Origin of the sequence: Kineosporia babensis (genome assembly GCF_021129305.1) — a bacterium.
Classification (GTDB): Bacteria; Actinomycetota; Actinomycetes; order Actinomycetales; family Kineosporiaceae; genus Kineosporia; species Kineosporia babensis.
Window position 1 is genome coordinate 1 of the sequence record NZ_JAJOMB010000002.1, and the last position, 57,671, is coordinate 57,671.

Consider the following 57,671-nt stretch of genomic DNA (forward strand, 5'->3'; position numbering starts at 1 on the left):
TGCTTCTACTGCTTCCAGAGCTGGTGAACCTGGAGGCAGAGCGGATGTGGGATAGGCGATAGAGGCCCTGTCCGGACAGGTTTTGTGGCAGCATGTTCGGCCACGGGCCACCCCCGTTCCTGACGTCGGCGCGTTACCCAGCCGTGGGCGTCTCCCATTTGCCCGGACCTTTCGCCAGATCTGGCGGTCCTTCGTCGTACCCGCGACGCCAAGTCCCCGTCAGCGCCCTTCACTCATCGAGGTACCCCAGTGACCACCACAGACCCCGACCAGCTCACCGTCGTCGCGGACGCCGAGACGCCGGTGTTCGCCCTGCACCGCGGCGGCAAGATCGAGACGGTGGCCCGCAAGCCGCTGCGGGACCGGGCCGACCTGTCACTGGCGTACACCCCCGGGGTGGCCGAGGTCTGCCTGGCGATCGCGGCCGAGCCGGACCTGCTCGACGTGTACACCGGGCGGGGGAACACCGTGGCCGTGGTCTCCGACGGCACCGCGGTGCTCGGCCTGGGCGACATCGGGCCGGGCGGGGCGATGCCGGTGATGGAGGGTAAAGCCATGCTGTTCAAGCACTTCGGTGGGGTGAACGCCGTGCCGATCTGCCTGGACACCACCGACCCGGACGAGATCGTCGACACCGTGGCCCGGCTCGCCCCCACCTTCGGCGGGATCAACCTGGAGGACATCTCGGCGCCGCGCTGCTTCGAGATCGAGGCCCGGCTGCGCGAGCGGCTGGACCTGCCGGTGTTCCACGACGACCAGCACGGCACGGCGGTGGTGGTGCTCGCGGCCATGCGGAACGCGGCGAAGGTCACCCAGCGCGATCTGCAGGGGCTGAAGGTGGTGGTGGCCGGCGCAGGTGCGGCCGGGGTGGCGATCGCGGGGATCCTGCGGGGCGCCGGGATCGCCGACATCGTGGTCTGCGACAGCCGGGGCATCCTGGTGCCGGGGCGGGCGAATCTGAACGGGTACAAGGCGGAACTGGCGGAGCAGACCAACCCCCGCCGGCTCAGCGGCGAACTGGCCAACGCGATGGCCGGCGCGGACGTGTACATCGGTGTGAGCGGCGGTCAGGTTCCCGAGCCGGTGGTGGCTTCGATGGCTCCCGGCGCGTTCATCTTTGCCCTGGCCAACCCCACGCCCGAGGTGCACCCGGAACTGGCGGCGCGGTACGCGGCCGTCGTCGGTACCGGCCGCAGCGACTTCCCCAACCAGATCAACAACGTCCTGGCCTTCCCCGGCATCTTCCGGGGTGCGCTGGACGTGCGGGCCACCGCGATCACCGAGGGGATGAAGCTCGCCGCTGCCGAGGCGATCGCCGCCTGTGTGCAGAACCCCACGCCGGACGAGGTCGTGCCCAGCGTGTTCGACGAGCGGGTTGCGCCCACCGTGGCGGCTGCGGTTGCCCGGGCCGCGCGGGCCGAGGGCGTCGCCCGGGCCTGAGGTGAGCGGCCTGGCCTGCTGGGATGTCCACCGATCGGTCGGTTGTCCACAGGTGGGAAGGACCGGCCCGGGATTGAGAGACAATTGACCGGCGAGCGGTTGCGCCTGAGCAGTCGGGCGCGGAAGAGTTCGCTCCACACGTCGGCTCACCCCTTGTGAAGGCTCATGGACGAGAATCGACCGGTCGCATCCGGGGCACCGCGCGAAGACTCCTTCGACACGGCGGTGCGTGGCTTCAACCGCCAGCAGGTCATGGAGTACATGACCCGCACGCACGAGTTGCTCACCACGCTCGAGCGTCAGCTCGCCGTGGCCCGGGCCGAGGCGCAGCGCGCCCGGGCCGGGGTGGACGCGGCCTCGGCCGAGTCCGAGCGGCTGCGCAAAGAGGTCGAGGAACTGCGCGCGGTACCCAAACCGGTGCCGGTGCACACCGAGGTCAGCGACCGGATGGCGCAGATCCTGCGGCTGGCCACGGAAGAGGCCGAGCAGGAGCGCGACCGGGCCCGGGGCGACATCACCCGGGTGCAGCAGGAGACCCAGGCCGAGTGCGAGCGCCTGCTCACCCAGGCCCGGGCCGATTCCGAGCGCGAGCTGGAGCAGGCTCGCGCCACCGCCCGGCAGGAGCTCGCCGAGGCCCGGCAGACCGCCACCCGGGAACTGACCGAGGCCCGGGCGACCGCCGAGGCCGAGCTGAACCGGGCCCGGGCCGAGTCCGAGATCACCGTCACCTCGGCCCGCACCGAGGCCGACCAGCTGCGGCTGGACTCGGTGCGTCACGCCGAGCACCTGATCGAGGATGCGCAGCGCCGGTCCGGGGCGGTCAACAACCTGGCCGCGCAGCGGCTGGACGCGCTCACCTCCACGCACTCCGAGGCGTTGTCCCGGCTCACCCAGATCCGCGACGTGCTGGGTCAGTTGCTCGGCGCCGACGCGGCGGCGGGCTCGCTCAGCGCGGCGGTCGAGGCGGCGATGAACGACCGGGGCGAGGCACACGGCGAAGCGGTCGAGGGCGAGATCTACGAAGAGGCCCTGCCGCAGGACGTGCACGAGGTGATCGACGTGCGCGAGGAGGACAGCTACGGCCCGCTGGACCGGCGCAGTTCGCACAGCGCGCTGGACGACGACCTGCACATCGACCCGCGCGACCCGCTGGGCACCGGCCAGATGCCGGTGATCCGGCCCGAGGTGGAGATCGATCTGCGCGACGGCCACCAGCCGGGCGTGAGGGTGGTCACCGGATCTGCCCAGGCACCCAACGGCACAACTCGTTAACGTCGGTTCCATGCTGGCTGCGTTCACCACCCGGACCGATGCCGAGGACCCGCTCTCTGCCCTGGAGGTGGGTGAGCGGCCCGCGCCCGAAGTGCCCGAGGGCTGGGCCCGGGTCCGGGTGAAGGCAGCCAGCCTGAACCATCACGACCTGTGGAGCCTGCGCGGGGTCGGCCTGCCGGACGAGCGGCTGCCGATGATCCTGGGCTGCGACGCGGCCGGGCTGGACGAGGACGGCAACGAGGTCATCGTGCACGCGGTGATCGGCGACCCGGCCTGGAAGGGCGACGAGACCCTCGACCCGAAGCGCAGTCTGCTCTCCGAGCGCTACCAGGGCACGCTGGCCGACGAGGTGGTCGTACCCCGGCACAACCTCGTACCTAAGCCGGCCGGGCTCTCCTGGGAAGAAGCAGCCTGCCTCCCCACCGCCTGGCTGACTGCCTACCGGATGCTCTTCACCCAGGGGCAGGTGGTTCCCGGCCAGACGATTCTGGTTCAGGGGGCCGGCGGGGGAGTGGCTACCGCGCTGATCGCGCTGGGTAAGGCGGCGGGAGTGCGGGTTTGGGCGACGAGCCGGCGCGAGAGCAAACGGACGCGGGCGCTCGAGTTGGGTGCCGATCAGGCCTTCGAGAGCGGGGCCCGGTTGCCCGAGCGGGTGGACGCGGTGATGGAGACCGTCGGCGCGGCCACCTGGAGCCACTCGGTGAAGTCGCTCAAGCCGGGCGGGGCGATCGTGATCTGCGGGGCCACCAGCGGTGCGGCGCCGAAGAACGCCGAGCTCAACCGGATCTTCTTCCTGCAGTTGCGGGTGCTCGGCTCGACCATGGGCACCCGCGAGGAACTGGGCCGGCTGGCCGGCTTCCTGCAGACCAGTGGGGTGCGCCCGCAGATCGACTCGGTGCTGCCGCTGGAGCGGGCCCGGGAGGGCTTCGAGAAGATGGCGGGGGGAGACCTGGTCGGCAAGGTCGTGTTCACGCGCTGAAGAACTTTGATTTGAGACGCTTGTGCTTTGCTCGAGTGTCGTCTCACCGATCCATCGGTGAGACGACACTAGAAGTCGCTTCAGCCAAACGTCTCAAATTGTTTGTAGCAGTTGGATTTTCCTAGGGCCTCTGAACGCCCAGCCACTCGTACCAGCCGTTGTGCAGCACCAGCCAGGCGATCAGGCCGTACCCGGCCTGCCGGGGATGCTCCCCATCGCCCGCGGCCAGGTCGGTGAGCCAGTCCTCATGCGCGTAGAGCGGGTCGAAGCAGTCCACGAAGGGCACCCCGCGACGACGGCAGACATCGCCGAAAGTGGCTGAGAGCTCTTCGATTCGGTGGTTCAGGTCGTTGTCGGCCGAGGGCGGCGGACCGACCACGAAGGCGGGCAGCCGCCGGGCGTGGGCGTCGTCGAGCATGTTGGCCAGGTTCAGCCGGGAGCGCGGGATCGACAGCCCGGCCTCGATATCGGCCCGGCCCAGCCCGATCACGAGACGATTCTCACTCGGGCCCTCGCCGTAACGCCGACTCGACTCCTCCCACCAGCGGGCGCCCAGATCGGCGGTGTTCTCGCCGGGAACGCCGAGAGTGTAGACGGAGAGCGCCATCTCGTCCTGAGGCGTGCGGGCCGCGACCCGCCCCACCCAGCCCAGTGCCTTGGGATCGCCCACCCCGCAGGCCAGCGCGTCGCCGACCACGCAGATCCGGACCTGGGGCGCGCCTTCCCCGGCGTGCGCGCGTGAACGGCTCACTGGTCCTCGTCGTCATCGTCGTCGAGCCGGGCCAGCCAGGTGGCCAGCCGCTCGACCGGGGTCTCGAAATCCGGGTTGAGGTCGACGAAATGCTTCAGCTGCTCGGCCAGCCAGGCGAAGGTCACCTCTTCGTCCCCGCGGCGTTGCTCGAGCTCCTCGATCCCTCGGTCGGTGAAGTACATGGTCCGTATTCTGTCCGACTTCATCCGCAGGTGGGTGTGCAACACCCGATAACGGCCTCGCACCCTTGCCGGATGCGAGGCCGTTGACCGGTTCTTACTGCGGGATCAGCGGTTGAACGCCTGAGCGATCAGCGCCGCCTGCTCCGCCTGGTGCTTCTTGGCCGAGCCGGTGGCCGGGGAAGCCGAGGCCGGGCGGGAGATCCGCAGCAGCGGACGCCCACCCAGATCCTGCGGAAGGCTCAGCGCGATCGACGGCCACGGGCCCTGGTTGGCGGGCTCGTCCTGCACCCAGACCAGCTGCGCGTCCCGGTACGGGCTGATCGCCTCGAGCACCCCGTCGGTGTCGAGCGGGTAGAGCTGCTCGAGCCGGACGATCGCGGTGCTGCTGTCGTTGCGCTTGTTCCGCTCCGCCACCAGGTCGTGGTAGATCTTCCCGCTGCACAGCAGCACCCGGTCGACCTGGCCGAGCTGCGCCGAGTCGCCGATCACCGGGCGGAACTCACCGGTGGTGAACTCCTCGATCGGCGAGACCGCGGCCTTCAGCCGCAGCATCGACTTCGGCGTGAACACCACCAGCGGCTTGCGCGGGCGGGCGTAGGCCTGCCGGCGCAGCAGGTGGAAGTAGCTGGCCGGGGTGGAGGGCTGGGCCACGAACATGTTGTTCTCGGCGCACATCTGCAGGTAGCGCTCGATCCGGGCGCTGGAGTGGTCCGGTCCCTGGCCCTCGTAGCCGTGCGGCAGCAGCAGGGTCACCGACGAGCGCTGACCCCACTTCTGCTCGGACGAGGAGATGAACTCGTCCACGATGGTCTGGGCGCCGTTGGCGAAGTCACCGAACTGCGCCTCCCACAGCACCAGAGCGTCCGGCCGCTCGACCGAGTAGCCGTACTCGAAGCCCATCGCCGCGAACTCGGACAGCAGCGAGTCGTAGATCCAGAACTTGGCCTGGTCGTCGCTGAGGTTCAGCAGCGGCGTCCACTCCTCGGCGGTGACCTTGTCGGTCAGCACGGCGTGGCGCTGGGTGAAGGTGCCGCGCCGGGTGTCCTGACCGGTGAAGCGGACGTTGGTGCCGTCCATCAGGATCGAGCCGAGCGCCAGCATCTCGCCGAACGCCCAGTCCACCCCGCCCTCGGAGGCCATCGCGGCCCGGCGCTCCAGCAGGGTCTGCAGCTTGGGGTGCACCGAGAAGCCGGACGGCGGCGAGACGTACGCGTCACCGATCCGCTTGAGCACCTCGGCCGGGACCGCACTGGAGTACGAGCCGGCCAGGTCGCTGTCCTGCTGCTGGGCCAGCGGCAGGTCCAGGCCGGCGGTGACGTCGCGGTTGACCGTGGGCGGGTGGTTCACCGTGTCCCGGGTCTCGGCGAAGACCCGCTCCAGCTGCTGCTGGTAGTCGCGCAGCGCCTGCTCGGCCTCTTCCACGGTGATGTCGCCGCGGCCGATCAGGCCCTCGGTGTACAGCTTGCGCACACTGCGCTTGGCCTCGATCAGGTTGTACATCAGCGGCTGGGTCATCGAGGGGTCGTCGCCCTCGTTGTGCCCGCGCCGGCGGTAGCAGACCATGTCGATGACGACGTCCTTGTCGAACGCCATCCGGAACTCGAAGGCCAGCTTGGCCACCCGGACGCAGGCCTCCGGGTCGTCGCCGTTCACGTGGAAGATCGGCGCCTGGATCATCCGCGCGGCGTCGGTGCAGTACACCGACGAGCGCGAGGAACTGGGCGCCGTGGTGAAACCGACCTGGTTGTTGATCACCACGTGCACCGTCCCGCCGGTGCGGTAACCGCGCAGCTGGGAGAGGTTCAGCGTCTCGGTGACCACGCCCTGGCCGGCGAACGCGGCGTCGCCGTGCAGCAGCACCGGCAGCACCGAGAAGACCTCGCCCTGCCGGTTCAGCCGGTCCTGCTTGGCCCGGGCCACACCCTCCAGCACCGGGTTGACCGCCTCCAGATGGGAGGGGTTGGCGGCCAGGTAGACCTTGGTCTGCTCACCGGTCTCGGCGGTGTAGTGCCCCTCGGTACCGAGGTGGTACTTCACGTCGCCGGAACCCTGGACGCTGCGCGGGTCCTGCTGGCCCTCGAACTCGCGGAAGATCTGGCCGTAGCTCTTGCCCGCGATGTTGGCCAGCACGTTCAGCCGGCCGCGGTGCGGCATGCCGATGCAGACCTCGTCCAGCTCGGCCCGGGCGGCGTTGGTCAGCACCTCGTCGAGCAGCGCGATGACCGACTCGCCGCCCTCGAGGCTGAACCGCTTCTGGCCGACGAACTTGGTCTGCAGGAAGGTCTCGAACGCCTCGGCCGCGTTCAGCCGGCCCAGGATCCGCAGCTGCTCCTCGCGGCTGGGCTTGGCGTACGGGCGCTCCAGCCGGGCCTGCAGCCAGCGCCGCTGCTCCGGGTCCTGGATGTGCATGTACTCGATACCGACGGTGCGGCAGTAGGTGTCGCGCAGCACGCCGAGGATGTGCCGCAGCTTGGCCACCGGCTTGCCGCCGAACCCACCGGTCGGGAACTCGCGCTCCAGGTCCCACAGGGTCAGGCCGTGGGTGGTGATGTCCAGGTCGGGGTGCCGGCGCTGCTTGTACTCCAGCGGGTCGGTGTCGGCCATCAGGTGGCCGCGCACCCGGTAGGAGTGGATCAGCTCCTGCACCCGGGCGGTCTTGTTGATCTGGTCGTCGTGCGAGACCGAGATGTCACGGACCCAGCGCACCGGCTCGTAGGGCAGCCGCAGCGAACGGAAGATCCGGTCGTAGAAGCCGTCCTCGCCGAGCAGCTTGCTGTGCACGATCCGCAGGAACTCACCGGAACCGGCGCCCTGGATGATCCGGTGGTCGTAGGTGGAGGTCAGCGTCATCATCTTGCTGACCGCCAGCCGGGCGATGGTCTCTTCCGAGGCACCCTGGTACTCGGCCGGGTAGTCCATCGCGCCGACGCCGATGATCGTGCCCTGCCCCTTCATCAGCCGCGGCACGGAGTGCACGGTGCCGATGGTGCCGGGGTTGGTCAGGCTCAGCGTGGTGCCCGCGAAGTCGTCGGCGCCGAGCTTGCCGTTGCGGGCGCGGCGGACCACGTCCTCGTAGGCGGCCCAGAACTCGGCGAAGTCCATGCCGTCGCAGTGCCGGATGTTCGGCACCAGGAGCTGCCGGCTGCCGTCCGGCTTGGGCATGTCGATCGCGATGCCCAGGTTGATGTGGGCCGGCTGGACGATCGCCGGCTTGCCGTCCTCCTCGGTGTACGAGGTGTTCATCGACGGCATCAGCTCGAGCGCCTCGACCAGCGCGAAGCCGATCAGGTGGGTGAACGACACCTTCCCGCCGCGGGAGCGGACCAGGTGGTTGTTGATCACGATCCGGTTGTCGATCAGCAGCTTGGCCGGGACCGCCCGCACGCTGGTCGCGGTGGGCACCTCCAGGCTGGCTTCCATGTTGGTGACGACCCGGGCGGCCGGGCCCTTCAACCGGGTGACCTGCGGCTCGTCGGTGCCGGCCTTGGCCGGGGCGCTGCTGGCGGGCTCACGCGGGGTGCGGGCGGCCGGCAGCGTCGAGGGCTGTGGCTTGGCCGGCGCGGGAGCCGTGGGCTTCGGGGCGGGAGTCGGCTGCGCCTCCTGAACCTTGCTCGCCTCCGGCCGGGCCGCGGCTGCGGGCTTCGGGGTGGAGTCGGGCTGGGTTGCAGGCTTCGGTGGCTGCAGTGCGGCAGTCGCGACCGGGCGGCTGGTGGCCGCTCCGTTCGGGCCCGACGCGGGGATGGTGTCCGAGGGATCCGAGTTCGAGTCGTCAGACGGGCGAGAACTGGTCCGCAGGTGCGGGGTCTCGGCCGGCTGGTAGTCCGCGAAGAACTCCCACCAGGCGGGGTCAACGGAGGACTTGTCTGACAGATACTGCTGGTACAGCTCGTCGACCAGCCACTCGTTCGGTCCGAACTCGGTCACCACAGGCTCGGAGGACACGGCGAGAATCGCCTTCTTTCAGTGCGGGGCTGAAGGGTACGTCAACCCTAACCCGATCGAGTGGGGCCGCGAGGTATTAGCAGTCCCACTCGGCGCCGCCGCGAGGTGGTCTGCACCACGACACCCGTCCGGCAGCCGTCCTGACCTGCCTTAGAATGTTCTGACCATGCCTTCACGAAGGTGCCGGCCTCTGGCCGGCTTACCCCAGTCCCGACCGCGCCCGCTGCGCGCGGCATCCACCTGTGGCCCGCACCCGGCGCCGCCCGGATCGTGCCGTTCCGGCCCGTTCCCGGTCGTTCGCCCCGGCCGTGCGCCCGCCGTCCCCGGCCGTCCGGATCACCGGAACGCCGTAGAGCTGGGCGGCGTCGCAGTCCTATGACCGAATGGATACTCCTCGGCCTCGGCGTGCTCCTCACGCTGGGGACGGCGATCTTCGTCGCGGCCGAGTTCTCCCTGGTCGCGCTCGACCGCTCGACGGTGGAGCGGGCGATCGAGTCCGGCGACAAGCGGGCCCCCTCGGTCCTGGCCGCGATCCGCAGCCTCTCCACCCAACTGTCCGGCGCCCAGGTCGGCATCACCATCACCACGCTGCTGGTCGGCTACCTGGTCCGGCCCTCCCTGGCCTCGCTGCTGGAGGGCCCGGCCGCCGCGCTCGGCCTGGAGGGCGCCGCGATCGACTCGGTCACCGTGGCCCTGGCGCTGATCGCCGCCACCGCGTTCTCGATGGTGGTCGGCGAGCTGATCCCGAAGAACCTGGCGATCTCGGTGCCGCTGGCCACCGCCCGCGTGGTGGCCGGGCCGCAGCGGGTCTTCACCACCGTCACCCGGCCGCTGATCACCCTGCTCAACGGCTCGGCGAACCGGCTGCTGCGCGCGGTCGGGGTGGAGCCGCAGGAAGAACTGTCGGCCGGGCGCTCCCCGGAGGAACTGGCCGCGCTGGTGCGGCACTCGGCCGAGGTGGGCACCCTCGACCAGCAGACCGCCACGCTGCTGACCAGGTCGCTCGGCTTCTCCAGCCGGTCCGCGGCCGACGTGATGACGCCGCGGGTGCGGATGCTCGTGCTGCAGCGCGAGGAGCCGGCCGCCGCGGTGATCACCCTGGCCCGGCGCAGCGGGCACTCGCGGTTCCCGGTGGTCGACGGGGACCTGGACGACGTGGTCGGGGTGGTGCACCTGAAGAGTGCAGTCGCCGTGCCGATCGAGCGCCGCGAAGAGGTGCCGGTGGCGGCGATCATGTCCGAGGCCCTGCGGGTGCCGGAGACCATGCGCCTGGATCCGCTGCTGGTCGAGCTGCGGGCCCTGGGCCTGCAACTGGCCGTGGTGGTGGACGAGTACGGCGGTACCGCCGGGGTGGTCACGCTCGAGGACGTGGTCGAGGAACTGGTCGGGGACGTCTCCGACGAGCACGACCGCTCACGTCCGGGCATCGTGCGCCGGCGTGACGGCGGCTGGCTGGTCCCAGGGCTGATGCGGCCCGACGAGGTGCGCGAGCGCACCGGTGTCGAGGTGCCCGACGGCAACGCCTACGAGACGCTCGGCGGTTTCGTGATGGCCGGTCTGGGCCGGATTCCCGTGGTCGGCGACGAGGTCCCGGTCGAGGGCGCCCGGGTGCGGGTCGAGCGGATGGACGGCCGAAGGGTCGATCGGGTCCGGCTGATCCTGCCCGAAGGGGCAAACCCGGTGCGCGGTCAGGAGACCCGCACCGTCAAGGAGGTCGTGGCGGCCGGTCCGGCAGCCGAGACCACTCGTTCGGTCGACCTCGGCCGGACCCAGACCACGAGCGCCGGGAGGTAACGGTGACCAATCTGCTCATCGCCGCCCTGCTGCTGGCGCTCAACGCGTTCTTCGTCGGGGCCGAGTTCGCCGTGATCTCGGCCCGGCGCAGCCAGATCGAGCCGCTGGCCGACGCCGGCAGCCGGGCCGCCAAGACCGCGATGCGGGCGATGGAACAGGTGTCGCTGATGCTGGCCTGCTGCCAGCTCGGCATCACCATCGCCTCGCTCGGCCTGGGTCTGGTCGCCGAGCCGGCGATCGCCCACCTGATCGAGGTCCCGGCCGAGGCGGTCCACCTGCCCGAGGGCCTGATCCACCCGCTGGCCTTCACCATCGCCCTGGCCATCGTCAGCTACCTGCACGTGGTGCTGGGCGAGATGGTGCCCAAGAACCTGGCCCTGGCCGGCCCGGACCGGGTGGTCCTGGTGCTGGCCCCGCCGCTGATGGCGGTGGCCCGGGCCGTCTCGCCGGTGATCCGGGTGCTGAACTGGGTGGCCAACCACGCCGTCCGGCTGCTCCGGGTCGAGCCGAAGGACGAGGTGGCGGCCGCCTTCACCGCCGACGAGGTGGCCTCGATCGTCTCCGAGTCCACCCGCGAGGGCCTGCTCGACGACCACGGGCTGCTGACCGGGGCCCTGGAGTTCAGCGAGCTGTCCGCGGGCGACCTGATGATCCCGCTGAGCCGGCTGGTCACGGTGCCGGTGGGCAGCACGCCGGCCGAGGTCGAGCAGCTGGTCACCCGCACCGGGTTCAGCCGGTTCCCGGTGGTGCGCCCCGATGCCTCGCCGGGCCCGCTCGAGGACGGCCTGGCACCGCTCGAGGTGGTCGGCTACCTGCACCTGAAGGACCTGCTCTACGCGGACGACGAACGCCACCGGCAGCCGATCCCGGAGAAGCGGGTGCGCTCGCTGGTCGCGGTCAGCTCCCAGGACGAGGTGGAGGAGGCCCTGGCGACGATGCAGCGCGCGGGCAGCCACCTGGCCCGGGTGGTCGACCACGAGGGGCACACCCTCGGCGTCCTGTTTCTTGAGGACGTCCTCGAGGAGCTGGTCGGTGAGGTCCGGGACGCGACGCGGCGGGATCAGGAACGGACGAGCGCGCGGGCCTGAGGTGTCCGCGATCTGTCTGCGGGAAGCAGGTTTCGATCACGGAAACGCGGGATCTGACCGCCGTTGCCACGAACCCATGTCGATGAGTTCCGTGTCACATCAAGATTTTTACGAAGAGTCACGGGCGCTGACGTTTCCGTGCTGGGCGTCACAGAATCAATAACAGTCCGTTGAGGTACTCATACGCCAAGTGCGGGATATCGGACGTCGACCGAACGGGTTAAGCGCAACCGCGCGTCCCGACTTGATTTACCCACCCCGCGGGCCTTTATAGTTCCGTGACTCATCACCCAGAGTGCGGTAGGTAGGAACCCCCTCCACCTCCCTTCAGCCCTCCAGGAGGATCAAAGGTGCCGTCGCATCGCGCCGACACAGCAACGCCCGCGTTACGTCCCCGGACGAATCGTGGTTCGCGGTCCGCAGGATCGCAGCGTCGCTCAGGAACGGGTAACCAGCGCCCGAGCACAGCTCGTCGCCCCCTCAGCAAGCCCACGCGTTCGCTGAGCGCCCCGCAGGTCGGCATCGCCGGTGCCCTCGGGATCGCCACGATCGCAGCCCCGATCAGCGGCGCCATGGCCGACCCGATGCCCAAGGCTCAGGTCAACCAGATCGCCAGCACGGTCGCCGCGGTCTCCACGGTGTCCTTCCCCAACTCGGCCACCGCGGCCGGCATCGGGGTCGAGAACCTGGCCGTCGTGCCGGTCGAGGCAACTGTTCAGGCCGATACGCCGAGCCTGCTCGCCGCCCCGAAGACGATCATCGTCAGCCGGGCCTCACGCGACGGCCAGCGTTCGGTGCTCCCGGGCTGCACCGGGATCCCGACCACCACGGGCGCCAGCAACGGGCAGCTGCCCGACAGTTCGCTGTGCACCCTGTGGGACTCCGGCCACCGCCTCCGGGCCGACGCCGCGGTGTCCCTGTCCAAGCTGAACATCGCGTACAAGCAGCAGTTCGGCAGCAACCTGTCGCTGACCGACTCCTACCGCACGCTCAGCGAGCAGTACTCGGTGAAGGCCCGCAAGCCCACGCTGGCGGCGACTCCCGGTACCAGCGAGCACGGCTGGGGTCTGGCCGTCGACCTGGGCGACGGCGTCCAGACCGGCGCCGGGTCGAAGTTCCAGTGGCTGGTGGACAACGCCGGCGCCTACGGCTGGGAGAACCCGGACTGGGCCAAGGCCGGTGGCGGCGGCCCGTACGAGCCCTGGCACTGGGAGTTCGCCGCAGGTCAGTGATCTGCTTTTTGATGCTTGAGCACGAGCCGGCCTGGTTGAAGGGCCGGCTTTCGTGCTTTGGGCCCTTGCCAGTTCTTCTCGGCTCTCGACTGCCGCTGTGAACGGGGACCCGCGGCCAACGATTCGGCGGTTCCGGCAGCGGCGGGGGTCTCGCGCGGTCCGGCAGTTCTCCTCCCTGGTCGTGGTGGAGAGTGAAACCACGACGGGGCTGCTGGGCGCTGCGGAATGACCGGTCCCGGCACGGCTGAATCATCGGCCGCGGGTGGCACTGTGCATTTGTCGATGCGTTGTGCTCGCTGGTCGGGCTGGTTAGTGCTGGTTTCGGGGGCTGAATCCGCCACTTCATGACGGTTGCTCTGGCGCGGCCCGCTTCAGGGGCGGGCCGTCCGGCCTCGAGTCCGGGCCTTCAGGTGGCCCGGGCATTGCTGCCTGTGGTGCTTGGTACTGCATCTGTTCTGAGTGCTTGCGGTGCCGCACGACTCCCGTGCACTGCACGGACTCCCGTGCTCGGCCCCGCCGGAGTGGGAACTTTCGGTTCGGGTCAATGGACCCTCATCGCTCGCCCCGGAGAGTTCCGCGGTCTACGCCGGCTTCATGACGCCGACCTCGGTAGGTGATTCAAATTTTCAGTTGTCACGATGGTGCCTGCCGCTTCTCGGCCCTGGTGCGGCCCTGAACAACATGGGCTCGACTCGGCTGCCGGGAGGTGGCTGAGGTACTGCGGGTGGTTCCGGGAGTTGCTGTGGTTCTGGGTGCTGCTGATCTTGCTGCGGAGGAACTGATGCTGAATCGGGCTGATTCAGCTGGCTTCGCGAAGCTGCGCGCTCTTGCGGGCCTCGCGACGCTCCTTGCGCTCGGCCAGGTACATCGCCTCGCGGTCTTCCTCGGTCAGGCCGCCCCACACGCCGTACGGCTCGCGGACCGAAAGACCGTGCTCACGGCACTGCTGCATCACCGGGCAGCCGGCGCACACGGCGACCGCCGCGGCATCGCGCTTGTGACGGGCCGGGCCACGCTCGCCCTCGGGGTGGAAGAAGAGCTGGGGGTCCGCCTCGCGGCACGCACCCTGGTACTGCCACTCCCAGACGTCGGCGACGGGAACGGGGAGTCGGGAAAGCTCGGCCATGGTGTCCTCCGCAGGAGTGCTGTGATCAGCCCCTCGGCTGATCGGGTGCTTAGACCTTACTAACCGAGTCAGTCATTGTTCAAGCCCTTCGCTCCGAAACTTGTTCACGAGTACTTCAAGGCTGGCCGCGCCCGTTTGAAGCGCTTTGTCCACCGCCTCGAAGTACTGGGTTGTTCAAGTACCCGCCAAGATCGCGTCAGCAATGCTTTGACCTGCGCTTTCGTAGCAGTCGCAGAGGTTGTTCAGCGGCCGCGTACCGGCTGGTTCACCGACTTGGCCGGGTTGTTCACCGAGGCAGGATCGGTGCAACGCTTCGGCCGAGTCGGGCGGGGCGGCCGTGATCGCGAAGCGATTCACCCGCGTGTCGAGCCCTGAAACGCTTCATCACGCCGCTTGGACGACCCGCTGAAGCGATTCGCTATGGGGCAATCGGTGCAGGAGCGAGGAATTCGGTCAGCCGGGCCAGGGTGCTGGGCTCGCGCAGGATGCTGCCGTGCGAAGCGCCTTCCAGGACGAGCAGCTCGGAGCTGGGCAGAAGCGTGCGGGCGTGCTCGGCGGAGCGAACCCGTTCACGGTCCAGTGAGCCCACGATCATCAGGGTGGGCAGGAGCAGCCGCTGAAGCGTTTCGTCGTCCACCCCGGGATCTTGTTCCGAGCGGGTCATGTAGGCGGCCAGCGCCTTGGGGTCGTTCGCCTTGAACGCATGGATGGTGGGCTTGTCCAGCGTCTGCCCGGTCCAGTCCTGCCAGCCCTGAAGGAAGCCCTCCATCCCGCCGGCCTGCAGCGCCGCGATGCAGTCGGGGAAGAAGACGCGGTCGAACGCGCCCTTGGCCGTGCCCTGGGCTCCGGCGATGCTGACGAAGCGATTCAGCCGGGAAGGATGCGCCGCGGCGAGCGAGAAACCGATCCGGCCGCCGAGCGAGTAGCCGACGTAGTCGCTGATGTCGGTGCCGGTCTGGTCCAGCACCGCGATCAGGTCGGCCACGAACGCTTCCATGCGGTAGGCGCTCTCGAGGTGCGGTGCTTCGCTGCGTCCGTGCCCCCTGAGGTCGACCGTGATCACGTTGTGCGTCTTGGTGAGCTCGCGCACGTAGCCGAATCCTCGCCAGATGGCCTGGGAGAGGGCGGTGCCATGAGTCAAGAGGACGGTCGGCCCGCCGTTGGGCTCGTCGGCTGGGGAGTCGAGGTCGCGGGGGAAGGTGCGGTACGCGATGCGCGTGCCGTCGACCGGGCTGATCACGGTGTCCACGTTCTGACGTTACTGGGAGGCCCGGGGTGGTCGGGGGCGTCGGGGGATGGTCGGGGATCGCTGCCGTGCGGGGTGGCTTGTTCGGTGCGCTCGTACGGGGTAGGCCGTGAGGAGACGGGCAGGGACGGGGACGGGCTGAGGTAGGGACAAGTTGTGGGGCACGTTGCGGGGAAGGGCTGGCACGGGAACTAGGGCGCTGGCCACGAACCTTGGCCGGGCCCGTCCTTGCCGCGGTCGTCACACGTCTCGGGAACCCGGCGAACTTTGGTGGACGCCGCATGAGCTGTGCTGGATGGGCTGTGGGGACGGGCTGAGGCGGGGACAAGTTGTGCAGGGATGGGCTGTGCGGGGGAGGAAGAAGGCGGGATGACTCGAGGAGGATGAGGTCGGGGCGAGCGCCGGAAAAGCCGTGGCGGGTAGGGAGCAGTACGGGCAGGAACCGGGAGAGCAATCGTTCCTGCCCAGGACAAGTGATCGCACCTGTCTGGCCGGCCGCCCCATGCCTCGGTTGGTCGACCGGTCTGTCGTGCGGGTCACCAGTCCTGGTTTCGGGGCTGTCGACTGTTCATGTTTGGGTGACCGAGCACGGGCGCGTGCGGGGGAGAACCCGCGACTGTTGCCGGGTTGCCGGGTTGCCGGGTTGCCGGGGGCATGTTGAGTCGGCGGACTTGGCTGCTGGTTGGCGCTGGAACTGTCGAGCGGAGCTGGATCGGTGCGCGCGTCGTCCTCACCGTCTGAGTGCCCGTTTTGGGCAAGGCGCCTGATGCTTGCCTGGCCGCCTGGTTTAGTGACGAGGGATTTCGGGGGAGTCGGAGTCCAGGGGTACGGCGTTGCCGCGAATCAGGCCTAGTTCTGCGGATTCTCGGGTGAGGACGGTGTTCAGGGCCCATTCAGTGGCGGTGCGCAGGCGGTTGCCCGGCATTGAGAGCAGGTGGTACCCGCGGGTGACGGCCTTGGCCGGAAGGCCGGAAAGCGGTATCTGGAGCGGGTTTGCGGCGGCCTGGGTGCCCCCGAGGTCTACGACGAAGCCGAGGTCGTGGTGCTTGTAGGCCTTGCGCTGGTTTCGGCCGAAGGAGGCAGCGACGTTGTCGGCGGCGCGTTTACCTTGGCGGGTGGCGTGCTGCGCGGTCATGGCGGTGACCTCGCCCGGGCGGGTGAGGTCGGGAACAGCGGCGACGTCGCCGCAGGCGAAGACCTCGGGATGGCCTGGCACGGTGAGGTATTCGTCTACGACCAGGCGTCCCTTCTGCAGTGGCAGGCCGAGGCCGGCGACGAGAGGGTCTGGGCGTACGCCGACACACCAGATCAGGCTGCGGGTGGGGACGAACTCGCCATTGGTGAGGTTAACTCCTTCGGCGGTGGCCTCTTTCACCGAGATGCCCATGAGAACCTCGACCCCGCGCCGTCGCAGCACTCGGTCGGAGGACTCGGACAGACGTTGGTCCAGGGTGGGCAGCACGCGCTCGGCCGTGTCGAGCAGTAGCCAACGGGCCTTCTGGTCGGCCAGACGGGGCCGGTCGGCCAGGAGTGTGTCGGTGATCAGCGGGCCTTGCGCGGCCACCTCGGTGCCGGTGTAGCCCGCGCCGACCACGACGAAGGTGAGGCGCTGGTCGCGCTCGGCCTGGTCTTCGGTGGTGTCGGCGAGAGCGACCTGGCGGGTGATGTGGTCGCGCAGGTAGACGGCCTCGGGGATGCCCCGGAAGCCGTGGGCGTATTCGTCTACCCCCGGCACCGGCAGCAGCTTGTTCACGCTGCCGGCGGCCAGGATCAGACGGTCGTAACCGAGCTCGCCGGAACGATTCTCGGCGTCGACGTAGCGCAGGGAGCGGGATTGCAGATCGACGTGCTCCACGGACCCCAGGACCAGTCGCACCTGGGGCAGGGCGTGGGCCAGCGAGACCGCGATCCGGCGCGGATCGAGGCTTCCGGCCGCGACCTCGGGCAGCAGGGGCAGGTAGAGGAAGTAGTTGGTCGGGTTGATCAGCACGATCTCGGCCGAGTCGCGCGCGAGTCGGCTCAGGCGGCGGGCGGCTTCGAACCCGGCGAAGCCGGCCCCGACGACGATGATTCTGGCGCGCCGGCGCTGGGCGAAAGCAGCATCAGTGACCATGCGACGACCTTAGGTGACATATCGGACCAGCGCCCATGGTCGCCCCCTACCGGGAGCCCGTGGGGGCGGAGGACTCCAGGGCCAGCAAAGCCTGCTTGGCCACGGTGCCGCCGACGTACTGCCCCATGCTCCCGTCGCTACGTACGACTCGATGGCACGGCACCACGACCGGCAGCGGGTTGCGGGCGCAGGCGGTGCCGACCGCCCGCACCGCCCGGGGACTGCCTGCCGCAGCCGCGACGGCGGCGTAGCTGGCGGTGCTGCCGTAGGCGATGTTCTGCAGGTGAGCCAGCACGGCATGGCGAAAACCGCTGGCCAGGCGCAGATCCAGGGGAAGCTCGAAGTGCAGCCGGTCGCCGTGCAGGTACTCGTCGATCTGGTGGGCAGCCTGGTCGAGACGGTCGGGGGCGTGCAGGATGCGCGGGCCGATGCGCGCGGCCAGGGCGGCCAGCACCTGCTCGTGGCCTTCGACCGCGTACGCCACCCGGACCAGACCGAGCGGGGTGGCGGCGAGCAGCAGGGCGCCGAGTTCGGTGTCGATCGTGCGGTAGGCCACGTCGAGCAGGCCGCGCTCACCGGCGGCCTGGGCCAGCCGGGCCCTAAGTCGGGCCTGGTGCTCGGCGCCGGAATGCTCGTTCGCGGTTGCTGCGCCGGAGTCGAGCAGATCGGTGAGGGCCTGCTCGACCGCGCTGAGCTCGGACGATGTCGGAGACGAGGAACCGGTGTGGTCGGGCATGACGGCGGCTTCTGCTTCCTGCGCATACTGCTGGGTCAGCCGGGGAAAGAGGGCAAGGATCTCGGGGGACGGTGGCCTAGGGGTCGGGATCATGACGTCTCCTGCTGCTGAAGGATGATGCGGAGTGAGGCGATGCCGTCGGACGCGGCGCGGCGGGCAGCCACGACCGAGCAACCGAGAACGGCCGCCACTTCGGTGTAGGGGAGCCCGGCCACGTGGTGGTAGGCGACGGCCTGGCGTTGTCGAAGGGGCAGGGCAAGTACGGCCGGCCAGGGATCCAGTGCGTTGTCCTGATGTGGGGCGGCGAGATCGGCGGCCCGGCTCAGTCGGCTCGGATCGACGGGCGAGGCGGCTCTGCCGCTCGGACGGCCTGAACGGTCTGAACGGCCTGCGTGAACCGCGTGATCAGAATCGGTGCGGTCGAGATGGCCCGTGTGATCAGGACGGTCGGCATGGCTTGCCTGGCCTGCACGTTCGGGGTTCGTTGCCGGAGCAGGATGGCCACTCCAGCCCGCGAGGTCGGAGCGGCCGGGATGGCCTGGGTGGTCGGAGTTGTCTGAAGGCTCTGGGCAAGCGGGTCGATGAGGGCGCTCGTCGCCTGGACCGACCGCCAGTATGTGCGCAAAAGCTACCTCGTTGACGGCGGCTGGACGTTCGGGCGGATCGTTGCCGTCGGCCGGCAACGGCAAGGGCCCCGGCCGACGGGAGAAGTGCCGGAGTTGATTGACGGCCTTGCGGTGCGCGATGGTGACCAGCCAGGCCTCGACATTGCTGTCCGGAGCGAGGTCGGGATACGCCTGCAGAGCCGCCAGAAAAGTCTCCGACCAGGCGTCTTCAGCCGCGGCAACCGGCCCGACGACCGCGCGGCAGACCCGTAGGACAGTGGGGCCATGGCGCTCGACCACGCGCTCGAAGGGTTCTCGCTTCACATTAGGTAAACGCGGCCGCGGGCCCGGATGTGAGGTCACCCTGGAAAAATCTTCGGCGCAACGGCAGCACCCCCTTCGGAAAGCGAGGATAGATGTCTGCAGGCGCGGTCGAGGTAGGTCCGCGAAAGGCCGCTGACCTGGCGCCGGTGGCCAAAGCGCTGTGGTCGGTGCACGTGGCCGACCGGTACCCCATGGTCTGGCCGTCGGATCCGGTGCAGTGGCTGGAGCCGCCGGGCTTGGCGGCGGCGTGGGTGGCGCGGGAAGCCGAGCAGATCGTTGGGCACATCGGGGTGGTGGCCGACGTGAGTGACGTGGACGTTCGGGCAATGCTGGAAAAGCCTGGCGAAGCGGCTCCATGCCTGGCCGGCGTCACCCGGTTGTTCGTCACTCCCGCCGGCAGAGGAAAGGGACTGGGCGCCCGGTTGCTCGATGCCGCCGGGGAATGGGCCGGACAGCACCACTACCGCCTCATGCTCGACGTGGTGGACGACGGCGGCCCGGCCATTGCCCTGTACGAGAGGCAAGGCTGGAAGCTCGTCGACCGGCGCACAGCTGACTGGCCGACCCCCGAAGGCGAGCACCTGCCGATCCGGATCTACCTGAGGCCCTAGAACTCAGGCCGAGCGGTGAGTGAGAAACCGGGTCAGCGCCTTCAGTTCTTCCCGCGCAGGCTCGGCCAACGGCACCGAGTCGAGCGCCTGAACCGCCTGCCCGATCTCCCGGTCGGCCTCGGCGAGCGCCCAGTCGCGACCACCCGCAGCGTCGAGAACATCGGCAATGCGCTCGAGTTCGGTCTCCGGCGCCCCATCAGCCGGTTCCGGCGCGGCCAGCCAGTCGGCAATCGCCTGAGCCGGGGAGCCCCCGGCGGAGAGCACATACGTCACCGGCAGCGACTTCTTGCGCGCCCTGAGGTCGGAAAGCACCGGCTTACCGGTCACCGAGGTGTCCCCCCAGATCCCGAGCACGTCGTCCACCAGCTGAAATGCCATGCCCACGTGCGCGCCATAGGCGCCCAGAGCGTCCACTGCTGCTGCACTACCCCCGCCCAGCAGGCCACCGATCCGGGCGCTGGCCGAAAGCAGAGCTCCGGTCTTGCCCGCGGCCATCGCCCGGCACTCGGGCAGTTCCACCCAGTCACGCCGCTCGAAGGCCAGATCTTCGGTCTGTCCCCGGATCATCTCGCGGATTGCACTGCCGAGCACCGCCGAGGCCTGAGGATCGCGGGGGAGCAGCACCTCCTGGGCGAGGTTCACCAGTGCATCCCCGGTCAGGATGGCGGCCGGAACTCCCCACAGCGCCCACACCGTGGGCTGATGACGGCGTTCGGTGTCGCCGTCCATCACGTCGTCGTGGATCAGCGAGAAGTTGTGCACCAGCTCCACCGAGACCGCGCCGGGGATCGCCGTCTCGGCGGCCGCTCCGCAGGCCTCGGCCGCCAGTAACGTCACCGTGGGCCGAACCGCCTTGCCCCCGGCCGGTTCCCGAGGCGTGCCGTCGGCCGTGACCCAGCCCAGGTGGTACTCGCTGATCGAGCGGTTCACCGGGTCCAGCCGGGCCACCGCCCGGCGCAGCGCCGGGTCGAGCAGGGCCCGGGTCCTGGCCAGGGCGGGCGGGGCAGAAACTGCCTCGGTACTCATAGCGCAGAACCTCCGTTTGGACGGCGTGGCCGAAACCCGGGCGTCGGGAATCCGGTTCCCCGTCACGGGGGCGCGGCAGCCATGATCAGAACCCACAGCGGCCTCAACGGACCGCCGATCCGGCCCGTGCCCTGCCGTCAGTGCCCAAGGGTCTCCTGGGCGACGGTGGCCTCGTGGTGAACGACACAGGGTCAGATAAACCCAACCGAGCGCGACAGACAAGCGGATTCGTGACATCGGTTCGTGTTCGGCACTTGCGTCGTTCGAGCGCCGATCGGCCGGGGGATCGGCTGTGGCCTGCGGATCCTACTGATTCGGGAGGTATTCTCACTGCCGGTTACGTGTGCGCCACTCGTCCCGACATGGTTCGATGCCGAAGTGAACTCCATCGGTCGGGGCTGGCTGTTCATCCTGTTGTTCGGGCTGGTCGTCATCCTGCTGTTCGCCACCCGGGGATGCGGTGCGAACGGTGACATCGCGGGCTCGATCGAGGTCGGCCCGAGCGCCACCACGAATCCTGGCCTGCCCTACGCCGGTCCGGCCGAGCCCTCGCTCGGCCCGACCCAGCGCTCCAGGACCCCGGAGCGCTCAGAGACGGAAACCGCCCCGGACGGTCCCACGGACGAGCCGACCCGGGCGAACGGTCAGCCGAAGAACACGGTCTACGTGTCCGGCGATCAGATCCTGCCGCTGTCCGCAGGCGCGGACGACCTGGACGCCTACGTCGGCCGGCGCGCCACGGCCCGCTCGGTGCGGGTGCAGTCGGTGGTGGCGGACGAGGGTTTCTGGATCGGCACCGCGGGGGACCGGGTCTGGGTGCAGTTGATCGGACCACCGCCGGAGTCGCCGTACCACGTGGAGCGGGACGACGAGGTGACGTTCGTGGGCGAGGTGGTGGCGCACGGCAGCGGATTCGCGGCAGAGGTAGGGGTCAACCAGGAAGAGGGATCCCGCGCGCTCACCTCGCAAGGTGCGCACATCGCCGTCCGCAAACACGACATGACCCTGACCCAGCGCTAGCAGGCCGGCCAGCCACCCGTCCCTCATTGGACAGTTGCCCAACCGCTCCGGAACCAGCTTGAACGCTTGAGTAAGACGTCACCCGAAAGGCGCAGCGAACAACTCCCCGTTCCCGCTCAGGCCGGGCCGCAGTGTGTCGATACCCACTTCGTGCCTCTCGCATCGACGGTCCTCGGGACGACGCTCTCACCCGAGAAGATCGACCCTCACCCCCGGACGGCCCGCCCCGAGTTCCGGCCGGACATAGAGGGCCTGCGGGCGGTCGCGATCATCCTGGTGGTGCTCTACCACTGCGGGATCAACGCGTTCAGCGGTGGCTACATCGGGGTCGACGTCTTCTTCGTGATCTCCGGCTTCCTGATCACCGGCCATCTGGCCCGGGAGGTGGAGGCGACCGGGCGGCTGCACATCGGCCGGTTCTACGCCCGCCGGGCGATGCGTCTGCTCCCTGCGGCCACGGTGACCATCGTCGCCACGTTGCTGGCCGCCTGGTGGTGGCTGCCCTCGGTACGGCTGAAAGACATCGCTACCGACGGCCTGGCCGCGACGGGCTACGTGCTGAACTACCGTCTGGCCGCGAACGGCACCGAGTACAGCGGCGAGGGCAACCTTGCGTCCCCCCTGCAGCATTTCTGGTCTCTGGGGGTGGAAGAGCAGTTCTACCTGGTGATTCCGCTGCTCCTGGTGGCTACGGCGGTCCTGTTGCGGCGTAAGGCGATCTTCATCGGGGTGACTGCGCTGATCACCGCGGCATCCTTCGCCTGGTCAGTGGCCTCCACCGGCAGCAACGGCGTCTGGGCCTACTTCGGCGCCCCCACTCGGGCCTGGGAACTGGGCGTGGGTGCCCTCCTGGCGCTCGCTTTGCCCTACGCACCACGTCTGCCCGACGCCCTGGCCTCCTTGCTGCGCCTGGGCGGTCTAGCCGCGATAGTGGCCGCAGCAGTGATGTTCGACGACCGCACCTCCTTCCCCGGCTACCACGCCGCCCTGCCGGTGTTCGGCGCCTTCGCCGTCATCGCCGCCGGGAAAGCGACCAGTGGACGGCTCCTTAGCCACGGCGTCATGAAAGCCATCGGGGCCCGCTCGTACTCCTGGTACCTCTGGCACTGGCCGGTACTGCTGATCGCCCCCTTTGTCATGGACGAGAAGTTCGGCATCGGTCAGAACCTGGCTGCCGCCGGTTTCGCCTACCTGCTGGCCGTCCTGAGCTTTGCGATGATCGAGCGTCCCCTGCACGAACTGGGCCGCGAGCGCGAAGGCTGGGGCCGCAACGCGCTGACCGGGGTAGGCCTGATGGCCGCCGCGGTGGTGTTCTCGCTACTCGTACCGGTTTTCCCGGACCGCACGCCGACCGGCACCGTGACCGCCGGAAGCCTGAAGCTGACCGGCAACGCCACCGCCCGCGAGAAGCAGCTGGAGAAGAAGCTGAACGCGGCGATGGAGAACGACGAACTGCCGAAGAACCTCACCCCGAGCCTGAAGAAGGCGTCCCAGGACCTGCCGCCGGTCTACTACAACGGCTGCCACCGCGAGCTGGACGGCGTGACCGCGCCCAAGTCCTGCGAGGCCTTCGGCGACGCCAAGGGCAAGAAGCAGGTGGTCCTGATCGGCGACTCGCACGCCGCGCAGTGGTGGCCGGCCATGGACCAGATCGCCCAGGAGCGCAAGTGGCGGCTGGCCAGCTTCACCAAGAGCGCCTGCACCGCTGCGGACGTCACGATCTACCTGGAACTGGTGAAGCGGAACTACAACGAGTGCATCGAGTGGCGCAAGAACATGATCGCCCGGATCCAGCAGCTCAAGCCCGCCCTGGTGGTGATGTCGGCGAACGCGGACGGCGGTGAGGCGCTGAACGGCGAGGGTTCGCAGGACGAGCGCTGGGTGGAGGGCTGGCGGCGTAGCGCCGAGGCGATCCAGAAGTCCGGGGCCAAGGTCGTCTACCTGGACGACAGCGCCTGGCCGGCGGTGAACGTGCCAGAATGCCTGTCCACCAAGCCCACCGAGATCTCCGAATGCGCGGCCACCGAGCGTCAGGCCACCACCGCGCCCGAGCGCAGGCAGATGATCAAGGACATGTTCCAGGACATCGGCGGCACGGTGGTCGACCCGATGCCCTGGTTCTGCGCCTCGAAGGGCTGTCCCGCGGTGGTCGGCAACGTGCTCGTCTACCACGACGACAGCCACGTGACCCAGGCCTACACCCGCACTCTCGCCCCGATCCTGGCGGAGCGGCTCAAGCTGAAGTGATCACTCGCTCACCCAGCCGTGCCGCCGGGCCAGGGTGAGTACCGCCCGGCGCAGCTGGGTGATCTGCTCCCCGGTCATGCTCGGCACCGATTCCAGGCACACCTCGACCAGTTCGTGGCTCAGGGCATCGGCGGTGATGCTCTCGCGGACCGCGCGCTCGGTGCCGTTGACCGAACGTTGGGGGGCGATGGCCGGAGCGCCGTGCGAGGCGGCCGCGGCCACGGTGGCCGGAGTGGGTACCGGCGGGGTGGCTGTGGCCACGGAGGAACCGTTGGCGGCGCTGGAGTGCGGCTGAGCCGCAGGGGAGTGCGCGGCGCCCGGCTGGGGAGCTTGCGGCTGGGCGGCGGGGCCGTGGGTGGCGGAGGCCTGCAGGCCCGGGGAGGGCGTGGGTTTCGCAGCGGTCAGCCCGGCGGCGATTGAGGACGGTGTGGTCACCGGGGTTGCCGAGGGCACAGTGGCGCCGTTGGCCGGGGTGACCGCGGCCGTGCGGCCTTTGATCACCCGCACGGCGGTGGCCTTCAGCCCTCGCTCACCCTCGATCACATCGAACTCCACCGGCACTCCGGGGTGGTACTGATGTTTTTCTGCGAGCAAGGCGTTGGCATGCAGAAAGACGTCTTCACCGCCGGAGTCCGGTGCAATGAAGCCGTATCCCCGAATTTCGTCGAACCGCAGTATCTTTCCTGTCGCCACAGCAGTCGCATCCTTCTCATCATCGCCGAACGCGAGGTGGTTGATAATAGCGGACCCACCGCTCGCGAAATCGCTCGGACGGCACTCTTGCAGATATCAGAATGCCAGGTCAGGAGGGTTGCGAGAACGCACCGCCGGAGCGACGGAAATGACTCGCGAGTATTGTTGCGTATAACGATGTCATCGAACCTGCCGATGATGTTCAGGCCGACCGGTAATCCACCGAACGGCCCGAGGCCAGCGCCCGGAATCGGGAGATCAGATCGGCCTGACGGGCCGGGAGAAACTCCTGGGCGGCGGCCGCCGCGTCATCGTACGCGGAGATCAGGAGTTTCCGGGCGATCGGCTGCCCGGTGCTCTCGATCAACGTAAGAGTGGCCAGGGTCAGGGCGAAACGCAGACGTACCGGAAGTTCGGCGGTATGCAGTTCCCCGTCCCTGGGCAGATTAGGAACGCATTCGCTCAGGGCACTCATCGCCGCGGAGGCGAGGGCGTGCCGGGCCTGGGGATCCGGCTCGCGGGCACAGGTCAGCAGGGAGCTCTCGGCGTGGGTGATCCGCGGATCGGGCTCCGGGTCGCGGGTGTGGATGACCTCCAGCCGGTCGAGTCGCGCGGGCTCGTCATGGAGGCTGGGTACGTCGTCCAGGTCGGGCGGAGCACTCGAGCGCATGCTGGCTGGATTGGGGACGCTCGGCGCACCGAGCTGGGGTAGGTGCGGTGGGATAGGGGCCGGCTGACGTCGTGGGGCTTGCGCTGCGTTGGGCAGGCGCGCGGCAGTCGGACGGTTCCAGGGGGCGGCATTGCGCGGGGGACGGTTGCTTTGGTTGCGCGGGGCCGGGTTACGTGGGGCTTGGCCTTGTGGTTTAGGTCGAGCCGAAGGCGTCCGGTCGGGCGGGAACTCGTCCCCATAGGCGTAGAGCGAGGGTGCGCCGGTTGAGGTGTAACCCCCGCTGGTGAAGCTGCGCTGGGTGAAACGGGGCGCGGGCTGGTCTCCGCGCTCAGGACGACGTGGGCGCGGAGAGGAGCGCGGAGGGCGGGGGCGCGACGAAGAGCTTGGTGGTGGCTCGTTTTCGGTCGCGGAGGGCTGGTCGTACCAGGGGGAAGGCGCGAAGTCCTTGGTCCGGGGCAGCGACGAGATCCGCCGGGCCAGCGCGTCCGGATGCAGCACCCGGTAGCGGGGCGAGCTGGGCTGAGCCTGGTGCCGGGCGATCCGTTTGGCGAAGAGGTCATGGTGCTCGTCCAGCACCAGCACCACGCGGTCCTCGTCGGTGTGGCAGTACGCGGCCACGGTCGCGGCGTCGAACTCCTTCAGGTCTGCCGCGGTCGACAGCACGTCAATGTCGATCACGGTGGCCCCCTCAGGCTCAGTGACTACGCCTAGCTATCGTGAGCCGCCATTTTCTCGACACACAGTGATGAGCGAGTGAGCGACACGCCTTAGTCCGATGTGACTGGGGAGATTCGGCTGTTCGGCCGGGACAAAAGTGACGAGGGGCGGGCCGAAGCCCACCCCTCGTCCGGTACTGACGGAACCCTGGTCTACCCCAGTAGTTTCCGGACCTCGCCGGCGATCTGCAGGTCTTCCCGGGCGTTGATCACGAACGTGCGCGCCGCCGCGCCCGCCGCGCTGATCTCCTGGTCCTTGCCCCGGGTGACGCCGTTGACCTGCTCGTCCACCGCAACCCCGGCCCAGCTCAGGCTCTCGGCGATCCGGCCGCGCACGATCGGGCTGTTCTCGCCCACCCCGCCGGTGAATACCAGCAGGTCGAGGCCGCCGGCCGAGGCCATCATCGACCCGATCGAGGCCCGCAACCGGTGCAGGTACACGTCCATCGCCAGGATCGAACGCTCGTCCCCGGCCGCGAGACCGGCCTCCACGTCCCGCATGTCCGCGGTGCCGGCCAGCGCCGTAAGGCCACCGACCCGCTCCAAGCCGTGCTGGACGTCCTTTGCTGTCATCCCGGCCTGCTGCTGCAGCCACAGCACCAGACCCGGGTCCACCGTGCCCGACCGGGTGGCCATGACCAGGCCCTCCAGCGGGGTGAAGCCCATCGTGGTGTCCACGCTCTCGCCGCCGACGACCGCGCTGAGCGAGGCGCCTGCGCCGAGATGGCAGATCACGATGCGCAGTTCGGAGACCGGACGCCCGGCCAGCTCGGCGGCCCGGCCGGAGGCGTAGGCGTGCGAGAGGCCGTGGAAGCCGTAACGCCGGATGTTGTGGGCCTGGCGCCACTCGGCCGGGATCGGGTAGGTGCTGGCCCCGGCCGAGAGCGTGCTGTGGAAGGCAGTGTCGAAACAGCCCACCGCCGGTACGTCCGGCAGCACCTCGGCCACCGCCTCCAGGCCGGCCACGGCCTTGGGGTTGTGCAGCGGGGCGAGCGCCGACAGATCGCTGATCTGCTGCAGCACCTCGGCGTCGATCCGGACCGGGCCGCTGAACCGCGTTCCCCCGTGCACGATCCGGTGGCCCACGGCTTCGGGGGCCGGCCATTCCTTCAGTGCCGCCGAGAGCTCAGCGGTGTCGAAACCGCTGGCGTCGGCCGGAAGGTTCACGGTTCCGAACACCTCGTCGTCGTCCCCCAGGAGACTGACCTTGAGGCTCGACGAGCCCGCGTTGACCACCAGAACGCGCATCGTGTTACTCCTGCTCCTTGCTGTCCGGGCCGCTCGGCGCGTCATTGCCCGGGTCGGTGCCCAAGTCGCTGTCGGCCTCACTGTAGGGCCACGACCAGTTCGCGATCTCGGGGACGTCCTCGCCGTGTTCCCGGGTGTAGGCGCGGGCCTGGATCCGCAGGTCGTCCAGCTTCTGGCGGAGCGTGGCCCGGCTGCTGCCCAGCGCGGGCACCCGGTCGATCACGTCCATCGCCAGCCGGAACCGGTCCAGGTCGTTGAGCATCACCATGTCGAACGGCGTGGTGGTGGTGCCCTCCTCCTTGTACCCGCGCACGTGGATGTTGCTGTGGTTGTTGCGCCGGTAGGTCAGCCGGTGGATCAGCGTCGGGTAGCCGTGGTAGGCGAAGACCACCGGCTTGTCCTTGGTGAACAGCGCGTCGAACTCGCTGTCGGACAGACCGTGCGGGTGCTCGGACTCCGACTGCAGACGCATCAGGTCGACCACGTTGATCACCCGGACCTTCAGCTCCGGCAGGTGCTGGCGCAGCAGGTCCACCGCGGCCAGGGTCTCCAGCGTGGGGATGTCACCGGCGCAGGCCAGCACCACGTCCGGCTCGCCCTCGCAGTTCGACGCCCACGGCCAGATCCCCAGGCCCCGGGTGCAGTGCGCGATCGCCTCGTCCATGCTCAGGTAGTTCAGCGCCGGCTGCTTACCGGCCACCACCACGTTGACGTAGTTGCGGCTGCGCAGGCAGTGGTCGGTCACCGACAGCAGGGTGTTGGCGTCCGGCGGCAGGTAGACCCGCACGACCTCGGCCTTCTTGTTCACCACGTGGTCGATGAAACCCGGGTCCTGGTGCGAGAAGCCGTTGTGGTCCTGACGCCAGACGTGCGACGTGAGCAGGTAGTTCAGCGACGGGATGGGCCGCCGCCAGGGGATCTCCGAGGTCGTCTTCAGCCACTTCGCGTGCTGGTTGAACATCGCGTCGATGATGTGGATGAAGGCTTCGTAGCAGGTGAACAGGCCGTGCCGGCCGGTCAGGTTGTAGCCCTCGAGCCAGCCCTGGCACAGGTGCTCGGACAGCACCTCCATCACCTGGCCGCCGGGATCGAGGTGGTCGTCCTCCTCGTACCGCTCGGCGTTCCAGGCGCGGTCGCTGACCTCGAACACCGGGGAGAGCCGGTTGGAGGCGACCTCGTCCGGGCCCATCAGCCGGAAGTTGTCCGGGTTGGCCTTCATCACGTCGCGCAGCCAGGCCCCCATCACCTTGGTGGCCTCGCTGGACCGGGTGGCCGGGTCGGTGACGTCGACGGCGTAGTCGCGGAAGTCCGGCAGCCGCAGGTCCCGCATCAGCAGACCACCGTTGGCGTGCGGGTTCGCGCTCATCCGCCGGTTGCCCGCAGGGGCCAGCGCGGCGAGCTCGGGCAGCAGCGAGCCGTCCGGGCCGAACAGCTCCTCGGGCTTGTAGCTGCGCAGCCACTTCTCCAGCTCGGCGCGGTGCGCGTCGTCGCTGCGGGTACCGGACAGCGGCACCTGGTGCGAACGCCACGAGCCCTCGACCTGCTTGCCGTCCACCGTCTTCGGGCCGGTCCAGCCCTTCGGGGTGCGCAGCACGATCATCGGCCAGGCCGGGGGTTCTTCCGAGGTGGCCCCACTGCGGGCCGCTCGCTGGATCTGGGCGATGTCGTCGAGCGCTTGTTCCAGAGCGGCGGCAAAGGCCTGGTGCACCTCGGCCGGGTCGTCCCCGGCGACGATGTACGGCTTGTGGCCATAACCCTCCATCAGCGCGATGAGCTGCTTCTCCGGGATCCGGGCGAGCAGCGTGGGGTTGGCGATCTTGTAGCCGTTCAGGTGCAGCACCGGCAGCACCGCGCCGTCACGCCGCGGGTCGACGAACTTGTTGGAGTGCCAGCTGGCGGCCAGCGGACCGGTCTCCGCCTCGCCGTCGCCGACCACCGTCAGGGCGATCAGGTCGGGGTTGTCGAAGATCGCGCCGTAGCCGTGCACCAGGGCGTACCCCAGCTCACCGCCCTCGTGGATCGAGCCCGGCGTCTCGGGCGCCACGTGGCTGGGCACCCCGCCCGGGAAGGAGAACTGGCGGAACAGCTTACGCAGCCCGTCCTCGTCCTCGGTGATGTGCGAGTAGACCTGGCTGTAGGTGCCTTCGAGGTAGGCGTTGGCCACCAGACCCGGACCACCGTGACCGGGGCCGGTGATGTAGATGACGTCCAGATCGCGCTGCTTGATCAGCCGGTTCATGTGCGCGTAGATCAGGTTCAGGCCGGGCGTGGTGCCCCAGTGGCCGAGCAGGCGGGGCTTGATGTGCTCCGGCGCCAGCGGCTCGTGCAGCAATGGGTTGTCGAGCAGGTAGATCTGGCCCACGGACAGGTAGTTCGCAGCGCGCCAGTAGGCGTCGATCCCGGCCAGTTCCTCTTCGCTGAGGGGTTTGTGGCTGGTCAGCTGGGTTTGGGTCACCGTCTCGTCGGTCATGGCATCGGTCATTGCCGGACCGCTCCTCTCGATCGGGGTGGTCCCTCCCGGCCCCTCGGGCTGGGGGAGATGCTCTGATCCTTTCGGACTCCGGCGATGGTGCAAACAGGACTTTCGTAACGGGTGTCGTCTTCGTTGGACCCCTTCCCCCAGCCGAGCGGCCTTGATGCGACAAGGCGCGGGGCAGTGGCACAGCTCACCGGATCGCCCGGATGTACGACAACTGTCAATGAGAGACGTTATGGTCCAGTAGTTTTCGGAGCTCACCGGCCACGGTGGCGGGATCGTCGAGCGGTACCAGGTGTCCCGACCGTCCTGCGAAGACGTGCCGACCGCCATCTTGACCCGCCCGCACCCGATGTGCCAGTTGCAAAGCCGCCAACCGTTCGGTATTGATGCCGGGGGAGGTCTGACCTGCCGATATCACCGTCAATGAAACGCCTTTCAGTGACGGTGGTTGCTGCTTGAGGGCGAAGAGATCCCGGCTGAGGTGGGCCAGCTCGGCGCGGTAGGTAGCGGCAGTACCCCGCGTGAACGCTTCCCTGTGCATGTCCGCCGCTGCGTCGTCCGGCATCAGCGCCAGCACGCCGCGCGCAGTGAGTCGGTTCAGGCCGGTGCTCGTCATCAGCCGGCTGAGCACCGGCATGATCTTCTCCAGCCGTCTGGCCGGGGGAGAAAAGTACAGGTCGCACGCCTCGTCGGTGGGATCGACCAGCAGCAGCCCAGCCACCCGCCCGGGATTCGCTGCGGTGGCCACCCGCGTGATCGGCCCGCCCCAACTGTGCCCAGCCAGGATCACTCGCTCACCCGGGGGTAGAAGCTGATCGAGAAACGCGTTCAGGTCCGCAGCCAGATCGTTCAGCCCCCGCGCCCCCTGGGCAGCCGGGCTGCGCCCCAGGCCAGAACGGTCGTACGCCACCGTGGTGAACTTCCCGGCCAGCTCGTCCTGCACCCGCGCCCAATAACTACGGCTCGCTCCGAGGCCGGCTTCCAGCACTACGAGTGGACGGTCGTCCCGGCCCTCGCGGCGCATGTAGAACAGCTCGCGCCCGTCCTTCAGCCGTACCGAGCCCGCCTCGCCTTGGATGTGCATCCGTGCCCCCACCGTCCTCGAGTTAGGACAGCCTAACTGGGTGGTGGAAACGGTGTCTGATCGACGTCCGTCGGCGGTTGCCGGTTCGGTTGCGGACGGTCTGGAAAGCGTCGTGGTCGGAAAGACGTGAGCGAACTGGATGAGCTGCGAGGCCGAGTGTCTGCCGTCGAGACCGAGCTGACTCGGCTGACGGCCGTGGACACCGAGGTTTCGAGCCTCCGGGAGGAGAACGCCGTGACCCGCACTGTGGATCGGCCCACCTGATCCCACGATCAACCGAACCGGGATGGCTCAAGGCCAGGGTGTCCCGTTCCTCATTGCGTTTGTGCTGGTCAGAGCGATCAGGGGACAGCAGGGGGAGCGGGCTCTCACGTCATGGGCGTCCCATTCCGCAAGGAGGCCCATGGCTGCTCTGCCCTGTCGTCCGGCATCGTTCGGATACCGGACGACGTAGGCGTCTATTGGGCGGAGGATTCGGAACGTGAGTAGGTCGGTTCCGCCATAGCCAGGAGAGTTTCGCGCATAGCTGGGAGATCGACCCGAGCTCTGCTGTGCTCGTGCGCGGCGGCCTCGCCTGTTCTGTCGGCTGCGTACCGGACGATGCGTGACCAGGCCAGGTCTAGTCCATCCTGAGCGAAGGCCTGTTCCCAGTGATCTTCATCGGCCTCCAGGGCCTGCCGCACTCCTTCGATGGGCATCAGGGTCTCCCATGGCACGCCGAGGAACAGATGGGGCGCCTGGCCATCGTCGGGGCACATGGTCCGCACGTAGGCGCGGAGTAGTTTCCCAGGCCGGTTTTCCGAGAGGTCCACGGCCTCGAGTACCTTGCGGCGGAAGTTCGCTGTTCCTTCTTCCGCTACTGCTACGAGGAGCGAGTCCTTGGAGGGAAAGTGATGAAGTAGGCCACTTTTGGACACTCCTGCGGCTTCCGCGATGTCGCCGATCTTGACTGTGACCCCGTGGGCGGCGAGCAGCCGTTCGGCTGCTTCACGGATGGCCTGCCGGGTTCGCTCCTTGTCCCTGTGGATGGTGGGCTTCGTTGGCATCGCTGGGGGTCTCCTCGGGGTTGCGCTGCTTGGGGATCAAGCGCCAGGCGATGACCGCTGCCACCAGCATCAGGGCGCCAGCAATATAGCTGGTGGCCTGAACGGCGTTGAGGAAGGCATCTCGGCCGGCGTCCAGCAGAGCAGTGTTGTCGCTGTTGGCGACGGCACCGGCGATGGACTCTTGCGCGGCATCGGCGGCGTCCGATGGCGTTTCTGTCGGGATCTGAAGCTGGGTTCGGTAGATGAGGGTGGTCAGGGTTCCCAGGATCGCGATGCCGAGGGCTCCGCCCAGCTCGTAGGCGGTCTCGGAGATGGATGCGGCTGCGCCGGCTCGTTCCTTGGGGGCCGCGGTCATGACCGCGTCGGTGGCGAGAGTCTGGGCGATGCCCAGGCCCAGGCCCAGGACGACCAGCGAGACAGCGATGGGAAGGTAACCCTCGATGTCTCGGGTGAAGGCGAGAGTCCCGAATCCGATGCCGGCGACCCCCAGCCCCAAGGCCAGCGCGGGGCCGGTTCCCAGCCGTTGAAGGGAACTGATGACGGCAATGACGGCGATCGAGGCGATGGTCAGGGGGATCTCGGCAGCGCCGGCCTGCACGGGGGTGTATCCGTGCACGAACTGCAGGTACTGCGAGAAGAAGAAGACGACGCCGATCAGGGCGAAGACAGCGATCGTGCTGGCCGCGACCGCACCGGAGAACACCGGATTGCGGAAGAGCTGCAGATCAATCAGAGGCTGGTCGAGGCGGCCCTGACGGCGGACGAACAGCGTTCCCGCGCTCAGTCCGATGATGAGTGTGGCCAGGCTCTGGCCGTCGAATCCGCTGCTGATGGTGTGCTTGATCGCGTACACCAGCGGTACCAGCGTGAGGATCAGCAGAACCGACGAAACCCAGTCCACGCTTGGCCGCTCAGGGTTACGGGACTCCTTCAGCAACGGGATTCCCAGCAGCAGCACGACTGCGACCACCGGCACGTTGATCAGGAAGACCGCGCCCCACCAGTAGGCCTGAATCAGTGCACCGCCGACGAGCGGGCCGATGGCCGCTCCGCCGGTCATCCCGGCGGTCCAGATGGCGATGGCCTTGGCCCGTTGCCCGGGGTCCAGGAAGTGGTTACGGATCAGCGAGAGCGTCGAAGGCATGATCGTCGCGCCACTGACGCCCAGGAGTGCCCGGGCGGCGATCAGCCACTCCGCGGACGGAGCGAAGGCCGCTAGAAGCGATGCAGCAGCGAACCCGGCGCTGCCCAGCAGCAGGATCCGCTTGCGCCCGATTCGGTCGGCGAGATTACCCATCGTGATCAGTAGGCCGGCCAGGGCGAACGCGTAGATGTCGGCGATCCAGAGGATCTGGTTTGCCGAGGGCTGCAGGTCGGCCACGAGAGACGGTACGGCAAGGGCGAGAACGGTGCCGTCGATGGCCAGGATCAGTACAGCCAGAGTGAGGATGGCCAGCACTGTCCAGTCGCGGGGCTGGGCGCGGGGTGGTGACTCGGTGTTATGCACATCAGCAAAGTACACTCATGGGTCTCTTGTGCAAAGTCAGAAGATTCCTCTAACCGACCCGTGGGTCTGTAAGAGTTGACTGCTTCACTCACCGGGGCTGTCGCCCGTGGGCGCCGTGCACCGGTGCGGGCTGGGCATGTGACGGCGCGTGCATGGCCGAGGTGCTGGCCTCGCGGCTGGCGGCAGCCACGTACGACATCCGGCACGCTGTGGCGTCCATCTGGCTCGACGAAGGGGCGCCATCGACGCAGGTTGCCGAGTGGGCCGGCCACTCGGTGGAGGTGCTGAAAGATCTACGCGAAGTGCTTGGACGGGGAGCGAGCGAGATGCAGCATCGGATGGAGTGGGTTCTTGGGCTGGGTCGGCGACCGCGGTCCGGCCGGCCCAAAACTTCCCCGCGGACTTCTGCGCGTATTTCCCGTGAGCGCTAGTTGAGAGCCGTTGACGGCCGGATACAGCCGGACCGCAAACGAAAGCCGCTGACCGGCATCTTGCCTGGTCAGCGGCTTGTTTTGGCTGGTCCTGCGGTGGTGCCCCCGGCAGGATTCGAACCTGCGCTTTCGCCTCCGGAGGGCGACGCTCTATCCCCTGAGCTACGGGGGCTCGGGTGTTCTGAACACTAGCAGTCCAGCGGTCCCGAGAGCCAATTCATTGGCCCGGCGTCAGCTGTCGACCGGTAGGCACACCACAAGATCGATCAGACCGTCCCGGTCGCTGCCGGCGATCAGCGCGTCCAGGAAGGCCGCGGCCTCGGTGGCCGCCTGCTCGGCGTTGCCGGAGATCACGGCCTCGACCAGGGCGGAGTGGTCGTCGTCCTCGGGGGCGATCACCGTGACGTTGACCCGGACGTTCTCCTGCAGGGAGTCGAGCAGGTTCTCGTACAGGTCGACCAGGAGGGGGTTGTGCGAAGCCTGCACGATCGCGCGGTGCAGGCTGACGTCGGCGATCACCAACTGCTCCACGTCGCCGTGGGTGCGGGCGGCCTGTCGGCGGGCGTGGAGCTCGCGCAACTTGCTGATGTCGGCCGGCGTGCGGCGGCTGGCGGCCAGGCGGGCGGCACCCACCTCCAGCGTGCGGCGGACCTCGAGCACGTCCAGGCGGCGGGCGTCGGCCACGCGGCGGCTGACCGCGCCCGCGAGCTCGCTGGCGGCCAGCACATAGGTGCCCGAGCCCTGGCGGCGCTCCAGCAGGCCGGCGTGGACCAGGGACTGCACGGCCTCGCGCACGGTGTTGCGGCTGGTGGCGGTGAGCTGGGAGAGCTCGGTCTCGGTCGGGATGCGCTCGCCGACCGGCCAGGCGCCGGACGTGATCTGGCTGCGCAACTGCTCGATGACCTGCTCGATCAACCCGGCCCGGCGGGACGGGCGCAGCGAACCAGGAGCGTCGCTCACCGTGGCTGACATCGAATCATCCTATCGATAAGGGATAAATCGGAACCTGTGGACGTGCCGTGGAGCTGAACGGTGCGAGGAGCAGGCCGGTGATTTTCTCGCGGTACTTGACGAGGCGGCACCAGCGTCTCGGGTCAGACTGTCACGTCCGGCCGGGCGGGTGCTGACGATCGGGTCTGGACGTAGCTGCGACCGCGCGCTCTACCTGGCCCTTTGCCGGGCCTCGTACGATGTGCCCGGTGAGCATCGTGTCCCCGGTCCCGCCGGCCTCCCCGGAGCAGGCCGGCCCGACGCCGCAGCGTCGTCCGCACCAGGTCGGGGTGCTGCATCTGTCGCAGCTGCTGCTGGTCGAAGTGATCGTGCTGGGCGTGGCGGCTGCCACCGGGCTGGGAATGGTCCCTGCGATCGTCCTCGGTCTGTTCGGTCTTCTCCTGATCGGGTTCACGTTCCTGCGCAAGCAGGACCGGTGGGTGGCCGAGTGGCAGCTGCTGCGCTGGCGGCTGGCCCGGCGCACCAAGAAGACCGACATCGTGCACCCGGATGCCCGGGTGCACGCCTTGCGGACGATCGCGCCGGGCCTGAACGTGGTCGGCCGGGAGACCGCCGACGGAAACATGGCTGGAATCGGCGGTGATCAGGCCGGCTGGTTCACGGTGCTCGAATGCCAGGAGCTGGGTGAGCATCTCACCCAGGAGACGCCCGGTCCGCCGCTGGAGCGGATCGCGCAGTTGCTCGCCGATTCCGAGATCCCGGGCCTGCGGGCTCAGGTGCTCACTCACACGGTCCTGCCCCCGGCGGTTGCCGAGCGGGCTTCGGCTCTTGGGGTGCCGAGCTACTCGCCCGCCGAGGTCGTCACGTGGGTGGTGCTCCGGCTGGACGCCCAGGCCCTGGCTCAGGAGGCACGCAGCGCCGAAGTCTCGCCCCCGGAGATCCTTCTGGCGGTGACCCGGCGGCTGGAGAACCTGCTCAAGCGCAGTACCCGAACGCTCTGGCGGGTGCTCGACGCGGAGGGTTTGACGCTGGCGCTGACCCGCTCGTGCGGTCTGGACGGGGTGACAGCTCCGGTCGAAGAGCTCGACCGGGTGAAAACCGGCTCTCTGCAGCAGGTCACGTTCTGGGTTCGGTCCTGGCCGAAGTCCGGTGAACCGTGGCTCCTGCTGAACGCGCTGTCTCTGGTGCCGGCCGCGTTCGTCAGTGTGAGCATCCTGCTGGAACCGGACGGCGAACAGGCCCGGTTGCGCTGCCTGGTCCGGGTGGCGGCGGGGGGCGGCAACCTAGACGCGGCAGTGAGCACGATGCTGGAGGTCGCTGAGCAACTCGAGGCGGACCTGATGCGACTCGACGCGGAGCACGGACCGGCGCTGTACGCCTCGGCCCCCAGCGGCGGCGGGATCGGCTAGCGGGCTGACGCGAGGCCGTTCTCGACTCAGGAGAACCGGATCGGGTTGCTCCAGGCTCGGTGACCAGACGCGTCCTCAATTGTGACCCGGCAGAAGGTGTTCTCGAATCTTGAGGTCGGGAAGGTCGCTGAGGTGAGGTCCGTGCCTTCGCGGACCTGGACTCCGGGGGCGCCTCCGGTGACGACGATCTTGCTGGCCGGCGAGCACTCGATGCTGATGGTGCCGTCCGAGGTCTCGATCCGGTGCAGTTGCGGGCCGGTGCTGGAGTAGTAGCGACCCATCTTGAGGGCGGCCAGAAGCTCTTCCGGGTTGAGGGTTTCGGCCCAGACCTGGACCCAGGCGGCGCAGCCGGGCGGGTCTCCGGGGGTGAAGTGGGCGTCGTCGGCGGCGTAGGCACTCAGCTGGTGGCCACGGTTGAGCAGGACGTCGGTGAGGTGCCAACTGTCTGCGCGTTCTTCCCGGGCGGCGAGGGCGTTGTAGACCTCGACTGCGTGCGCCGAGTCGAGAGTTTCGGCGTCTTCCAGTGTGAGGATGGATGCCGCGGGGTGGGCCATGCCGATGAATGCGCCTGCGGCTCGGGCTCTTCGGGCGGTTTCTGGCCCGGTCTCGTTCGCGCCGGGCGGGGTGAAATCAAGGGGCAGGCCGAGCGCCAGGATGTGCCACTCGGAGGAGAACGCGGTGCGGGGGCCGTGCAGTTCTGCCCCGAGGAGCGTGGTGAAGTTCTTGGTCCGCAGCGGGCGGGTGTCGGTCAGGGGGAAGTTGTACTGCGGCCGGAAATGGTCGGTGATCGCGAGGAAGTCGTAGCCGGCGTCTTGGTAGATGCGGGCGGTCTCTTCGGGGGAGAGCGCGCCGTCGGAGCGGTTGCTGTGGGTGTGGAGATTACCGCGCCAGAACCGTCCGGAGCCGGGGAAGGGGCAGTGGATCATGCTTCGGCCAGTTCGTAGTCTTGGGCGGGGACGAGGTCAACGCAGCGGAGGGTCTGCAGTACCGAGAACACGAAAATCCTTCACATCGGGCGAGGAACTAATCTGGACGTTCCAGGATCGGATCGGGTTGCTCCAGGTTCGGTGACCAGAGGCGTTCTCAATCTTCGGTCAGGAACGCGGTGGCCTCGTCACGAAGCGTCTGCGGGGCTACCTGCCAGATCGGGGTGCGGGTGACCTCACGGAGCTTGACCTTCTTGACCTCGTCGGGGGCGTCGTCGGTGAGGCCGATGTGCATCCACATGTCGGCCAGTCGGTGGTAAGGCAGTTCCCAGGAAAGGCCGATGGGGGCCGGTTCTGGTGTGGCCGGTTCGACGGTGTGAACCTCGTCGGCCTGCATCGGCGGGTCGATCTCGATCAGGCTGAGCCCGAAATACTCGATCAGCTGGCGGAACCTGGCCCGGTACCTGGAAGCGATGCCCGGTGCAGGCATCATGCCCTCGAACAAGAGCGTCATCACCCAGCCGTCCGGGCCGACACGCCCCAGATCGACTGTCAAAGTGGAGTCTTCCGAGACGGCGAACGAGCAGTGGGCAATGCTGCCCGAACGGCCGGGGCCGATGGTGCGGGCGATGGGTTCCAGGCCGAGGCGCACGATGAGTTCGTTCACCTGAGCGGGGGTAAGGGTGCCGCGGCTCAGTGCCTGGAGGAACGGAAGGAGCAGCCGTCGGGCCGAGTTCGCGGAAGACTTGGTAGCGAGGTCGGTGCCGGCCCGAAGGGGATCGTTCGGACCCGTACGTTCGGGAGCCCACCACCACCAGTGCGAGGCTGGGACACGCTCCGGGACCCAGCCTGCCGGGAGTGGTTCCTTTCCCCAAGCGGTCTGCTCCATCAGATCTTCGATGTCTTCGGGGTAGTCCGGTGCCAGCGCAACCTCGCGGCAGTCGGCGAACAACGGGTTTTCCCAGACCATGTCGAGGATCGATCGCGCGTAGCAGGCCCGGTACCAGTAATCCCGGTACTCGCCGCTGGTGTAGTTCTCGGCCCACGCCAGGAAACTGCTCATGACCTGGGGATTCACATGAATGAAGGCGTGGAGCTCCCGCCACATCCGCTGCACGGCCTCGCGGCTGTGATGCCCGGGTTCGCCCTGGGTCAGTATGGCGAAGAACAGAATCTCCATGGCATCCTGGAACGAGTTGTGGTCTCTCGGATTACGGCGCACCTGGGCCATGCGCCCCCAAAAGGGAGAGGCCGGTGCTTTCGCGAGAGAATCCCGTTCTGGCGAATTTTCAGGGCCGGTGGCCGAGGGCGAGATCAGTTCGCCGGCCCGCTCGGCCATCTCGACGAGAACGTCGTATTCGAGGTCGGGAACGGTGTAGGACCTCTGCCGGATGAATTCGAGGAACCCGGAAGGGAGTTCGACGTTGTGGGTGTCGAAATAGAACACCAGGTCGTCGCGCCAGAGGTGCTGGCCATCGGTGATCACGGAGTCGCCGCCAAGGAGTCGCCTGGTGCGTCCGACGATCTCGTAGTCGCTGCTCAGCATGGAGAAGACCTCGGTGCCACTGCGCAGGTAGCTGAGCACCTCAGCCTTGTCGGGCAAGGGGGTGAAAGAGATCTTGTCATGGATGCTCGGAAACTCGTCGGCCCGGGAGGCGTGAAACATCTCCCGGAACGTTCCCATTATTTCCATGGTGCTTCGCCCATTCTTCCGTCGATCGAGACCATCTCGAAGTTAGCTGATCGGCTGGGGCACAGACGTCGCTCGAGGGCTTGGGTCGGTGATCGTCCGGGTCGGAGAAGGCCCTCGTTCATCACGTTATGATCCGAGGGTAGTCGGCGACCGGAGGTGAGTTGACGGGTGGTGAGCGGGTCGATGGACGTCGATCGGATTCTGGCTACCGTGCGCGATCGGATTCTCTCCCCGGGGGAAGCCGTGACCGATGTCGTCGCGGGCAAGCACATAGTCCTGGTCAGCACGGCCGGGCGGGGGCTCACTGCGTACCGGCCGGACGACTGGGGCGTGGCCAAGGAGTCCTGGGTCGACGATGTCCTCCGGGTCGAGGGCCCGGAACCGATGACTCATGTGGAGCCTGAGATCTTCGCGGTGATCTACGCGAAGGACGGGGAGACGTACGTTCTCGGGCTTCATGGTGAGGACGATCTGGAGGCGCTGGCCGGGCGTCTGGTGTTGCCGGGTGATCTGGCGATCAGTGCAACGGCGTTGGCCGAGCAGGTGGCGCTGCATCGTGTGGGTGGCTACTTCCACGGGACGCTGGTCGAGGGTTCGGTCTGGGGAGAGCCTTTGGCCGGGCGGTATCCCGCTGTCCTGGAGCAGGTTTCGTCGGTGGTGCATCCAGTTCGTCTGGAGCGTGCGGGTGAGCAGGCCCGGCTGGAGTTCTTCTCGTACACGAGCCGCCCGATCGAGCTGAACCTCTGGGTCACGGTGGACCGGTGGACGGTGGATGTGCTTCCCGGTCGGCCGGTATCGATTCAGCGGGCGACCGTCACCGAGGTGGAGGGGCACACGGGCGAGCAGCCACCCTGGGCGGGCTAGCGACTCACACCGGGGTCAAGGGATCGGTATGAATGATCAAGGTTCGCCGTCAGTAAGCTTGGTTTCTGGCGTGTTGCGCGGTGAAGGGGACGGCAGTGGAAGCTCTGGATGCTGATCGGGTCATCGCTTCGATCCAGGCGGGCGTGGTGAATCCGGGTGAAGCTGTCATGGATTCCTTCGTCAAGGACGGCCTCTTGTGGGTGCTCGCCGGGAACCGGGCTCTGGCAGTGAGCCGGGCGCAGTGGCAGCTTGCTGGTCAGCCGTGGGTGGAGGATGCCTTCCAGGTCATCGAACCGGCCCAGCGTCCTACCGAGGAGAACGTCTACGGCCTGGTGTATGCCAGGGACGGCTCGCAGTACGTGCTCGGCTCGCACCGGCGCAACGATCTGCCGGCTCTCGCCGCCCGGCTCACGCTCGAACCTGGTCAAGCGGTGGCTCCGGCCGCGCTGGCTGAGGTCGTGGCCTGGTTCGGGGCCCAGGGACGGGGGGTCCTGGTGGAGGGTTCGGTCTGGGGGCCGCCGATGTTCGATCGGTTCCCGGCCATCAGAGGACGGTTGAAAGGCCTCGAGCCTCTCCGGATCGAGGCGGGCGCGGGAAGGGTCAAGTTCAGTTCCTACTCGGTGTTTCCCGGGGGACCGCAACTGACCGTCGCCGTGGACGAATGGCAGATCGAGGCGGTGACCGGAGGCGATGCCCGGATTCAGCGCCGACGGCTCGCAGAGGTGGTTGTGGGAGCCCCGGACGAGGTCCGCGAGATCCGTGAACTTGACCTGAGGTGGGCGGCGCTCAGGCTGCCCCGGAAGGAGAAGCCGTTCGACGTCGAGCGGATCGTGCTGACGGTCCAGGACGTTCTGTACGGGCCGCAGGAGCGAACTATCGAAGTGGACGGTGGTCACCTGGGGATCGTCCTGAAATCTGGTTGGGGGCAGGAAGGCAGGACCGAAGACTTCTGGATCACCCGGCCTACCGACTGGGCGCTGGCCCTCGAGCCCTGGGTGGACGACGCACTGGTGGTCGAGAAGGATCGCTTCCAGACGCATTCCGGCCCCTCCATCAGCGGGATCTTCTACGCCGACGACGGTGCTGAGTACGTTCTGGGCCACGGCGGCCGGGACGGGGATCCGCAGCGTCTGGCTGAACGTCTGCTTCTGCCGGACCATCAGGCACCGGACGTGTCGGCCCTGGCCGAGGTGCTTGCCTACCTGGGAACGGAGCCCGGTGGCAGGTACGGAACCCTGATCGAGGGGTCCGTCAACAGCACGCCGCTGGCGCACCGGCTACCCGCATCGAGCGAGGTTCTGGCCGCGGTGTTCCCGTTGCGTCGCAGCGCCGACGAGACAACTGTTCGCCTGGAGTTCTTCAGCTATGTGCAGAGCAGGCACGCTTTTCCGTCAATCGTGACCGTATCGAAGTGGCTGGTCCAGGTGGGATCGGGAGTGGAAACGGTGGTCGAACGGCGTGAATTCGCTGTCGTTACCCTGGCCGACGAGTTTGGCGACGGCTCGGTGCAGTGGGCCCGTTGACTCCGGGTGGTATCAACTCCCGGCCAGGTAACCGAATTCGTTCTTCCAAGCGATGAACCAGGTGCGGTACCAGGGTAGTTGCGCCGCCAGCGGTACGATGTACTCAATTGTCTCGCGATAGTAGGACGCTTGTTTCTCGGGACGCGGATGAGTGTGAAGCTGCTGCACGTTGGTGATCCGGTCGGAGAGTTTGAGGGCAAGCACTCGGTCCGGGGCCTGGCTGAGATGATTCAGATAGGCGGCGCGGGCTTCGGACTTGCTTTGCTGAAGGGGGCGCGGGGGCTGGGTGACCCAGTTCACGAGTTCCCCGACGGCCGTTCCGAATCGGTCACTGACCTCGGTAATTTCGGTTGGAGTGTCTTCGACCACGTCGTGCAGCAGGGCAGCGGCGAGTAGATCCGTATCCGTCAGACCCGGGCCGTTCACGAGGACGTCCACCACCTGAAGCAGGTGATCGACGTAGGGTTCGCCGGCCGGGCGGGTCTGCCCGGCGTGACGTTCGGCGGCGAAAACGTAGATCTCGCCGAGTCGGTTAAGCGCGGGAGCATCGAGCTCCGAGCTCAGAGCAGTGTGTGCGCTGGGCCAGTCGGGCCAGCCGTCGAACGTACGCATCATCGGTTCCTCGGAACGAGAATCAGTCCTGCCCGGGTATCGGGAAGCGGCGGTCAAGGGTGGAACGGAAATCATCCCAGGACGGCAGCGTGCGAGGCCCGTCCTGCGGATGTACCGCTTCGGTGATGAATTCGGCAATGACCCGCCGGCGGTTCAGTTCGTGCCAGGCGCTCCGGCGGGCCTGCTCGTAGGACTCAGGACTTGAGTACTCCCGGCCGTCGATCACGAAAGCGACCCTCTGATCGTCATTCTCGGTGATCACGCAGGTGCAGGTGTAAAACTTGGGCTGGGTCACCGTCGGCTCTCTTCCTGGTCGAGGGCGGCAGCCTCGGAGAACATGCGAGCGATCAGCTGTCGCTGCCCGGGCGTCAGGTCATGATATTGCTTGAACAGCGTGTTGTGTTCGAGGTCGGCGGCGACGGACGCTCGATGCGTGGTGAGCTGTAGTTCGTAGGTGTACGCGGCACCGTTCACGTCGATCCGGACCACCATCGGGATAACCCGGTAGGCGGGATTCTTCCGTTTGGGGTCGGCGTACATGTTCTCGACCTCCAGGATCCTTCCGTGCTCACCGGTCCCGAATCGCTGCTGGATGGTGGACAGCACCGATCCGAGGTGCTCCATGCTGTTCACCGTGATCCGAGCACCTACAGCATCGATGACGTCCCCGACCTCGTAGGCAGGACGACCCGAGGCAACCATCCGGTGCACCTTGTCGAAGAGCCCGTCCGCGGTCTTGGTCCGCACGCTGCTGGTGCCGTTCTCGGGTGTGAGCGCCTCGACCTCCTCCCGCACAGCGGCTTCCACCTCGCTCATCAGCGTAAAGGCGTACTGGTCAACAGCGTCCCGCTGCTGCGGGGTCGGATCCTCTCCGACCGCTCGTTCCGGGTGTCCGGCCTTCTGCCGGTCGATGAAGGCCTGCTTGCGCGAGACGCCGTCGGGAGTTTCGTTCACCCAGGCCGGTACATGATCGAAGGCGATTCCCTGACCCGGTGCCGAGGCGTTGTAATCGGCCAGATCCTGATCCCGCAGAAGGCGTCCTTCGGCGAGTTCGCTCAGGAGTTCCAGAGGACGCTACCGTCGGCCCGGCTCGAGAAGGTTGCCGGTGAGGTTCAGGCGATGGTGCTGGTGATCCAGTACAAGTTTGCTGAGAACATCGGCGAGCTCAGGGGAATGGAGCAGCTCACCGCGGATCCAGGTAAGGGCGGCCAGCTCCGGCCGACTGGGTGGAAGCTCGTGTTCCTGTTCGTTCCAGGTGCCCGAGGCAGGCCCATCGGCCGACGTCGCAGGAGCGGGAGCATCGGAAGCGTCAGCAGCGAGGGCCGAGATGATCTGCCCGGGTCGGAACGAGGGCGGATCGTTCTGCTGCGGCAGCGCAAACCCGCTCTGCTTACGCTGCAGCGCATCCAGATCGAAGGGATGCCGTCGGATGTAGTCCTGAGCCGTCTCGGCAGCCCTGGAGCGGGCCTGATCAGGCGGGAAGTCATGGGTCAGCCGATAGGCCAGGGCGTTGGTGATGCCGTCGGCGAGATGAGCGTCGATGTTCTCCGTGACCACCGAGAAGTACCGGCCCGGCTCGCCCTCCTGGCTCCGGATGATGGCGAACTCGACTGCCCGCAGCAGGGCTTGCGGATCGTCGGTAGCGACGGTGTAGAGACGCAGCGGATCGTTCTCGCGACCCGTCCCGGCGGCGGTCGGTGCCTGAGACCAGGGCATGCGGCCATGCGGGAAATCGTTCGGGGGAAGAAGCCCTTCCAGCCGGTACCGCTGCCGGATGTCCTCCATGGTTTCCTTGAACGAAAGGGTGGCCCGGTCGCGGCTGTCCCGGGGGACCCGTTGGTCATCCTGGTACCTACCTGATTCGCCGGCCATACGCCTCAGGAATTCACGCTGAACCAGATGTGTCCTCAGTTCGGACTCGGCGGTGAGCCGGTTCATGACGGTGGCGACGGAGGTCCGCAGCACTTCTTTGTCCAGATGAGGAAGACCGTCTTTCAGATCGGCCATCAACTGCGAGGAGATGAGGGTGCGGTTGGGCTGCAACGCGTGGATGGACTCGTGGACCATGGTTCCGGCGACATCCGTGACGGTGCGGGGGACTCCGTTCAGGGAAAGGCCGATGGATGTCAGGCGGGTTGCCGGGTCGAAGGCTCCCAGCGCCCCGGGGTCGAAGGCCTTGTAGAAGTCCTCGTCCGAGGCGAAAGTCCCCGGTGGAACCAGAGTCCGGGCAACATCCAGATCGTTCGGGATCGCCGTGGCGACAGTCTGCCCTACGTGTTCAGAGATCGTCGGCCCGAGAGTGTCCTCGGTGATGATCCGGATGACGGCCTGATCGACGACTGATACCCGCAGGGTGTCGGAATCCATCTCGATCCCCCGATGAGCCAGGGCTGCTCGGTCCAGCAGATCGAGCCCGACGACATGTTCCCACGACGGGCGAAGAGCGCCCTCGGCGTCGTAGTCGTAACCCCGCCGTTCGAACGTCTCGGTGTAACTGCGGATGGAGGTACTGTGATCGCGGACCTGGAGGATCAGATCGCTCAGCGGGGCACGGCCGTGCTTCACCTCGTCCGAGGTGTCCAGCAGCGTACGGGCACGCTGCTGTATTTCCCGTAGCGCCTGAGTTTGGGGTTCGCGCTGTGCTCCGAGTTGCTGCAGATCCGCAATCATTGCCTCGAGAGCGGCCGGAGTGTTGCGTAGGACCGTGGAGTTGCTGTCCCCGCTCAGAAGCTGAGGATGCGGAGCGCGCCGCTCGGCCGGTCGGCGCTCGAACTCCATCGCGGTGAAGTCGGTCACCGCCGGGTCTGCGTCCCACGGCACGAGCCGGGGCTCGCCTATACCGGCTGGAGCCAGACCCGGTTCGGTGGACACCGCACGGGGCGGTGGACCGGACGAACGCTCCGATCCGAGGTTCTCGGTCAGCGGAGAAACAGTGGACGATCGTGGCCCAGGGGCGCTGCGGTCGTCCGTTCCGCCTCCAGCCAGAGCCTGGAAGATCTTTCCCGGATTCTGATGTTCGGTCGTGTCTTCCTGGTTCCGGGCGTCGCCGGAGATCTCCTTTTCGAGAACGGGATGGGCTGGTGTCTTCGCCGTCAGCGCTTGCCGCCGTCGCACGTCCTCGAGATCGATGCCCCTGCGATCAGCGATCTCCCGGGTGAGTGGACCGGAGAACCGGCCGGGGCGTCCATGATCGTAGTGATCGAGAATCGCAAGTCTTGCCTGCTCGACGATCGCCGCCGTGTCGTGTAGTTCGGGGTGATCACGCAGCGGGTCGACCCCGTCCAGATTCCGGGATGCGGGGTACTTGGTGTGGACGTGATGGGCGATCTGGCCGGGACTGTCGGCGGCCCGTTCGCGACTCTCGTCGGGTACTCGCAGATCTTCGGAATAGCCCTTCGGCGAGTGCTTCGCCATTCCCCGGAGGAAGTCCTGCTGCATCGTGAAGGCCCGGAACTCCGACTCGAAGGTGAGCCGGGCGTTGAACGGCGAGAGCGCCGCATTGAGCTCGGCGGGAGTCAGATCCGGGTTCTCCAGAAGCAGGTCCCTGGTCAGATCGCTGCGCAGAACGTCTCGGCTCGGCTGCAGGGCATGCATCGACTCGTGTACGGCGGTCGACACCACCGTGGTGAGCGACCGGCCGGCCCCGGTGGTGCCCATGTCGATATAGGTGACGCCGGTGGCCGAGTTGTAGGCTCCGTTCCCGCCCGGTTCCCGCAGCCACGCAAGGTCTCTGGCGTACACGTCGGCCGGTACCTGACCGCGGGCCAGATGCTCGTCCTTCGGGATCGCATCGCGCAGCGTGTTGCCCACATGCCGAGAGAACTCCTCACCCAGCACGTCGTGCACGATGGCACGGCCGATCGCCTGGTCGAGGACGTCCAGCCGGCGAGTGCCCGGATCGATGTCCACCGAACGGTGCGCCAGCTCGACCCGGTCGAGTGGATCGAGGCCGTGCACGTCTTTCCAGGCCGGGATCACGTTGCTCTTGTTCGAGTCGTCGGGACGGTCCCGGAAGCGGTCACCGTACTCGTTCACCGCAGCACTGTGCTCCCGGACCTGCGCCACCAGATCGCTGATCTCACGGTCGCCCCTGCGGACGTCCGTGGCCAGGTGTTCCAGCCGGGTTGCGCCGTCCTGCAGATCCCGCAGCGACCGGATCTGCTCGACCCGGTGCTCGCCGGGGTGGGATTCGAGCCGGCGGATCACATCGTCGAGGCGTGAACCGGTCTGGGCGAGAACTTCGGAGGTACTGGTCCGGAACCGGTCGTTGTGGAAATCGCTTCGAGTGCGCGCTTCTTCCCGTACCCCGTCGGCCGGATCATGAGTGGTCCGGTCGTCGCGTTGAGTGAGGTGTTGGTCGCCCGGTTCGGTGAGTAGCGATGCCCCGTCGGCATTGGTGCGGTCGGGCGACTTGTTCGCGTTGGGGTGATCGGGTCCGGTACCCGTGTCGCTGCGGCTGGGTGAATCGTCAGCGAACCCAACGGGCTGATCAGTGACGGTTGGACCAGAGGGAGTTTCCGGGGTTGCTGGCTGATGATTCTTCTCCGACGGCGCGGGTTCTTGGTTCGGCGAGGTGTCTTCGCGGCGCGGGGAAGGATCCGCCGTACGGGCCTCAGCGGAAGTTTTCGAGGGGGAACCGTCCGCTGACCGAGAGGTGCCCGCCCCACCGGAACTTTCGGTCGAGGTACCCCGAGGAGAATCGATGACGATGGAGCCGCCGCTCGGCTGTCGAGGAGCGGTCGGTGTACGGCCAGTTCCGCTGCCGGTCTCCGAGCTGGTTCGATTGGTGGTACCGGGCAGCTCTGGAGCGCTGGGCGAAAGGCCAATGGTAGACGTCGGTACGTCTGCTGGGTGGTCGACACCAGTTGCGGGGAGTCCGGTTTCGGTCGGCGACAAGGCGCCTGTCGCCGGGGTGTTGCGAGCCAGGGGCAGAGCCCGGCCCAGGTCGTGGGCCCCGATCTGCAGCCCGGCTCCGAACGCACCGGCCAGGAACTGGTTGCCCAGGGCCTTGAGCACGCCGTCGTTGTAGAGGTTCAGGTAGTCCTTGGAGAACCCGAACTTGCCGTTGGTCAGATAGTTCTGGGTGAGGTCGACCGCGGCGCCGGCCGGGATGTCGGCCAGGCCCTCGCCGACCACCAGCGAGGTGCGCTCGATCCCGACCCGGCCCAGGGCAGCGGCGGGGCCGACCTTGAGGAAGGCCGGGAGCGTGCCGTTGGCGGACTTGGCCCCGAGCGGCCGCAGCAGCCGGCCCGCTCCGTTGGAGAAGAGCAGCCCGGCCGGACCGGCCACCGCACCGGCCATCCCACCGGACAACGTACTGACGAAGACCGACTTGTAGTTGATGCCCTTCCGGTTGCCCTCGGCGACCTGGATCGCCTGGGCCAGGAGGTCGGCGCCGCCGAACTGGGCGGCACCCAGGCCGGCTCCGGCCCCGGCCGCCTTGAGCAGGTTCGTGCGCAGCGTGGCGGGGGTGACGGCCTTGGCCGCGGCGGGCGCTGCGGCTTTGGCAGCAGCCGGGAGGGCGAGCTTAGGGGCGGCGGCCTTGGCGGCAGCGGGCGCGGCGACCTTGGGAAGGGCCTTGAGAGCGGCCAGTTCGGAGGCCTCCAGCAGGGTCCTGCGCAGCACCGGCATGGCCATTCTGGTGGCCAGCCGGGACAGGATCCGGATGATCGCAGCCCTCCCGAACGAGACCGCCAGCGCCGCGTAGGAGGCTCCGGCCGGGCCGAAGGCAGCGGCGAAAACCAGCTCGGCCGCAGTGATCCCGACGATGATCTTCAGCATCAGCTGGGCGTACTCGAGCTCGGTGGCGCCGTTCAGCGACGCCGCCTGGTAGGCGTAGGCCGCGGCGGAGTAGGCGGGCGGACCGCTCTCCTGATTCTGGACGAGATCGTTCCAGCGCTGGGTGAAGGCCTGGCCCGCGCTGCCGCCCCAGTTGAAGGCGACCTCGCCGACCGAGTTGTTCATCTCGAGGAACGCCTCGTCCAGCGCCATCGCGAGCTCGCCCCAGGCATCGCCCAGTTCCCGCCAGGCGTCCGGGTCCCCGTCCGGCCAGGCCTGCCAGGCGGCACCCCAGACCAGCTTGTCCCAGACCCAGCCGAGCGCCGCATCCAGATCAGCCACGCGAACCCCCCACGTTCACTTCAGCTCTGGTCGGCCGGTGCGGCTGATTGTTCCTTGGCCTTGATCCGGGTGATCCAGTAGTAGAGCCAGCAGCCGACGCCGACCGAGGCGAAGAAGCTGAGGGCATCCTTGAGGATCACGCTCAGTACGGCCGCGAGAACGGCGGTGGCCAGGGCGATCCAGGCGGCCGGCAACGGGTGGCCGGCCGCGTGCACGAGGGTCGAGAGGCCGATGAGCAGCAGGCCGAACAGGATGACGATCATTCAGGAGCCAGTTCTGGGAGTAGGTGGTGCGGGTCTCAGGCATGCGGGGCGATGCCGGTGTAGCGGGTGGAGGCGTTGCTGTCCGACTCGATCGTGGCCTGCACCGCGCGGCGCGCCAGGTCGGCTCCCTCCTCGGTGGTTCGGGCCAGGTTCTGGGCCTGCTCCTTGACGAAGGCAGCGCCGGGCTCGGCCAGGTACTGCGACTCGAAGGGCTTGCCGTACTCGGCCGTGCTGCCCCAGGGCTTGCCGCCTTCCAGTCCGTCGATCCGGGAGACGAGGGACGCCAGCCGGTCGGTGAGCGCCCCGGCCCGGGTGGCGACGGCGGACAGGGCGTCCAGGGCCGCTTCCGGGTCGCTGAGATACGTTTCGCCGGAACTCATTCGGGCCACCTCTCCATCAGCCGTTCCTGGATCGCATCGAGGTTCTCCAGCCGGTTGTTCATCCCGGCGGCAGTCATGCCGCCGGTCGCATAGCGCTCGTTCACCGCCCGTGTTCGCTCGGCGCCGATCTGTGCAGCTGAGGCGACCGTTTCGGTGATGGTCCGGGCCAGTGCGGTGGCGTCGGGATTACGGTAGATCCGGCCGTCGAGCCGCAGGTCGAGCAGTTCGCCGTGGGCTCCGGTCTCGGCCCTGACGAAACCGTCGGGCGAGGTGGCCTGCCCGCGTACCGCAGCCAGTTCCTGCTGCAGGACCGCGAAGTTGCGGCGCAGTTCCTGGTAGGTGCGGGTGGCCTGCTCGGCCTCGGCGCGCAGGTCGTCGAGGTGGGGCTCCGCCATGACGGGAATCCTTTCATCCGCTGGACGCTCCGGCCGGCACCAGGCACCATGACCTGAGACTTTAGTGCGGGTATTACCCTGCGGGAAAGGCTTTAACGTTTCCTTAGGCATGGGTTCTCCGGCGGCAGAAGCATTTCTGCCCCGCAGCGACGAGGAGAATTGAACGATGCGGCGTTCCGGACGACGTGCGGGTGCCACGGCCGCCCTGCTGGTCGCCGTCGGTGTTCTGGTCTGTGGCCCGGTCGCCACCGCGGGAGCGAGTCCGCTGCCCAAGGACGACACGAAGTCGGCGGCGGACTCGCCGAAGAAGTCTTCCTCGAAGAAGGCGAAGACCAAACGGAAGAAGCCCAAGCCGGCGGTGATCACCCGGCCGTCCTGCGGGGCCAACGCGGCCCCGGCCGGCACGGTGGTGCGTGAGGTCCCCTGGCAGCAGTTGTGGCTGTCTCCGGAGCGACTGGCCCCGCTGGCGAACGGTTCCGGGCAGACCGTGGCGGTGGTCGACACCGGGGTGAGCAGCGAGCACGAGCAGCTGAAGGGGAAGGTCCAGCCCGGATACGACGAGCTCCGGGGAAAACCGGGCGGTCACGCCGACTGCCAGTCCCACGGCACCGCTGTGGCGGGCCTGATCGCGGCGGACAAGCAGGGCTCGATCGGTCTGCGCGGGATCGCGCCGGAGGCCGAGATCATGCCGATCCGGGTGACCGAGGTATTGCCCGCCTCCAGCGCCGGCGCGCTCGAGCGCACCGATCCGGCCAAGGTGGCCAAGGGCATCCGGCGGGCGGCCGGCCGCGGGGCGAGCGTCATCCAGGTCTCTTCCGCGTTCACCGCTCCCGGTGCCCTGTGCGAGGCGAGCGCGTTCGCCCTGAAGAAGGGCATCCCGGTGGTGGCCGCCGTCGGTGACCTGCGTAACAGCGCGCTGGTTCAGGATGCGGCGACCTATCCGGCGGCCTGCGAGGGCGTGATCGGGGTGGGCTCGGTCGGCCCGGACTTCCTGCTGGCCGGCAGTTCGGCCGTGAACGAGGCGGTGGATCTGGTGGCCCCGGGCGACGAGGTCGTCTCCACCGCTCGGGTCAGCGGACAGCAGTCGTTCCGGGGGACCAGCCTGGCCTCCGGCGTGGTGGCCGGTGCGGTGGCGCTGGTCCGGCAGACCGATCCGGACCTGAAGCCCGCCGAGATCGCGAAACGTCTTACTGCCACCGCAGATCCGGTACCGGCCGGGGAACAGACCCTGGGATACGGTGCGGGGCTGGTGAATCCGTACCGGGCCGTCACCGAGCAGGCCTCGGCAACCGAACCGCAGCCGATCGCCGGAGCTGCCGCCCGGGTGGTGGATCCGGTGGCCGATCGGATCGAGGCGGCTCAGGCCTCGGGCCGTAAGAACGCGGCCGTGCTGGCTGCGGCGGCGATCGCCATGGTGCTCCTGCTGGGGGTCCTGGCGGCCGCCGTTCCGCGGGGGCACCGGCGGTCCTGGCGGCCGGGGCGCTCGGCGCCGGCCACCGAGAAGCCGACGGGCCGTTCCGCCGACGAGGAGCCGTTGTTCACGCTGCCCGAGGTCTACCGAAGCTGACCGGTCCGGACAGTGCGGGTGAGAGCGGCGGCCGGGCCGGACCGCTCTCACCCGCAGCCGGTCTCAGCGGCCGAACAGCTTGGCGTTGCCGTCCTCGGTCACCGACATGTCGCTGGAGTTGCTCGCCACCGTGGTGGAGAGCTTGTTCAGCGCGGTGACCAGGTTGTCGCAGGCGGTGTCCCACTTCTGCTGCATGACCGCCCAGCTCTCACCGGCCGAACCGGACCAGTCGGCCTGGAGCTGACCGGCCGCCGACTTCACGTCGCCGCGCAGCCCCTCGACCCCCGAGTGCGCCTTGCCGATCGAGCTGGACAGGTCGTTCAGTTCCTGGAAGTTGTACGAAAGCATGGGTCTACCCCTCCGAAAAGCTTGCGGTACTAGCGGATCAGCGCCGACGTGATGCCGGTCGTCTCGACCTGGCCGTGGCTCTGGGCGTTCGCCGAGTCGGTGCTGTCGTACTGCGCACCGGAAGTCTGGATGTTGCCGGAGATCTCGTTGAGCACGCCGTTCAACTGCGCCCAGGCCGAGTTCACGTCGTCCATCGCGACCTGCCAGGCGTTCCTGGCCTGGCCGCTCCAGCTGGCGGAGTGCGTGGCGGCCTCACCGCGGAGCTTGCTGATGGCCTCCTCCAGCTGCTCGTAGTTGCCCGCCATCTTCGACGAGACGCCACCCAGGACGTCGAGATCGGCCTTCACCTGACCGTTTCCAGCCATGCTGTTCTCCTATCGTGTTCGTGCTCGTGGAGTGCCCGGCCGGGGTGCTGCATCCGGCCGGACCGGAACACCGTTCAGCGTGGGTCCCCGTCGCCCCCGAAACCATCTGACCGAACCAACATATCGGCGCATCAACCACCGCTGAGCATGTCTTTTATCTCTTCTTGGGCGTGCAACGCGGCCAGCGCCACCTGCGGGTCGAGGGCCGGGCCCTCGGGGATCCGGGCAATCACCGCCGCCGGTAGCGACCAGCTCTCCTGCCCACTGAGACCCAGCGAGGACAGCACCGCGTCGGACGGGACGGCGTACCGGATGCCTTGATCGGTGACCAGGTACAGCGGCCCGCTCGTGCTCTCCGGGGACGGCCGGGACTGCACCAGCGTGGCCTTCCCGGGCTCGACCCAGACCCGGTCGGCCAGGCTGGTGCCGTTCGCCGAGACCGTGGCGGTCTGGAGGGCGGAGTTCAGGCCGCTGTCGACCGGGACCTCGCTCTCGACCGAGATCTTCGGGACGAACTCGCCGTTCTCCCAGGACGCGCAGGCGACGGTTTTCGAGTCCCGCAGGGCGACGAAGTCCGGGGCCTGGGCGGGTGGGTCGGTGGCGGTCCGCAGAGCGGTCTGCCCGGCCGCGGAGACGTCGGCGGGGGTGGCCTTCTTGACGGCCGCGCCGGCCCCGTTCTGCAGGCTCGCCTGGAGCTCGGTGATCGGGCTCAGCCGGCTGGCCAGGGTGAGGAAGTACTGGGTGCCGGAGCTCGAGGTGACTTTGCGGACCTGCCCGATCCGGGCCTTGGGCAGGGCCTTGCTGGCCTGGCCGGCACGCGGGACCACGATCGGGGCGATCGGCCGGCCCACGGGCAGCGCCTCCAGCCAGGCCTCTCCGACCGGCACGATCACCTGGTTGCCCAGGTTCAGGGCGCTGCGGGCGGCGCCCTCGTCGGGGATCTCGAACCGCATGTTCTGCCAGATCAGCCAGAGCGTGCCGGACGGAGTACGGACCAGCAGGCCAGCGTCGGCGATCTCGGTGCCGGCGTCGGGCCGCTCGCCCACCAGCATCCAGCTGCGGCTGAGCTCGCTGTTGCTGGTGTCCCAGACCTGCTGGGTGCAGAACGACCAGGGCGGGGCGACCAGGTCGGCGGCGACCGGCAGGTTGGCGGGGGCGTCGGCGATGCCGAGCTCGGGGCCCCGGGGCACTTCGGCCAGCGACTTGGTCGAGGTGGAGACCTTGGTGGTGGTGCCGGCCAGAAGTGCGGCGGAGGTGAAGTTCGGGGTCAGGTGCAGCTTGCCGTCGAGGTAGACGTACGTTGCTCCGGTCTCCTTCACCAGGATCACCGAGGACCCGTCCCGCCAGGAGGTTTTACCCCCGGGCCGGATCATGCCGTAGATGCCGGCCACGGCCAGGGCGATGACGGTGATCATCACCGCGCCCATCCCGGCTCCGCCGAGCCGCCGGTAGGGCCACTCGGTGGGATCGGTCTCGTGCACCACCGCGGCGCTGACCACCCGCCGGGCCGCGAACTGGTAGCTGTCCAGCAGGTCCTTGCGGGAGGCCATCAGCCGGCCAGCCCACGGACGTACGCGTAGAGCCCGAGTACTGAGGCGGTGAGCGGGGCCGTGGCCAGAGTCAGCAGGACGTCGAAGATGTCGGCCCAGCGCCCGGCCCGCGGCGAGGGCTGCTGCCGGCTGTAGACCAGGGCGGCTGCGCAGGACCCGATCGCGACCAGAACCAGGAAGGGCACGACGTAGGCCAGGCGCTGCGCCTCACCCAGCGCGAAACCGGTTCCGGCGACGGTGACGGCGAGCCCGAGCAGACCGGTGAGCAACGGCATCAGCCGCTGCCGGGCGGCCACCAGCATCCGGGCCCGCAACAGGTGGGCCAGGGCGATCAGGCCGGCCAGGACCAGCGGCACAGTGGAGCCGTCGGCCGCCAGGATCGCCAGGCCGGTGACGGTGATCAGGGCCGTGCCCAGCATCAGCCCGGTGAGGATGTCGGTGGAGCGGACCACCCGCACCACCACGTCCGGGAACGCCGGGCCGGTGTCGTTGCTGCGCAGATCGTCCATGTCCCGGGGGACCGAGGGCAGCGGGATCCGGGCCAGGCGCACCGACAGCAGCGGGAAGGCCGGGCTGAGGAGCAGCAGCACGGTGGTGACGACGGCCGCCGCGTCGACCCGGTCGACGGTGCCGGGCCAGATCGTCACCAGGGCGGCCCCGGCCAGGGCGCCGAGCGCGGTGACCGTGGAGCCGATGAAGATGTGGCGGCGTTCGGCCACCCCGAGCAGTCCGGCGACCGAGAACAGCAGCATGGCGGCCGCCCCGGTCATCAGCTGACCCGGGCCGAGCCACGGCTGGTCCGGGCCCTGCGCCAGCAGGACACCGCCGGCCAGAGCGACCAGGCCGGCCGGAGCGGCTACCACGGCGCCGGCCTTCGCGTCGGCCAGGACCCGGGACAGGGCAGCGCCACCGATCGTCAGGACCGCCGCCAGGGCGAGCAGGACGATCGCGGCCGGGCCGGTGGAGCCCGGGGTGAGCAGCAGCACGACGGTGAGCAGGACCACACTGGCCACGGTGACGCCGAGCCCGCAGGCCCGGGTGAAGGCCGGCGTCCAGGCCCGCTGCGCGCGCCGGGCGCCGTCGGCGATCACGTCGACCACGTCGTCGTACTCGGGCTCGGGCCATTCCTGGTTCAGCGGCACCAGGCAGAGCAGTTCGCCGTCGCTGATGCCCTGCGGGGCCAGCCCGCGAGTGGCGTCCAGGGCAGTGCCGTCGACCTTGCGCAGCACCCAGCCGCCGGTGGCCAGCCCGTCTACGGCGAGGTCCTCGCCGCCCTGCCGGAGCAGGGCAGGCAGAAGCGCGGCGACCGGAATCTGTTCCGGGAGAGCCACCGTCAGGCGGCGCTTGGGCGTCATCACGACCACGCGGGCCAGACCGACTCGGTCGGTAACGGCTGTCATGACGGCGGATCTGTCCTTTGTCGCGCTGCACGGGCTGATCCCGGTGAGATCGACACCTTACCTATCCGGACTGTGATCGCCCAGACCTCAGAGGCGCCAAGAATTCCTGAGAGATCTTCGGGGCGGCGAACTGTCGGTGGCGCCCCGTACTCTGATGGCTCGGCGGGAGCGCCAAGCCGTTGGTATAGCGAGAGTCACACGAGACTTTGCCCGAAAGTGCATTCAGACAAGGCGTCCAGGGAGGTGTCCGGACATGGGAACCGTGATGGTGAAGCGGGCCGCACGACGTCCCGAGCCGGAATACCCCTCCGGCGAGATCGTGCTCGAGGCCCCGCCGGAGATCCCGCCGCCCGACGGCCGGGCCTGGCAGCAGGTGGTCATGCTGATGCCGATGCTCGCGGGCTCGGCGGCGATGGTGCTCATCTACACCCAGGGCCGGTCCTCCAGCCCGCTGATGTACGTGGCGGGCGCCCTGTTCGGGCTCTCGGCGATCGGCATGCTCGGCTCGCAGATGCTTTTCAGCAGCGGCCGCAACAAGCAGGAGATGCGGGCGGCCCGGCAGGAGTACATGCGCTACCTGGCCCAGCAACGGGCCCGGGTACGCCGGATCATCGGCCGGCAGCGGGCCGCCCTGCACTACCGCTACCCGGCGCCGGACTCGCTCTGGGTGCTCCCGGAAGGGCCCCGGCTGTGGGAACGCCGCCCGGCCGACGGCGATTTCGGGATGGTCCGGATCGGGGTCGGCCCGCAGGAGCTCGCCACCGCCCTGATCCCGCCCCAGACCAAGCCGCTCGACCAGCTCGAGCCGATGTGCGCCGCCGCGCTGCGGCGCTTCATCCGGACCTACGCCGTGGTGCCGGACCTGCCGGTGGTGATGGCGCTGGACGGGTTCTCCCGGGTGCATGTGCGAGGCGACGCCGGGCTCACCCGGTCGATGGTGCGGGCCCTGATCGCCCAGTCGGTGGTGCTGCACGCCCCCGACGACCTGATCGTCGCGGTCTGCGCCGACGCCCAGCACCGCCCCGAATGGGAATTCGTGAAGTGGTTGCCGCATGCCCAGCACCCCGACCGGAAGGACGCGCTGGGTCCGCTGCGGCTGATCGCCGACACCGTCACCGGCCTGGAGGCAATGCTCGACGACATCGTCGGCCGGCGGCCGCGGTTCAATCCCTCGGCCGCCTCCGGCCGCAGCGGCCAGCACGTGGTGGTGGTGCTCGACAGCGACGGTGTCGCGGGCTCGGACCATCTGATGACCGACGGCGGCATCGAGGGCGTGACGGTGCTCGATCTGCGCGGCCAGGTACCCCGGGTGCTCGACTACGCCACGCTGGTGCTGGATGTCGAGGCCGACGGAGTACTGCGGAGCACCACGCTCAACGCCACCAGCGAGATGGGCCGGGCCGACACCCTGGAGCCGGCCCAGGCCGAGGCCCTGGCGATGCAGCTGTCCCCGCGCCGGCTGACCCAGGCGGTCAACGGCGAGGTGGCGCTGAGCACCGACCTCGGCCTGACCGAGCTGCTCGGGATCGCCGATCCGGCCGAGCTCGACACCGCCGTCGCCTGGCAGCCCCGGCCCAGCCGGGACCGGCTCCGGGTCCCGATCGGGGTGTCCCCGGAGGGGATTCAGGTCGACCTCGACCTGAAGGAGTCGGCTCAGGAGGGGATGGGCCCGCACGGGCTGCTGGTCGGGGCCACCGGCTCGGGCAAGTCCGAGCTGCTGCGCACCCTGGTGCTGGCGCTGGCCGCCACGCACGACTCGCAGGTGCTCAACTTCGTCCTGATCGACTTCAAGGGCGGCGCCACCTTCACCAAGCTGGACCGGTTGCCGCACACCAGCGCGGTGATCACCAACCTGGCCGACGAACTGCCCCTGGTCGACCGGATGAGCGATGCGATCAACGGTGAGCTGCTGCGCCGGCAGGAACTGCTGCGGGCCGCCGGGAACTTCGCCTCGCAGCGGGACTACGAGCGGGTCCGGGTCTCCGGCGCCCCGCTGCCCCCGCTGCCCAGCCTGCTGATCGTCTGCGACGAGTTCTCCGAACTGCTCTCGGCCAAGCCGGACTTCATCGAGATGTTCGTCCAGATCGGCCGGCTCGGCCGGTCGCTCGGGGTGCACCTGCTGCTCGCCTCGCAGCGGCTGGAGGAAGGCCGGTTGCGGGGTCTGGACACCCACCTGTCGTACCGGATCGCGCTGCGGACCTTCTCGGCGATGGAGAGCCGGGTGGCCCTCGGCACGGCCGACGCGTTCGAGCTGCCCCGCTCACCGGGCCACGGCTTCGTCAAGTTCGGCACCGAGCCGCTGAGCCGGTTCCGGGCGGCCTACGTCTCGGGGGCCTACCGACGGCGGGACGAGGCCGGCCCGGTCACCTCCGCGGCCGACACCGCGATCGTGGACTTCACCTCCTACTACACCCCTCAGGTGAAGGAGGCCGAGCCGGAACCGGCTCCCGAGCCGGACGACGAGACCGAGGTCGGCGAGACCCTGCTCGACGTGCTGATCGGCCGGCTGGAGGGCCGGGGCGACCCGGCGCACCAGGTGTGGCTGCCTCCGCTGGGCGAGTCGCCCTCACTGGACGAGCTGCTGCCGGGCCTCACTCACGACCCGGCCCGAGGGCTGGTCGCGACCGGGGTGCCGGCCGGTCTGGCCGCGCGGATCGGGGTGGTGGACCGCCCGTTCGAGCAGCGGCGCGACCTGCTGGAGATCGACCTGGCCGGCAGCGGCGGGCATCTCGTGGTGGTCGGCGGCCCGCGCAGCGGCAAGAGCACCGCCCTGCGCGACGTGGTGCTCTCGCTCGCGCTCACCCACACCCCCGAAGAGGCCCAGTTCTACGTCCTGGACTTCGGTGGCAGCACCTTCTCCGTCCTGTCCGGGCTGCCGCACGTCGGTGGGGTGGCCGGCCGGCTGGACATCAGCAAGGTCCGCCGCACGGTGGCCGAGGTGCTGACCGTGGTACTGGCCCGGGAGCAGCTCTTCGCCCAGCACGGCATCGAGTCGATGGCGCAGTACCGCCGGCTGCGGGCCGAGCGCCGCGGTCCGCAGGACGCTTTCGGTGACGTCTTCCTCGTCATCGACGGATGGGCCACGCTGCGGAGCGATTTCGAGGACCTGGAGGAGACGGTCGGCCAGATCGCCGCCCGGGGCCTCACCTACGGCGTGCACCTGGTGGCCTCCGCCGGCCGCTGGATGGAGATGCGGCCCGCTGCCCGGGACATGTTCGGCAGCCGGCTGGAACTGCGGCTGGGCGACATCTCGGACTCGGTGCTCGACCGCCGCACCGCGATGAACGTTCCCGAGGGCACTCCCGGCCGGGGGATGACCGCGGACCGTTTCCACTTCCTGACCGCGCTGCCGCGGATCGACGGCGGCCGGTCCGTCGACGACCTGGCCGCCGCCGTCTCCTCGCTGGTCACCGCGATCGCCCAGGCCTGGCCCGGCCCGAGCGCCCCGCCGGTGCGTCTTCTGCCGCCGGAGTTCGCCTACAAGGAGATGGATCCGCAGGCTCCTGGCGGGATCCCGATCGGCATCGCCGAGAACGATCTCGGGGTGGTGCACCTCGACCTCGGCGAAGACCCGCACTTCCTGCTGTACGGCGACTCCCGTTCCGGCAAGAGCTCCGCGCTGCGGGCGCTGGCCCGGGCGATCACCGAGCGTTTCGATCCGGAAGCGGCCCGGCTGGTGGTGATCGACCACCGGCGC

At 68.5% G+C, this 57,671-nt stretch carries 44 protein-coding genes and 1 tRNA gene (1 of these 45 running past the window's edge); 14 read left to right on the forward strand and 31 right to left on the reverse strand.

Translation table 11 applies throughout. The annotated features are described in order from the left end of the window. The first annotated feature begins 249 nt into the window (after positions 1–249). The 3 genes from LR394_RS03550 to LR394_RS03560 all read left to right on the forward strand — a co-directional run bounded on the left by LR394_RS03550 (position 250) and on the right by LR394_RS03560 (position 3,691). Positions 250–1,440 carry an NAD(P)-dependent malic enzyme gene (locus LR394_RS03550; protein WP_231438884.1) on the forward strand — a complete coding sequence of 397 codons (1,191 nt, stop codon included), beginning with the start codon at positions 250–252 and terminating at the stop codon, positions 1,438–1,440. 165 nt (positions 1,441–1,605) lie between these two features. Beyond that, on the forward strand, positions 1,606–2,712 hold the full coding sequence (locus tag LR394_RS03555; RefSeq protein ID WP_231438885.1) for a hypothetical protein: 1,107 nt from the start codon (positions 1,606–1,608) through the stop codon (positions 2,710–2,712). A gap of 10 nt (positions 2,713–2,722) precedes the next feature. Continuing rightward, a complete protein-coding gene (locus LR394_RS03560) occupies positions 2,723–3,691 on the forward strand; it encodes a zinc-binding dehydrogenase (RefSeq protein WP_231438886.1) in 969 nt (322 codons plus the stop codon). A 121-nt stretch (positions 3,692–3,812) separates the two neighbouring features. Here LR394_RS03560 and LR394_RS03565 read toward each other — a convergent pair whose 3' ends face one another. From LR394_RS03565 to LR394_RS03575, 3 genes are all read right to left on the reverse strand, one after another. Further along, positions 3,813–4,442: a GDSL-type esterase/lipase family protein gene (locus LR394_RS03565; protein ID WP_231438887.1), complete on the reverse strand. Its 630-nt coding sequence runs from the start codon at positions 4,440–4,442 to the stop codon at positions 3,813–3,815. Further along, positions 4,439–4,624, reverse strand: a complete 186-nt coding sequence (locus LR394_RS03570) for a DUF6104 family protein (RefSeq protein WP_231438888.1) — start codon at positions 4,622–4,624, stop codon at positions 4,439–4,441. The genes LR394_RS03565 and LR394_RS03570 overlap by 4 nt, the downstream gene beginning before the upstream one ends. A 105-nt stretch (positions 4,625–4,729) precedes the next feature. Then, positions 4,730–8,566 carry a multifunctional oxoglutarate decarboxylase/oxoglutarate dehydrogenase thiamine pyrophosphate-binding subunit/dihydrolipoyllysine-residue succinyltransferase subunit gene (locus LR394_RS03575; RefSeq protein WP_231438889.1) on the reverse strand — a complete coding sequence of 1,279 codons (3,837 nt, stop codon included), beginning with the start codon at positions 8,564–8,566 and terminating at the stop codon, positions 4,730–4,732. Positions 8,567–8,941: 375 nt separating this feature from the next. Here LR394_RS03575 and LR394_RS03580 point away from each other — a divergent pair, with 375 nt between their 5' ends. The 3 genes from LR394_RS03580 to LR394_RS03590 all read left to right on the forward strand — a co-directional run bounded on the left by LR394_RS03580 (position 8,942) and on the right by LR394_RS03590 (position 12,680). Beyond that, entirely contained in the window at positions 8,942–10,360 is a 1,419-nt protein-coding gene (locus tag LR394_RS03580) for a hemolysin family protein (protein ID WP_269328639.1), read from the forward strand. Between the two features lie 2 nt (positions 10,361–10,362). Next, positions 10,363–11,448 carry a hemolysin family protein gene (locus LR394_RS03585; RefSeq protein WP_231438891.1) on the forward strand — a complete coding sequence of 362 codons (1,086 nt, stop codon included), beginning with the start codon at positions 10,363–10,365 and terminating at the stop codon, positions 11,446–11,448. 350 nt (positions 11,449–11,798) lie between these two features. Further along, positions 11,799–12,680 carry a M15 family metallopeptidase gene (locus tag LR394_RS03590; RefSeq protein WP_231438892.1) on the forward strand — a complete coding sequence of 294 codons (882 nt, stop codon included), beginning with the start codon at positions 11,799–11,801 and terminating at the stop codon, positions 12,678–12,680. Positions 12,681–13,479: 799 nt separating this feature from the next. Here the strand turns inward: LR394_RS03590 and LR394_RS03595 are convergent. The 5 genes from LR394_RS03595 to LR394_RS03615 form a co-directional block, all read right to left on the reverse strand. After that, positions 13,480–13,806 (reverse strand): WhiB family transcriptional regulator, encoded by a 327-nt coding sequence (locus LR394_RS03595; protein WP_231438893.1) that lies wholly within the window; start codon positions 13,804–13,806, stop codon positions 13,480–13,482. 418 nt (positions 13,807–14,224) lie between these two features. Further along, the gene (locus LR394_RS03600) at positions 14,225–15,055 is read right to left on the reverse strand and encodes an alpha/beta fold hydrolase (RefSeq protein ID WP_231438894.1); all 831 of its coding nucleotides are present in this window, start codon (positions 15,053–15,055) and stop codon (positions 14,225–14,227) included. A 784-nt stretch (positions 15,056–15,839) separates the two neighbouring features. After that, the gene (locus LR394_RS03605; protein WP_231438895.1) at positions 15,840–17,165 is read right to left on the reverse strand and encodes an NAD(P)/FAD-dependent oxidoreductase; all 1,326 of its coding nucleotides are present in this window, start codon (positions 17,163–17,165) and stop codon (positions 15,840–15,842) included. A gap of 46 nt (positions 17,166–17,211) precedes the next feature. Beyond that, positions 17,212–17,901, reverse strand: a complete 690-nt coding sequence (locus LR394_RS03610) for a methylated-DNA--[protein]-cysteine S-methyltransferase (RefSeq protein WP_407936977.1) — start codon at positions 17,899–17,901, stop codon at positions 17,212–17,214. Positions 17,902–17,990: 89 nt separating this feature from the next. Beyond that, the gene (locus LR394_RS03615; RefSeq protein WP_407936975.1) at positions 17,991–18,830 is read right to left on the reverse strand and encodes an RNA polymerase sigma factor; all 840 of its coding nucleotides are present in this window, start codon (positions 18,828–18,830) and stop codon (positions 17,991–17,993) included. 92 nt (positions 18,831–18,922) lie between these two features. Between LR394_RS03615 and LR394_RS03620 the strand changes: the two genes are divergently transcribed. Next, positions 18,923–19,441 carry a GNAT family N-acetyltransferase gene (locus LR394_RS03620; RefSeq protein ID WP_231438898.1) on the forward strand — a complete coding sequence of 173 codons (519 nt, stop codon included), beginning with the start codon at positions 18,923–18,925 and terminating at the stop codon, positions 19,439–19,441. A gap of 3 nt (positions 19,442–19,444) precedes the next feature. On the opposite strand, the gene LR394_RS03625 is transcribed toward LR394_RS03620, so the two are convergent. Then, positions 19,445–20,467 (reverse strand): polyprenyl synthetase family protein, encoded by a 1,023-nt coding sequence (locus LR394_RS03625; RefSeq protein WP_231438899.1) that lies wholly within the window; start codon positions 20,465–20,467, stop codon positions 19,445–19,447. A 378-nt stretch (positions 20,468–20,845) separates the two neighbouring features. Between LR394_RS03625 and LR394_RS03630 the strand changes: the two genes are divergently transcribed. Together LR394_RS03630 and LR394_RS03635 are read left to right on the forward strand one after the other, a co-directional pair. Further along, entirely contained in the window at positions 20,846–21,487 is a 642-nt protein-coding gene (locus tag LR394_RS03630; protein ID WP_231438900.1) for a hypothetical protein, read from the forward strand. A 150-nt stretch (positions 21,488–21,637) separates the two neighbouring features. Then, positions 21,638–23,734: an acyltransferase family protein gene (locus LR394_RS03635; protein ID WP_231438901.1), complete on the forward strand. Its 2,097-nt coding sequence runs from the start codon at positions 21,638–21,640 to the stop codon at positions 23,732–23,734. Here LR394_RS03635 and LR394_RS03640 read toward each other — a convergent pair whose 3' ends face one another. The 9 genes from LR394_RS03640 to LR394_RS03680 all read right to left on the reverse strand — a co-directional run bounded on the left by LR394_RS03640 (position 23,735) and on the right by LR394_RS03680 (position 34,580). After that, positions 23,735–24,427 carry a cold-shock protein gene (locus tag LR394_RS03640; protein ID WP_331283039.1) on the reverse strand — a complete coding sequence of 231 codons (693 nt, stop codon included), beginning with the start codon at positions 24,425–24,427 and terminating at the stop codon, positions 23,735–23,737. 202 nt (positions 24,428–24,629) lie between these two features. Beyond that, entirely contained in the window at positions 24,630–25,775 is a 1,146-nt protein-coding gene (locus LR394_RS03645) for a hypothetical protein (protein ID WP_231438903.1), read from the reverse strand. Between the two features lie 191 nt (positions 25,776–25,966). Then, entirely contained in the window at positions 25,967–27,061 is a 1,095-nt protein-coding gene (locus tag LR394_RS03650) for an acetate/propionate family kinase (protein WP_231438904.1), read from the reverse strand. Positions 27,062–27,065: 4 nt separating this feature from the next. After that, a complete protein-coding gene (locus LR394_RS03655; protein WP_231438905.1) occupies positions 27,066–29,543 on the reverse strand; it encodes a phosphoketolase family protein in 2,478 nt (825 codons plus the stop codon). A 214-nt stretch (positions 29,544–29,757) separates the two neighbouring features. Continuing rightward, positions 29,758–30,624, reverse strand: a complete 867-nt coding sequence (locus tag LR394_RS03660) for an alpha/beta fold hydrolase (protein WP_331283040.1) — start codon at positions 30,622–30,624, stop codon at positions 29,758–29,760. A 458-nt stretch (positions 30,625–31,082) separates the two neighbouring features. Then, the gene (locus LR394_RS03665; protein WP_231438907.1) at positions 31,083–31,670 is read right to left on the reverse strand and encodes a TetR/AcrR family transcriptional regulator; all 588 of its coding nucleotides are present in this window, start codon (positions 31,668–31,670) and stop codon (positions 31,083–31,085) included. Beyond that, entirely contained in the window at positions 31,612–33,177 is a 1,566-nt protein-coding gene (locus LR394_RS03670) for an MFS transporter (protein WP_231438908.1), read from the reverse strand. The genes LR394_RS03665 and LR394_RS03670 overlap by 59 nt, the downstream gene beginning before the upstream one ends. Positions 33,178–33,705: 528 nt before the next feature. Then, positions 33,706–33,780: transfer RNA gene (locus LR394_RS03675), tRNA-Arg, on the reverse strand. A gap of 59 nt (positions 33,781–33,839) precedes the next feature. Beyond that, positions 33,840–34,580, reverse strand: a complete 741-nt coding sequence (locus tag LR394_RS03680; protein WP_231438909.1) for a FadR/GntR family transcriptional regulator — start codon at positions 34,578–34,580, stop codon at positions 33,840–33,842. Positions 34,581–34,807: 227 nt separating this feature from the next. Here LR394_RS03680 and LR394_RS03685 point away from each other — a divergent pair, with 227 nt between their 5' ends. Then, complete coding sequence (locus tag LR394_RS03685) at positions 34,808–35,968, forward strand: type VII secretion protein EccE (RefSeq protein WP_231438910.1); 1,161 nt, start codon at positions 34,808–34,810, stop codon at positions 35,966–35,968. 26 nt (positions 35,969–35,994) lie between these two features. On the opposite strand, the gene LR394_RS03690 is transcribed toward LR394_RS03685, so the two are convergent. Both LR394_RS03690 and LR394_RS03695 read right to left on the reverse strand, forming a co-directional pair. Continuing rightward, positions 35,995–36,894, reverse strand: coding sequence for a CehA/McbA family metallohydrolase (locus tag LR394_RS03690; RefSeq protein ID WP_231438911.1), 900 nt, complete (start codon positions 36,892–36,894; stop codon positions 35,995–35,997). A gap of 157 nt (positions 36,895–37,051) precedes the next feature. Beyond that, entirely contained in the window at positions 37,052–38,578 is a 1,527-nt protein-coding gene (locus LR394_RS03695; protein ID WP_231438912.1) for a hypothetical protein, read from the reverse strand. Positions 38,579–38,797: 219 nt separating this feature from the next. On the opposite strand from LR394_RS03695, the gene LR394_RS03700 reads away from it, so the two are divergent. Next, the gene (locus LR394_RS03700; RefSeq protein ID WP_231438913.1) at positions 38,798–39,451 is read left to right on the forward strand and encodes a hypothetical protein; all 654 of its coding nucleotides are present in this window, start codon (positions 38,798–38,800) and stop codon (positions 39,449–39,451) included. A gap of 167 nt (positions 39,452–39,618) precedes the next feature. Further along, a complete protein-coding gene (locus LR394_RS03705; protein ID WP_231438914.1) occupies positions 39,619–40,974 on the forward strand; it encodes a hypothetical protein in 1,356 nt (451 codons plus the stop codon). A 12-nt stretch (positions 40,975–40,986) separates the two neighbouring features. Here the strand turns inward: LR394_RS03705 and LR394_RS03710 are convergent, their stop codons facing one another. The 7 genes from LR394_RS03710 to LR394_RS03740 all read right to left on the reverse strand — a co-directional run bounded on the left by LR394_RS03710 (position 40,987) and on the right by LR394_RS03740 (position 48,744). Then, complete coding sequence (locus tag LR394_RS03710) at positions 40,987–41,586, reverse strand: HD domain-containing protein (protein WP_231438915.1); 600 nt, start codon at positions 41,584–41,586, stop codon at positions 40,987–40,989. Between the two features lie 22 nt (positions 41,587–41,608). Continuing rightward, positions 41,609–41,881: a hypothetical protein gene (locus LR394_RS03715; RefSeq protein ID WP_231438916.1), complete on the reverse strand. Its 273-nt coding sequence runs from the start codon at positions 41,879–41,881 to the stop codon at positions 41,609–41,611. After that, complete coding sequence (locus LR394_RS03720) at positions 41,878–42,540, reverse strand: nucleotidyltransferase family protein (RefSeq protein WP_231438917.1); 663 nt, start codon at positions 42,538–42,540, stop codon at positions 41,878–41,880. Before LR394_RS03720 ends, LR394_RS03715 begins: the two co-directional genes overlap by 4 nt. A gap of 120 nt (positions 42,541–42,660) precedes the next feature. Next, positions 42,661–47,706, reverse strand: coding sequence for a WXG100 family type VII secretion target (locus tag LR394_RS03725; protein WP_231438918.1), 5,046 nt, complete (start codon positions 47,704–47,706; stop codon positions 42,661–42,663). Positions 47,707–47,726: 20 nt separating this feature from the next. Continuing rightward, positions 47,727–47,969, reverse strand: coding sequence for a hypothetical protein (locus LR394_RS03730; RefSeq protein WP_231438919.1), 243 nt, complete (start codon positions 47,967–47,969; stop codon positions 47,727–47,729). 35 nt (positions 47,970–48,004) lie between these two features. Further along, the gene (locus tag LR394_RS03735) at positions 48,005–48,349 is read right to left on the reverse strand and encodes a hypothetical protein (protein ID WP_231438920.1); all 345 of its coding nucleotides are present in this window, start codon (positions 48,347–48,349) and stop codon (positions 48,005–48,007) included. Next, on the reverse strand, positions 48,346–48,744 hold the full coding sequence (locus LR394_RS03740; protein WP_231438921.1) for a YbaB/EbfC family nucleoid-associated protein: 399 nt from the start codon (positions 48,742–48,744) through the stop codon (positions 48,346–48,348). Before LR394_RS03740 ends, LR394_RS03735 begins: the two co-directional genes overlap by 4 nt. Positions 48,745–48,910: 166 nt before the next feature. Between LR394_RS03740 and LR394_RS03745 the strand changes: the two genes are divergently transcribed. Then, positions 48,911–50,311: a S8 family serine peptidase gene (locus tag LR394_RS03745; protein WP_231438922.1), complete on the forward strand. Its 1,401-nt coding sequence runs from the start codon at positions 48,911–48,913 to the stop codon at positions 50,309–50,311. Between the two features lie 63 nt (positions 50,312–50,374). Here LR394_RS03745 and LR394_RS03750 read toward each other — a convergent pair whose 3' ends face one another. The 4 genes from LR394_RS03750 to eccD all read right to left on the reverse strand — a co-directional run bounded on the left by LR394_RS03750 (position 50,375) and on the right by eccD (position 53,974). Further along, positions 50,375–50,659 carry a WXG100 family type VII secretion target gene (locus tag LR394_RS03750; RefSeq protein WP_231438923.1) on the reverse strand — a complete coding sequence of 95 codons (285 nt, stop codon included), beginning with the start codon at positions 50,657–50,659 and terminating at the stop codon, positions 50,375–50,377. A 29-nt stretch (positions 50,660–50,688) separates the two neighbouring features. Beyond that, positions 50,689–51,024: a WXG100 family type VII secretion target gene (locus tag LR394_RS03755; protein WP_231438924.1), complete on the reverse strand. Its 336-nt coding sequence runs from the start codon at positions 51,022–51,024 to the stop codon at positions 50,689–50,691. 131 nt (positions 51,025–51,155) lie between these two features. Continuing rightward, positions 51,156–52,574 (reverse strand): type VII secretion protein EccB, encoded by a 1,419-nt coding sequence (gene eccB / locus LR394_RS03760; RefSeq protein ID WP_231438925.1) that lies wholly within the window; start codon positions 52,572–52,574, stop codon positions 51,156–51,158. Beyond that, positions 52,574–53,974 carry a type VII secretion integral membrane protein EccD gene (gene eccD / locus LR394_RS03765; protein ID WP_231438926.1) on the reverse strand — a complete coding sequence of 467 codons (1,401 nt, stop codon included), beginning with the start codon at positions 53,972–53,974 and terminating at the stop codon, positions 52,574–52,576. Before eccD ends, eccB begins: the two co-directional genes overlap by 1 nt. 253 nt (positions 53,975–54,227) lie before the next feature. Between eccD and eccCa the strand changes: the two genes are divergently transcribed. Next, a protein-coding gene (eccCa, locus tag LR394_RS03770; RefSeq protein WP_231438927.1) for a type VII secretion protein EccCa crosses the window boundary here: on the forward strand, positions 54,228–57,671 show its 5' portion. Its footprint extends 507 nt past the window's final position; only the first 3,444 of its 3,951 coding nucleotides appear in the window; the start codon lies at positions 54,228–54,230; the stop codon falls past the right edge of the window.

Excerpts from the sequence above, each read along its gene's own strand:
- LR394_RS03690 (WP_231438911.1), bottom strand. The coding sequence starts at position 36,894 with ATGATCCACTGCCCCTTCCCCGGCTCCGGACGGTTCTGGCGCGGTAAT.
- LR394_RS03560 (WP_231438886.1), top strand. The coding sequence starts at position 2,723 with ATGCTGGCTGCGTTCACCACCCGGACCGATGCCGAGGACCCGCTCTCT.
- LR394_RS03665 (WP_231438907.1), bottom strand. The coding sequence starts at position 31,670 with ATGCCAACGAAGCCCACCATCCACAGGGACAAGGAGCGAACCCGGCAG.
- LR394_RS03680 (WP_231438909.1), bottom strand. The coding sequence starts at position 34,580 with ATGTCAGCCACGGTGAGCGACGCTCCTGGTTCGCTGCGCCCGTCCCGC.
- LR394_RS03730 (WP_231438919.1), bottom strand. The coding sequence starts at position 47,969 with ATGATCGTCATCCTGTTCGGCCTGCTGCTCATCGGCCTCTCGACCCTC.
- LR394_RS03650 (WP_231438904.1), bottom strand. The coding sequence starts at position 27,061 with ATGCGCGTTCTGGTGGTCAACGCGGGCTCGTCGAGCCTCAAGGTCAGT.
- LR394_RS03595 (WP_231438893.1), bottom strand. The coding sequence starts at position 13,806 with ATGGCCGAGCTTTCCCGACTCCCCGTTCCCGTCGCCGACGTCTGGGAG.
- LR394_RS03755 (WP_231438924.1), bottom strand. The coding sequence starts at position 51,024 with ATGGCTGGAAACGGTCAGGTGAAGGCCGATCTCGACGTCCTGGGTGGC.
- LR394_RS03710 (WP_231438915.1), bottom strand. The coding sequence starts at position 41,586 with ATGCGTACGTTCGACGGCTGGCCCGACTGGCCCAGCGCACACACTGCT.
- LR394_RS03745 (WP_231438922.1), top strand. The coding sequence starts at position 48,911 with ATGCGGCGTTCCGGACGACGTGCGGGTGCCACGGCCGCCCTGCTGGTC.
- LR394_RS03625 (WP_231438899.1), bottom strand. The coding sequence starts at position 20,467 with ATGAGTACCGAGGCAGTTTCTGCCCCGCCCGCCCTGGCCAGGACCCGG.
- LR394_RS03620 (WP_231438898.1), top strand. The coding sequence starts at position 18,923 with ATGTCTGCAGGCGCGGTCGAGGTAGGTCCGCGAAAGGCCGCTGACCTG.
- LR394_RS03570 (WP_231438888.1), bottom strand. The coding sequence starts at position 4,624 with ATGTACTTCACCGACCGAGGGATCGAGGAGCTCGAGCAACGCCGCGGG.
- LR394_RS03655 (WP_231438905.1), bottom strand. The coding sequence starts at position 29,543 with ATGACCGATGCCATGACCGACGAGACGGTGACCCAAACCCAGCTGACC.
- LR394_RS03740 (WP_231438921.1), bottom strand. The coding sequence starts at position 48,744 with ATGGCGGAGCCCCACCTCGACGACCTGCGCGCCGAGGCCGAGCAGGCC.
- LR394_RS03660 (WP_331283040.1), bottom strand. The coding sequence starts at position 30,624 with ATGCACATCCAAGGCGAGGCGGGCTCGGTACGGCTGAAGGACGGGCGC.
- eccD (WP_231438926.1), bottom strand. The coding sequence starts at position 53,974 with ATGACAGCCGTTACCGACCGAGTCGGTCTGGCCCGCGTGGTCGTGATG.
- LR394_RS03555 (WP_231438885.1), top strand. The coding sequence starts at position 1,606 with ATGGACGAGAATCGACCGGTCGCATCCGGGGCACCGCGCGAAGACTCC.
- LR394_RS03705 (WP_231438914.1), top strand. The coding sequence starts at position 39,619 with ATGGATTCCTTCGTCAAGGACGGCCTCTTGTGGGTGCTCGCCGGGAAC.
- LR394_RS03735 (WP_231438920.1), bottom strand. The coding sequence starts at position 48,349 with ATGAGTTCCGGCGAAACGTATCTCAGCGACCCGGAAGCGGCCCTGGAC.
- LR394_RS03750 (WP_231438923.1), bottom strand. The coding sequence starts at position 50,659 with ATGCTTTCGTACAACTTCCAGGAACTGAACGACCTGTCCAGCTCGATC.
- LR394_RS03695 (WP_231438912.1), bottom strand. The coding sequence starts at position 38,578 with ATGGGAACGTTCCGGGAGATGTTTCACGCCTCCCGGGCCGACGAGTTT.
- eccB (WP_231438925.1), bottom strand. The coding sequence starts at position 52,574 with ATGGCCTCCCGCAAGGACCTGCTGGACAGCTACCAGTTCGCGGCCCGG.
- LR394_RS03605 (WP_231438895.1), bottom strand. The coding sequence starts at position 17,165 with ATGGTCACTGATGCTGCTTTCGCCCAGCGCCGGCGCGCCAGAATCATC.
- LR394_RS03580 (WP_269328639.1), top strand. The coding sequence starts at position 8,942 with ATGACCGAATGGATACTCCTCGGCCTCGGCGTGCTCCTCACGCTGGGG.
- LR394_RS03610 (WP_407936977.1), bottom strand. The coding sequence starts at position 17,901 with ATGCCCGACCACACCGGTTCCTCGTCTCCGACATCGTCCGAGCTCAGC.